This window comes from Paenibacillus gorillae, from assembly GCF_000513275.1.
Classification (GTDB): Bacteria; Bacillota; Bacilli; order Paenibacillales; family Paenibacillaceae; genus Pristimantibacillus; species Pristimantibacillus gorillae.
In genome coordinates this window covers 1-57,671 of record NZ_CBVJ010000017.1, presented here as the reverse complement: position 1 = coordinate 57,671, position 57,671 = coordinate 1, and the positions used below count along the sequence as shown (strand labels likewise).

Genomic DNA, 57,671 nt, shown 5'->3' with positions numbered 1-57,671 from the left:
TCTCAATCTTTTTCAGTACGATCTTCTGATTGTACAGTGCACCGGCTACCGTTACAGAAATTTTCAACGCCGATACGGTCACGTTTTTCGCCCGGTCCACGCCGCGAATCAGCTCTTTGTTGTTCCGAATGACGACTTCAATCGCCATAATGCCTTGTTGGTTGACGACCAGCATCTGCTGCATATCCATTACCCGTTGACGCATCGGGAACAATACTTCTTCCGTAATGAAACGAATCTTCTCCGGATCTTCGCTGCGCAATTTGGCCGCTTCAATCTGGGTTTCAATCGATTCGTCCATCATGACCCCTAGCTGAATTTCCTTTTGCAGCTTTTTCGTCAAGTCCCGGAGCAGCTGCTGTTCAATTTCCAGCGTCGTATTGTCATTCTTCAGCGTTGACTTGCCTTTATCGAGCGAGATAACGATATCCGCGATAATGCCGTCGGCTTTTTGATACTTGAGGAAATAAGCGCGCAGCGGGTTGAACAGCTTGCCGAGAATTCCCGTCTTGGTGAAATCGATCGCACTCGGATCGAGATCCTTCAGCTGAATGTGAAGCTCCGCCAAGCCTCGCGCGACCTGACCGCCATCCTCTCCGGATTTTGGCAAGATTACCTACCGAGACTTGCAGCAAAGCATTTTTATCCGAGGATGTACGCATTGTAGTTAGGCCAAAGGTATCAATCGATTTCAGAATATCTCTGCGCTTCTCCAACGATTCAATATCAAGCGCCATAATAGCTGCGACATTCGTCTCAGCCGCTTCTTTCAGCTTTAACACTTCCTCGGGAACAGGCTTCACCTGCTCCTCGATCGCTGTCTTAATTTCTTGTTCGCTTGGCAACTCCATTGTAAATGACATTCTGCCATCCCCCATTCTAGTTATAAATTACATTTGTACGTTGAATAAATTACCGATTTTGTAGACGACATCATCGACATCTGCGTTAATGCTTGCCGCTTCGTTAATGCTCGAAATACTTTGAAGCGCCTTAATGTTCGCATTGTATCCGATTGTATAGATCGGCACCTTATACGTCTCAATCAGACCCTTAATATCCTTGAGCGAATAGCCTTCATTCGTCTCACCGTCACTCAGGACGAAGATGATCGGCTTCGTATTTGGATTGATCGCCAGCTCATCCTCCAGCATTTTCATCGCCACAACGATGCCGTCAAACGTAGCAGTTCCCCCGCTTGCTTGCAGACTGTTAACTGCACCGACGAACATGGACTGCTGGTTCGTATCGTACTTCGCAATAGGAAGATTGACCGTGACGCTGCTCGAATAGGAAACAAGGCCTATGCTGTTGTCCTTACCCAAATACTTCTGTCCTTTGATCAGCGACTCTTTCAGACGATTAAGCGGTTCGCCGTCCATACTGCCGGAGACGTCGGTTACGAACACGGCTGTAATCGGCTTGCTGCCGTTTTTCTTCTCCTTCCAGAGCTTCTGGGCTGAGGACAAGAGACTGCCATTCACCGTCGCAAGCTCCGACTGGTACTCATTAAGAAGATTGAAGCCCTTCGTCTTAGCATTCGTCTGATATTTCTCCTGCTCAACAAATTCGGCAAACTTCTTAATAATGTTCTGCTTCGCCTTCGGCAAGTCGCCCAGGGCGTACAACGGACTGTCATGCCTTACGCCAAACGGAGTGAACACATAACCGTTCTTCAGATCATCTGCGTTAAAATACGTCTGGTATTCCAGTACAAATCCATCGAGCATACCGGACTTCGCTGCTTCCCGCATTTGAATCGTAGTCGATGCGATGAACGGCACATTCGCCTGGAACTGTTCAAATCCTTGAACAGCCTTCGCTCCCAATAGATCGTTGCTGTCGAACGTGTTAAGGGCCGTTACCAGGAAGTTCAATCCCGTAGAGCTCGCAAACGGGTCTGTGTAACCCATGGAGAACTCATTGTTCGAGATCGCCTCCGTCACGGTCTTGACGTTTACCGCGCCATACTTATCAATTAACGCATCGTATTTGACCTTGGAGATGACGATCCCCGGCACATTGCCGACAAGACGCTTGGAGACCAGTTGTGTCTTTACTCCGCTTGCCTTGACCATTTCCCCCCACAGCTCATTGGAAGGAGTGAACGCGTCGGGTACGTATTTGCCCGATTTAATAAAATCGGTCGCCGTGCCGGAAGCGATGTTCCGCAGCTTTACCGATACCTTTTTGCCGTCAATCGTAATGTTCGCTTTATTGAATTCCGTCGCTACATCGGTCAGCCACCCGTCGACGCCCGTACCGCCTTTCTCAATCGACGAGAAAATTTCAACGAACTGATCGGTCGTGTTGTTCACCGTAATCGGAAACTTCGATATATCCGGAAGCGATTCTGCAATATCGGCCGGATTCAGGTCGATTTGCCCTTTAACCGGTGTATCAGTAGATACGGAAATATTGGAATACAACTTATTTAGCCGCTTACCCGCATCCTCGGAGGCTACCTCCGTCTTGGTTTTTCCCAGATTGGAAGTCAGATTGACACCCACAAAAACAATTATGAAAACAACAACCAACATAATGCCGGATAGCAGAAAAAATTTGCTCTTTTTCATGCTGCACCTCACTGTTTATAAAATTTAGTTTGCTTAATCAACGAATCGATCTCCTGTATGCAAGGCATATTCTCGATATCTCCGGGCTCAAAGCTGTCCAGCCGGGATATTTCCAGCAGCAGCTTATCCAGCTTCAATAAAATTTCCTCGTTGGTGCCTATGGAGCTTTTTATGTAGGACAAGTAGTCGTTGTACACGTCCACCTTCGCCTGGATGAGTTCCCGTGAAAACGTTGCCGGTTTCTGGGTGATTACCCGCTTGAACTCCGCCTCGTCAAACAGCTGCAGCCGGCTCAGCATGCTGCGGATATTGAGATAAAACAGCTTCTCCACCTCGTACGTGACGGAAGCAAATTTCTTGTAGCTCAGCTCGGATGCATCGAAACGCTGGTTCAGGACGTTCAGCAGCGTATCCTTTTTCTTACGGATTCGATCCAGCTGCTCCAAGGAAACGTTAACATCTTCCTCAAGGACCTTAATCTGCTTATAGGCAGTCAGCGATTCCACGTAGTCTTCATGCGTAGCGATCTCCTTGACAGGCAATACGACCGGCTGCTTAAACAGTAATGCATAGCTGCCGTATATGATGACAAGCGCGCTTGCAAGCAGCAGCGTGACCCCAATGGCCGTCGAGAGTGCCGTCCCGCCAATTGTGATTCCCAGTAAACCGGGCGATAGCACGTAAATATCCAGTGCCGCCACCGCAGCGATGATTACCAGCAGCTTGATATATTTGCTCGTCGACAAAACTTACACCTCCCCTGCCCCATACGGAATACACTTTTGAAAAGAGAATGGGGCCCATTCAACGTTCTTCATAACTAATACTAATCATTACGTTGCATTTCCTGAATCGGTTACAATCCGGCCCCTCATTACCTACTTTCGTCCGGCCAATTACCTTTTTTCATATAATGACACTTTAACATGAAATTTGTACCAATTGAACTAGATATGAAGATGTCCTGTTAAAAAAATGAACAGCCTTTGAAATTTAAGCGGCTAAATCTTCTCCTGTTGCCTGTCCAAAGTGCCTCCATTCCAGCTTATGCTAGGAATAGAAAGCTGTTGCTGTGTCTGGACTGAGTGAACAATTCAGAAATGCAGCTAAATAAACCATAGCTTATGAAAACAACAGAAAGACCGCTTGATTGCTCAAGCGGCCTGACAGACGGTTTTAAGGCTTCACAACGATATAAGGTATGTTTCTTCATTATTGAGTATCGATTTCCTTCTTGAGAAAAAACTGCTCTTATATGCATGAAACCTGCCTGTTCCCTCCATTCTGCCCGCCAATAGCGAAATCCGCTTCGCTGATAGGGAAAAAGCTTTCCTAAACGAATGCCACGCCAAGCTGGGAGCTGCACCGAAACCTTTCAGCAGCTTCACAGCATGCTGCCCAACTGTCTAAAATTACCTCCCATTCATCCCTTGCATCACCTGGCTTCATTCGGTATATAATAAGAACAACAGGAACATACATTCGCATATAGAAGGTGGGAATAGTGGAACGTACCATCATGCTGATCGACTGCCAGTCGTTTTATGCCTCTGTTGAAAAGGCAGCTCATCCCGAATATCAGGATGACCCGATCGTTGTGGCCGGCGATCCTTCCCGCCGTTCCGGCATTATTCTCGCCGCATGCCCGATCGCCAAAAGCTACGGAGTAGTCACCGCAGAGACACTAGGCGAAGCGCTTGGAAAATGCCCCCATCTCGTCGTCGTCAAGCCTCGCATGCAGCTTTACATTGACGTGTCGCTGTTGATCACCAAAATTTTCGGTCAATACACCGATTTGGTGGAGCCTTTCTCCATCGATGAGCAATTTCTAGACGTGACCGGCTCTATCACTTATTTCGGTCCGCCCGAGCAGATTGCCGCCCTGATTCAGACGAAAATCATGCTCTACACAGGTGTATGGGCGCGAGTCGGCATCGGTCCGAATAAGATGCTGGCGAAGATGGCGACGGATATTTGGGCGAAAAAAAATGACTCCGGCATCTTTACACTGCAAAAGCCGGATGTGCAGCGGCTGCTATGGCCGCTGCCTGTGGGCAAGATGTTTGGCGTAGGATCGCGTATGACCGCCCATTTCCAGCGGATGGGCATCCATACGGTCGGCGATATCGGCCGGATGCCGCTGGCAGAGCTGAAACGACGGCTGCATGCCCGCATGGGCAGAAACAGCGACATTCAAGCCGAGCTGTACTGGCAGACAGCCAACGGCATTGATCCGAGCCCCGTCAAGCCGGGAACCCATGACGTGCAGCAAGCGGTCGGGCATCAAATGACGCTGCCGCGCGACTATGCCAAGCCGCATGAGATTGATGTCGTACTTCTTGAATTAAGCGAGGAGGTTTGCCGCCGAAGCCGTGCCAAGGGCTACATGGCCCATGTCGTTGCAGCCGGAGCGCAAGGCGCAGATTTCGACCAGCCGACAGGCTTTTTCCGCCAGATGAAGGTTCCGGACCCGACAAATATTACGAAAGAGGTATTTGCCGCCGCACGGTCGCTGTTTTATGCACATTGGGATCGGCTCCCGGTCCGCAAGCTTGGCGTTACCTTGTCCAGCCTCGTACCGGACGATCAGTATCAGTTGACGTTATTCGGCAATCGAGAAAAGGAGCGGCGTCTGGAGCGTGTCACCGACGCCATTCGCAACAAGTTCGGAACGACTTCGATTTTACGTGCCTCTTCGCTGCTGGAGGCCGCACAAGCCCGTGAGCGCAGCGTTAAAATTGGAGGGCATTACAAATGAGCAAAAAACTTGAAGGAAACGGCCGCTGGGAATCCAGCCGCATGATGCTGCCCGAGCACCGGGAGCAATATTTGCAGCGCCGTGCGCCGCAAGACGGTAAGCCGGTTCAAGTTCCCTTGAAAGAAGAGCTTGAGTTCATTCGCGACTTTGTCCTGCTTCCGATGATGCTGGACATCGTGGAGAAAAACCGCAGAGACATCGAGCTGTCCTCCTATACGATGAAGACGCTTTTTATTAGAGCCTCCTTCGCTGTCATTAAGCTCATTGAGAACGAACTGGCCGCCGTGCGCAAAGAACTTAAGATGCGGAAGATCCAAGTATTTCAAGATGAGCTTGAAAGCGAGGGCGGCGCTATACACTACCGGTTCGTCTGCCGGGGCTATGAGGACCGCTTCTCCATGATACGAGACGCCGCCCGCGCCGAAATCAGCGTGCGCATCGCAAGGTATATTGCCAAGGTGTGTAAATGAAGATTCCTTCTTCAAACGCTAAGATTAACTAATACTACAGCAGACTGCTACAGCTTCACATTTACATGCTCGGCGGCCAAGACCCCCAGCTCAATTCGCTCCAGCAGCAGATTGTACTCCTCCGTCAACTCGAACGAAGGCGGAATCGGCAGCTCGCGGAAGAAAGGCTCGACGTACGTCACGCCTTGAAACCAGTCGCCCGGCTCCGGCGGTTCCACGGACCGCTCCGGCCATGCCGCCTCCAGTCCAGGACTGTACATCGGATGTGCGCCAGGGAGCAGACTTCCGGCCTTCAACCTCGCTTCATATGGCTCCACCGGTGCTCCCTGTCTCGCCTTCGTGAACAAGTGCGGCGCATAGTCGGCACGCGAGCCAGAATGCGGCACGCTGCCGACAAACGAAAGTGTGCCCGCATGAATTCTCGGGATGCCAAAAAGCACGGCATACAATCGCTTGCCAAATTCGATTCGTTCGTGAATGTTGTCAAAACTCTCCAGCACAAGTCCGGCGAGCCGCAGTTCCCCTTCCGCCAGATAAGGAATGAGGAGCGCGTTTAGCTGCAGCAAAGGCTGCATGCCGAAGAACAATGTATCGAGCACTTCCTTGCGGAAGTATGGGTGCTGTACTACCCTTGTCTCAATATAATGCTGTTCATTAACGATCAGCGCTGTTGTCAGAACAGCCGAGTTCCGTTCCTTCCAGAAGCAGTCCCAGACCGGCCTCATGAACCAGGATACACCAAACGCTGGTAACAGATGAAACAACGGACGCCTCAGCTTCACGCTCTCCTCATAAAGCAGCAGCTGCGGATATGCGTCCTGGAAAATCAACGCATTGGCGCGTTCCAGAAAAGCAAATACGGCTTCCCTCTGCTCATCCAAGAGCAGCCGGGGAAGCCATTCTCCCTGCAAATCCGTCATATTCCAGCCGCCGTTGCGGGAGACAGCATGCGCTAACAACGCCCAATGCAGCTCCGGCGTACGGGTGAAGACTTCACCATAGGCCTCCGTCCGTAAAAGATTGTTTCGGTTACAACGTTTCGTTGCAGCATGAATGTGAGCGACGAGCGTCTGCTCTGCCTCCGTATGTATCTGGAACGGCAGAGCAGACGTTCGCGACAGTCTTGACCAATCGCCGACAAGCTCCGCGACGAGCTCCGGCCGCAACCGCAGAGGATCGGCTGCCTCTGCCATCCGTTGCGATTCCGCATGCTCCTTCCGCCGGCTTACTACCATGCGCAGCGCAGCGAGCGGCAATCCAAGGAGCCGCTTTAGCCAGTGGGAGCTTTTATGTATGGCAGGGCTTGTTCGTTTATTGATTGCAGTTCACTCCCTCAGGCAATTCATTCATATAAATTCCAGTATTGGGCAGCGGGACTGCAAACATGCATGGCGTCTGCTATGTTTTCTCCTTCGACGATGTCATTTCAGAAAGAGTTCAATCTCATCGTTATGAAAACGGTCAATCAGAACATGCTCTTTCACCATTCTGTCTTCTAGCCATTTCAATAAATATAGAGAGTAAGTGAGTCTATACATAACAAATATTCCACGCTCAAGTTTCAGGCGGCTAGTTGTAAACCGTTTTTGTTGATTTCGATCTATGTAACTAATGGTCAAATGGTCGTGATCGGCTTCCCCGAGTATGATTTGGGGCTTCATCGTTTGAAAGCTGTAGTACTCGCTCGTTATTCCTAGGCTATTAAAAAGCTGTTGAAGCGCATGAATATCACAGGTTTCGTAAACAGGATTATTCGCTGAATAGACCGTTGTGAAAACCAGCCTTTTATATACCTTTATAAAAAAAGTAATCGATAGCTTTGCTCTCATCCGAAAAGATTATCTCATCCTTTTTTTCAGAAATCGGCTTCCTCTCGAAGTCCATTTTAGAAAACTCCCATAGATCATTACTTCTTATCAACTGGTAAAAGTTTTCAAAATAACTTGTTTTCTCTCTAATCCAATCGCTATCAATGATGATTTCCTTTTTTTGATCATGAAGGATTTGCACTAATTGTTGGGTATTCATTAGACCATTCCTTTCTATTAGGATGTAAGAAGAAAGCAATATATTTAATCGTATTGACGAAAAAAGCACCTAAATTGTTTAGTAGCACGGAAGTGTCGATCAACCATGCCTACAAGAAAGGTGCGTATCCTTATGTTACAACAGCATTTTTTTGTCTGACCAGTCTAGCGATGTTTCGACTTCAGGAGCGGGTCGGAATGTTTCAGCTTCACTACGGAAAAATAGCTTGATTATGTATGGCTCATTAGTTAGAAAGTAGCCTGATTTTCACTTATCGACTCTTTTTCTCCTTCCTGCGCAAAATGCTGGTTATTCAACTCTTCAGATGCTCTCTGTTCCCGTATTACCATTCGCTTTGTCTTCCTTTGATTACGAACATACAAAAAAAGCTAAATCCTGCTCAATAGTTCAAGTGGAAAAGAGCTTTTGAAAGTTTATAATGTGTTTGGATTGTTGGTTATATTGTGCGACCTCTTCTTTATTGTTGTAAAGGATCTTTATCCGATACTTTTTTAAATAACCGTGCTTTACGCTTTGTTTATTAATTCTATATATTTATTTTTAACCAGTTCTAGATACTCAATCTCTTGTTCACCCAGGCTGTCCTGATAATTAATTTTATTTGATAAATCTAAAACTCGCTTCATATTATTAATATTTAGTTCAGTAAATGCAACATTGTGTGGCGCCATTAATTGAGTTATTAAGCAGATAGATAGTATACTCTGATATTATTAGCACTAATATATTCATAGAAAGATTGACAGCAGATTGTTCATAAGTATGTTCATGTACTGTAACTTCAAAATAAAAGTTATTGGTTGAATTATGAATTCATTCAGCAATGGGTAGAGCTTTTAAGAAGCCACTGCGCTAATCTACAGACTAAAAAAACCACAACACGACAGTTAGCTCGCATTGTGGCATTGTTCGTCCTACTACAAAAATATTCCAAAAAAATAGTTGCAACAAGCGGATAAATATGGTTCTCTTTGTTTTCTACAAACCTGTTTCATAGTCTTCTATTAAATGTGACCAAAAACCTTCAACGTCTTTCATTGCAACGGGATCAATTTGGTCAAACATCTTTTGGAGTTCACGTGCATATTCTTGTGAACTATATTCATTTTCTTGTTTCATTTTCATTGCCAATTCATTTTTTATTAAATGGAACAAAAAAAATGTCCTCAAGTCTTTATTTATCATATATAAATGAGGTTCATGAAGGGATGAAGTAGTAAAAAATTCACTACTTCTTTCTTTAAAATACAATCCATATGAGTTACGCATACCGAAACTTGCAAAATGACCAATTTTAATGTATTGAACGCCTTCAATTAGTATTTTTTGAAAAGTATCCGATCCATAGAACATAAAATCATTATATTCCTCTGGCACCCCGATACTGACCATAAACTCAGCATTATCATGACTTACACCAAGTCTTACTAATTCATAGTAATCATACTCTCTTATTTCAGAGTCATAGTAGTCACGAATCTCACGAATATCAATATCCACACTTTCACTTCTCCTTTAACTTTTCAAGCTCATTAAATAACTCAGCATTTCCTCGATCCCTTGAAGCTTTATCTCCCCCATACTCAACGCTATAGGTTACTTCTGCATCAGGAAGTTCATTAGCAAGTAGTTCTTTACAATTATGACCACCAAGAACACATGGTTCTCTCTCAGTATAAACTCGTTTGACTATATATGTTTGTCCATTTTTTTCTGCAGCAATTTTTTCCTCAATCAAAACCATTTCGGAATGCACATTTTTCTCTTCTATTTTCCCACTCGGTCTTGCTACTGGCCGTCTTGTGCTTTCAAAAACTTTCAGAGTAGTAACACCATCTATTTCAATTTCCGCCACCACAAGATTTCTCAAATCGAAAGCTTTATTTTCAATTCGATAATTCACTGCCATTAAACTTAAATCAGATTCTCCGTACCTAACTTGTTTTGGTATTTTAGGAACATGCGATCCGTTAGGTTCACCCGTCCCCTCAGTCTCTTCTTCTCTCCTCCGTCTCTCTTCATCTTCTCTTCTTCGCCTATCCTCATCTTCTCTTTCACGTTCTTTTTTATTCTTACCGTTATCCTTTGGCTTGCCCGTCCCCTCAGGGTCCCTTCCCATCAACATATCAATCTTCTTCTGTTGCTCAGGAGTGTTCACATGAGGCTTGTTCGGTGTTGAACCCAAGTCCATGCTATTGACTCTAACTCCCGATGGTGTTACTACCTGCGGTGACAATCCTTCATCAATGTATTTCGAGACTTTAGAAGCCGAATTTTTGATGGAACTTACCATTACTTTCGATGTCTTCGATGCAATAGTTGCCGCTTTACTCCAAGAAATCGGTAGCGTTAATAGATCAAATGTCGCTCTTCCCCATGCATTCGGGTCCCCTGAGCCAAGTTCGCTCATATAGGTCTTAAAAGCGGTGACCATACCCGGGATTAAATTTCCATAATAATCCTTAGCTTGATCCATGTAACTTTTCAGTGGGTCTCCACTTTTCCATGCCGTAACATGAATACCTATACCAAACTTGATCATTTCGATTGGTGACATGACCAAATCCACCACTCGGCTGCCTATTCCCGAGAAGTAAGCTTTCATGGTATCCAGTCCTAATGGATCGTTCTCTAGGTTGTATCTTCGCACCGGAAGGGACCCAACCAACGCTATTTTCATCCCCAGCTGCAGCTTCTTCAACTTAGCTTGTAATGTTAGGTTGCTGCCTAACTTACGTGCTGCCGTGATGACATCGCCTAATATTTTTTGTTGAGCTGCCGCTGTTTTTACGGCAGTAGCAACGCTCTTGCTTGTCTTCATTATATTTTGGGTGAGCTTGAATGCTTTCATCCCCGCTTTGGCAAGCTTTGCACCCTTGATTACAGCCCCTGCAAACGGAATACATGAAGCCATCGATAACGCAGCGCCGACGTAATCACCCCGTGCTACCGATATGCCGGCATTCACGACATTCGCGGCGACCCCCACTACTGGGATCATCCCAACGACATCCAGTGCAAGCTGTACGCCGTCCATGATCTTTCCGAAAAGCCCTTTTTTCTTTTTCTTCGGCGGGGCTTCCTCTTCTGGCGTACTCACTTCGGGCGCACTTTGTTCCTGTACTTCATCCGCGAACGGCACTTCCGGCTCAGGCTCCAAGTCTTCTACGAAAACGGGCAGCTTCTGCAACCCTTCTACTTTCAAACTCGTTCCCTGAATATCAGTTTCCCCGTCGAGCACCAGACTACTTGCTCCGCTTAGAAGATACATTGTCTCTCCGGCTCGCAGCTCTACTCTCTTCTCCGCCGCCAGCTCCATCGTTTTATCCGATGTGAGGCGAAGAGATTTCGGACTTTCAATTGTGATGCCTTCTCCGGTATCCAGTTTGATAAACAGCTGATTCTCTTGCCCGTTTAATACCAGTTCGTTGCCGCCCAGCTTGAGTTCCTTGCCGAAGCTCGTCCCCCAATATTTCACGCTTGGATCGGACAGCTTGGGCGAACCGCCTCCTTTGCGCACGGAGGAGATCACGACGGCTTCTTTCTCACTTGCGCTCGGCATGTAGAGCTGTACGCTATCGCCCGTTTGCGGCATGCAATAAAATCCGCTGTTTCCTTCTGCCGTATAAGCCGACTTATAGGGCAGCCAGCAGGCTTGCTCCTTGCCCTGCTCAGCATCCACATTCAGATGAATGCGGACTTTATCTCCCTTTACGTCTAGAATCCGGCCTTCTAACGCCGCTCCAATAACGGTTGGATTCGTGATTATTATCGATTTCAGATCGCTCTCTTGGTACAGCTTGTAACAGTAGATCCATTCACTGTCCCGCAGCTCTGCTGTACTTTCCACGACCGTTAGTTCTTTCTTATGAAAGCTGACCTTATCCCCGATCCGATAATATTGATCGGTTTCCACTGTATAGCTAAGACGACTCTCGCCATCCCAACTGCCTGTGGAAGCTTCGGTTTGCCCCTGCGAGAACGAGCGTTTCACTTCGTAGGGCACATCGCCTAAGGTATGGAGCTTCCCCTCGGGTACTCCGATCCAAAACTTTGGTGTCGTTGCCGTACTATCTGCCACAAGCATGGCTTGAAACCTCGAGGCGATTCGCTGCAGCAGCTGCCAATCCGTCTCCATATATTGTAAAACAAGATCATTCAATTTGGAAGAGTCCGTCGCCTCATCAATGAAGTCTGAGCCCGGATAAGCAGACAAGATCCGCTCTGTCAGCTCGGAGTAGTTCATACCGGGGTTTTGGAATGAACGAATGCTCTGTTTCACATCAAGGCGAGCTGTATGTGAAACCGCCTCCAGTTCCACATAGTAGATACCACGAACCATTTTCACCCGGATATTCGTCACATATCCATGAAACAATGTACGAACCTTGTTCTGATTCTCATCCAGCTCTTGCACTTCGACGTGGTGTTCGCGATCGTCTTGTTGGACAAAGCGTTCGGGATGATCACCGGCCAACAAAGCTGTCAGCGTTAATGTGCCATGCTGCTGCATGCGCTGAACGATTTGCAAGCTGGTCCATGTATAGATTGCATATGATGATTGTAATTTGATCCGCCTATGTCCGGCAACTGCTTCAGCCATTTCTCTCCCCCTGTCTGGCGATGACGGGATAAGGTTATCCTATCTTGGTTCCGCCCAGATTTTGACCATTATCAACAATAAATATTTCACCGCCATGCATGCAGGAGGTGGTGCAATGATCCAATAAAGCAGCGCTGCCTTCGACCAGCTTATCCGTTTTACCATTTCGCCAGGCGATATCGACTATAGGCAGGCAAGGCGCCTTTTTAACGCCTTCAATATCCACTCTCCCATTTTGAACAGCCGGATTTTGCGGATTGCAGCAATAGCCAAAAGGCATAATATTCACGCCAGACTTGTAGTCATCTACATTCATCTGCGCGTTATCTTTAATGTAGACACCATGGCTTAACGGCATCTTCAACCGGCTTAACTGGGTTCCGGAGTTGCAACTTAAGACCGCGCCAGCTACGACATAGCTTTTGGGATCTTCACTCGAATCATTGACTTGAATATCAGTTTGACTGCTCATGCTTTGTCGCCTCCCATCCATGATTGGGCCAGAACGGCCTTTCGCAACGCTATCCCTTCAAAGTCTCTGCGAAGAAAACTCTCAGCCAATGCCAGATGTATGACGATGATCATTTCTCGCAAACCAGCGATGCGAAACAGGTAATGTGCTCCTATCTTAGATTCATCCAGTATGAGCCGCTTCAACGTTCCGTCCGGGTGAAACTCGGCTTGCTCCGACAAACAATCGACCAAGGGCGGTGTAATGAACCAGAAGCCTTCCTGTTTCATTCTTTTGAACTGCACTAGTGTAGCCGGGGTGTACGAAGCCCGAGGAGCGAACTTTTCGACCAATGCTTTTAACCGGTCCGAGAACAGCGGTATTGGCCGTTCGATATAATCGATAATAGAAGGCTTCTCCTTATCCTTCATTTCAAACTGCAGGCTTGATGATCCGAGCTTCTCCAAGATTTCTTCCGTCAACAGACCTGCAGGAACAACCGAGGAAACGCCGATCAGCTCAATCGGATCTTTCATCCGTTGATCCTGTGAGAGAATAAAATAGTTCACGGCATTACCCCCTCGTTTGGCCACTCGACATAGATTTCCTTCTGCTGCTCCTCACTGAGATGCAACGAAGGGACAACTTCCCGAGAGAACAACGCACCTTCCAGACTAGCTCCTGTGAAATCGGTGTTCTTCAAATTAGCACCGATGAAATTAGCCCCATCCAGCAGCGTTTGTTGAAAGCTGGCATTTTCCAGATTTGCACCGGTAAAATCACTGCCGGACAAGAACGATTCACTCAGATCCGCTCCGGCTAAGGAACAGCTCTGGAAATTAGGAGGCTCGGTTCCGGGTGCAAACAGGACCAGTGACTCCGGTCTGGTGGCCACGCCTTCGACCCGGCGGAACAAAGAAGCTTGCAAATTGCAGTTGCTGTAATCTGCCCCAACCAGCAAGCTTTCTGAGAAATCAACTCCCGCAAGCATGCTTCCCTTCCACCGGGTGCCTACAAGAATGCAGCGGTTGAATCGGCTTTGCGCTAAGTCATTGTTATTAAAAGAAGAATAGCGAAAATCCGTCCCGCTATAGTCGCCTCCGGACAAGTCGAGATCGTCGAAGGCTTCATGCATATAATCATGCTCATTCTTCTCCTCCAGCCACTCACGAATTTCTACTGCATCTCGGGTTCGTTGATACGATTTGTACACCGCTTCGCTCGCATCCATATACTCCCCCGCCCGCACTTCAAACTCTTCTTCTAATTGAAGCGCTTGGAACTCGGGCAGTTGAACGGCACGCGGCATAACGAAACGAAGCAGCGCCACAACATAGGCATGAATATACCGCGCTTCTTGCAGCAGCAGCTTCTCCAGCTTTATTCGTGTCAGGACTGCGGGATAATTCACACTTCCCTTTTCCAACTCTTCCTCTAGCAGCTTAAAAGCCCGCAGCGCCCAATCTGCTTCATATTCATAGCGGCAAGGGTGACGATCGAGAAACCAATGACGGTCGGTTGCCTCTACTAAATAACCAAATCTCCCTTCCGCGATTTCTGTTCGCAGCATAGAGTAGGTGATATAGCCGATCTTCGCCTTCACTCCCGTGCGCTGCTGCTCCTGAAGATCACGGCAAATCTGACGAAACGAGGCCAAGAAAGATTCCTCGAACGCCTCGCGATGCTCCTGAAACATCATTTCTAAGGCGAGCAAGACTGTCGTACGACTGGGATCAACCACCTGCTCCATGAAATGCTGCAAGGTATGCTTCTGAATCAAAATCTCACCTCTTTTCTATCGATTCGTTCTTCGAGACTGCCATTTAGTTTGTCTTCAATTCCGTACCTACTATGGTCGTATTTCCATTCAAAGTAATTTCACTTTCTTTGCAATTCAGATAGATTTCATCTTTTGCCGAAATGATCAGGTTCCGTCCGGCATCCATCGTAATATCTTCGGCAGCCGTCAGTTTAATCGGCTTGCTGCTCTGTATTTCAATTCCCGTTTTATCGCTAATACGAATAAAAATTTCGCCATCCTTAGCCGTGACAACAATCTCATCGGGCCCCATCAGCAGTTCCTTGCCGGAGGCAGTACGGAAATATTTCATATCCGGATTACCCAGCTTGTTATGGCCGCCATCTTCCGAATTTTGTCGTACCGATCCGTTGGCGACCCCTTCTTCTTCTTTATTGCTTGGAAAATAGACCAGCACGTGGTCCCCGGTCTCCGGCATACAATACCAACCGCTGTTTCCTTCTGCGGAATAGACAGATGAATACGGAAATGCGTGAGCCTCTGCTTTACTCTGTTCTTTATCGATCTGGAGATGGACTTGAACTTTGTCACCCGTTACGCTTATGACCTCACCCTGTATGGAGGCTCCAATCAACAATTCATTGTAGAGAACGCTATGCCTTAACCCGCGATGCGAGCAAAGCGTATACCGGTGCTTGAGCAGTCCAGCAGTCATCTCCGAGACAGCCTCCCGTACATAGAGCTGCTTTCCTTTAAAAGCAACGACATGTCCAAGATCGAGCACTTTATCGGTTTCAACCTCATAAAAAATAAAATCCCGATCCTCAACATCCGCTCCCTCCTGCTCGCTGAAGTAACGGAATTCCGACATTTTCTTATTAACTTCATAATGATAATTATCAAGCTCTGCCTTGGCACTGCTCTCGAATACGCCAAAATAAAACTTGGGGCTGTCAAATACAGTTGCAGGCATCAAGCTTGTATGCATACGGGAAGCCAGACGTTTAAGAAACTGCCAATCCGTCTCTTGATACTGCAGAGTGAATTTTCCAATGCCTCCGCCATTCGTTGCCGCATCCATCACTTCTAATCCTGGATATTCTTTGCTTATTTTTTCTAATAACGCAGGATATGTGAGGTTTGGGTTTTGAAAAGAGCGGCTTTTCTTTTTCGTATCCAGCTTGTAGCTATGCGACACGCCCTCTACCTCCATGTAGTAGATGCCTCGGATCACTTTAATTTCAATACTGAGGACAATCCCGCAAAACAACGGTGATAACGCACCTTCTTCATCCACTTGGCTTATTTCAATTTGCGTGTTGGGACCGGTCATCTCGATATAGCTGTCTTTTTTCTCCTCCGGTACAATTCCGGTAAATTTCACATAGGCATGCTCGTTCAGTTTTTTCTTGATGCTAAGCTGTTGCAAATTGACCAGCCCGTACGGACTGATCTTTAAGTTCTGGTAAGTGATAACGGATTGTGTCATTCTTCGCTTCCTCCACTTTCACTTTGATTTCGGTTCAACTGAAGGGTATCCATCATGCCTTTGGCTATTTCCTTCCAGTCTTCCTTTTCATCCTCGGTGCAGTTAAAACTGCACAATAAAGCTCGATCCTCCAATGACACGAAGAACATCAGATTATAGACATTCACGTTCATAGCGGGGGTTAAAAATTCACAATAGCCTATCGAATGTCCTTCGTATTCCTTCACTCCATCTTCGTACCATTGGAGGATCGGCTGCATCCGCTGCAGCATGCTGACCATCTCTTCTTTAAATACCTCAATGTCCTCTTCATACAGCGGATTAATCGTATAATTGAACGTTAGGTTAATCGACCCGGCATCGTTGGTGAATATAAACTGAGGGCGGCGCTCCGACGGGTATTTAATTGCGGCGGCCTTCGGCGTCATCAATTTGAACGACTTAGGCATATAGACGATGATCCGATCATCAAGCAAGCTTTGACTCATAAATGACATCATCTCTGAGCCAATCCGAACTAAAGGCTGCCGAACATCCGGCTTCTCTTTCTGATTCTGGCGGTCAACCGCCTTCTCTGTTCCAACGTTATCTAGCTCATTCATCATGGCAATGATTTTCTCATCCATATAGCTCATTTTGTCATTCCTCCATTTCTACTTCTGAATAATGACCACCTGCGCTAATCCCTAATCCACCAGCACCCGCTGCATCCCCCCGAGGCCGCAAATCACCGCCCCGGCTGAAACGCTCCCCGCTTCGGGAAGCGGCATGATCCAATATGCGGCGCAAGCTCGCATACAGCTGCGCATTGTCCATAGGTCTGCGATCAGCCCCTAGCCGATTTGAAACATAATGCTCAATGACTGAAAAGGCCGCCGTTCCCTCATTCAAGATCAGCATCGCGAAGGCGATGTCATACGGATCGCTGCTGCCGCTGCGCAGCAGCTCGTCGGCGTACCTGCGCATAATAATGGGAGCCATCGTGCTCTGAGCGTATCCCGAATACCGTACATGGACGAACTGCAGCGTGTTGTACTCTGTCGACATGTCGCGGAAGCTTTCATAATTCATCCGCAGTCTTGCCCCTTGCTTAAGCTTGAATCGTCCAAGCTCAAGCTCGCCTTGCCGCTGGACGGCATTCTCATCCAGCACAATATCAGCCGTATAAGCAGTCATATCGCTTCGGACAACCGGCTCCTCGGCGAAACGGATCTTAATGACCGTTTCCCGGCCTGTCGATTCATAGCGCAGCTCCTGCTCCTGTTCCAGCACGTATAGCCTGCCGCCATATTTGACAATTCCCCGGCTAATCGTCAGCGTATGCTCTCCGACCGATATATCTGCGCCTGTCAGAATACCGTCCGAATAGCCCGCATAATAAATATCCAGCATATGACGCGGATAATCCCGAAGACTGTCCAGCATCTCCGTCTTCAGAATCCGCCCCTTCGTAAAACTCGGGTACCGATCGATGAACATAAATGCAGCCTCCTCTCTATTTCATTCCGTCGAAGAAATCCAGCTCTGACAGGTCATCCTCGAACGTGAACAGCCGTTTCTCGCCCAGCTGCAGCTGCTCGTTCACCCGTGCGACTGGCACGATGAAGAACCCCCACTGATTGTCTCCCGTCACGACGAAAAACTTCGACTCTCCATTGACGATCGTATCTGTCTCCTCTTGCGGAATTTGATCGCCATAAAAGCCGGCAATCTCTTCATACAGCACTGGCTTATAGCTGTCGGCGTGGTTGGCATACACATACTTGCGGAGCATGCGCTCATCCCCGCCTTTCAAATAGAACTCCACTTCGGACACCGCTTTCGGCCTAGAAACGCCACCTCGCAACCCGCTCAACCGCTCCATGCTGTTAATGAGCACCTTCTCGCCACCTTGATGAGTAAACGCGGTTACGGTATATGGAACAACCGGCGCGATCCGTGTTATATTCGCTTCGATCTGTCCGAGCTTGCGCGCAGTCAAATAGCGAATCGAGCCTCTCAAGCAGCTTAGCTTCAAATCAGGCACCTTATCTGCATCCTCTGAGCGCTGACGGAATTCGATGCTTCGTCCCGGTACAAATTCCTTAAGCGCCTCGCGGAAGACGTCAATCCGACAGGATTGTCCCGTCAGCTTCAAGATTTGATACTGTTGCAGCCTTCCGTCCAAATAGAAGCCCTCGAGAAACTTGCTTATGACCGCATAAATATCCGATTTCAGCAGCTTCGTCATTTCATTGACCGTGAACACGATATCCGGGCTGTCGTGACGATCGGACAAGCGCCCGTCCTCCCCCCGAAGCGACAAGCTCCATCGCTCGACCGGTGTCACATGCAGATCATTGTCCAGTACGCCTGAAGAGCGCGAAGTCCGCTCAGCTTCGAATCTTCGGCGCACGATGCTCGTCCGGCGGAAAAACTCAATCTTCATCGCCTCGGCCAGCTCCCACAAAAAATAAAAGTTGCGGCGCACCCGCCAATACTCGTCTCCCGTACGATTCTCGTATTCTCTGAATCTCGTAGGCAGTACCCGCTCGGCTTCGGCATAGCGGCGTTCCAGCACCTCGTACACCTTCGCCGTTCCCTGTTCATCCACATAACGGAACAGATCAACACCGGCTGCTTTAATCAATTCATCGATATCCCCGCCAGAACGGATGCCTGCATAATAGTCGGCGAATGCGATTTTCATATATTGCATCACCCGATAGGTGAGATTATTGCCGCCGAAGTTGGTATCGCCATTCTCATAGGCGGTGCGGATATCGATTTTATAGGAAATACGCCCCTCCTCGATCTGGAACCGGCAGGAGGACAAATCCGTCGTTCCGCCGCCGCAATCGATGACGAGAGCATCATACGTTTCTCCGTCAATATATCGGTTCCCCTCGATCTGATCGGCGATGGTGTTGTACAGCACCGCCATTCCTTCATCTACCGCATGCTCCCGTTCAATCTCGTACTCCGGCAGGATAGCGGTGAACATTTCCAGGAATGATTCCTTCAGCTTAACCGGCGTCGTGAAATGCAGCTGATTGAACCGGCACTTGAAGCGATGCTCGGCCGTCTCGATCACATGCAGCAAATACGCTCGAATAATATCGCCGCGCTTAACCGTTGCCGTATTGCCGTGAACGTCGGTTACTTCCTCCAGCTTGTCCCTTCCGTTCACCCAGCGCTTCATGCCCAGGAAGACGGATGCCCGGCTGGCGTAGCCGTTTTTCTTTAATTGGCGTAACGCCTCATAGCCGTAGCAATAGACAATTGCCGAAGGATTGGAACAGTCTGTCACACCAATTGCCGTCGGCAGCATTTCGATCCAATTGCCGCGATCATTAGCGAATGACACATAATTAATCGCACCAAGCTTCAAGCTCCCGTTCAGCAAATCATGCCTGCTCGGCGAAGCGATATACCCATGGTCCAGATAGGCGCCAGCCGTAGTATTGGAAGTACCGAAGTCAATAGCAAGTACCGCTTGCGTAGCCTCCAATTGACGTATATCCAGCTCGGCTACCGGCAATCGCCAATAATGCAGATTGGTCGGAGGCATCGGTCTTTCGCTGTAATACGCTTTGTACAAATAATCCGAATCCTGCTTACGGAAAAACAACAGGCTATAATTACGGTTAGACGTCCGGCTCAGCTCCGTCTGCTTATCGAACTGAAGCATATAAGCGCCCGGTTCCCTCTCGTCCTTGACCAGATTCATAATGCCGCATAGCTCATCCCGCTCGTTCACGATCAGTACATTCGATTCGCCGATCCCGGCCGCCTGCCCCGTGCGAACGCGGTAGCCGTCGCTCCCGTCCAATCTTAGACCGGCATATAAGGTCAGCTTGGCCGGCACCTGAATCGTTTCCGCCCCAAGCTGCGGACTGTTCAAATAGCTTCGCAGCGCATGCTCGATACGCTGGATCCCGCCATCCCGCAAGTTGCGGATGAATAGGCGCTCGGCAGCTCCCCGATATTTCAACACGGTCCGAATCAGCTCGCCGCGATCCTGCGACTCCACAACGCCTTTGACCAGCCGCTCCTCGTGGCAGATGCGTCGCAGCTGATGCGTCGTCATCTCCTCCAGTTCATCCCGCCCGTATCGCCTAGAGCCGGAATCAGACCCGGAACCGGAAGAAGCGGATTCGCCATGAGCTGTGCCATTGCCGAATGTAGAACCAAATGGCTGTGAGACGCCATCCGAAGCGTTGCCATGCCCGCTTCTGCCTTGCTCATCAACGCCTGGTTTATAAATTTTGTAGGTATAGCCCCGCAATGTCGCTCCTCCTCCTTCTCCGCCTAATACAAGGCGATACGATCAATCCGCATCGTTTCTTCATAGCCCTGTATGCCGAAATGATGCTCCCAGTAAATTTCCGTATCGAAGCGGATCGGCAGAAAAATTCGCCGCACCAGCTCGATTCGCGCTTTCGTCTCCGCCGATTCCTTCTGTCCGACATAGAAGACCAGCTCATCCTTTTCCTCGCAGTTCACATAAATCGTCGAGCGGCGGAACAGCTTCCTCATCGTATCCTTGAGCAGATAGACGGCTTCGCCAGTCTCGTAAAGACGCAGAACATTGACAGCAATGATTTCCCTTTCATCCCGGTCGAACAATGCGAGGCCGCGTCTTACATCCTCCCCGAACAGGCCCTCCTCCATATCCTTAAGAACAAACCGGATACAATACTCCCGCCGGTTCATCCCCTGCATCAAATCGATATCCGCCAGAAAATGAATCATAATATCGAACAGCGCGTTGCGCAGTTCTTCAGATTCCTCATTGTCGAGTGTGAACATATCCCGGAAAATATCGTAGAACCGGTAATAAGGATTCACTTCGACTTCCCGCTCGATCTGCATGGCGTTGATGTCGACAAGGCTCAGCTCCATGTACGGCGAGTACACCTTGGCAGGCTGAAAGTAGATTCCTTTCTTATTCCTGCCCGACCGCTGAGCCTTGACCATTAAGTCCCATATGTAATTCAAGCCCATTCCCCTTCGCATCTGTATTCCGGAAAATACATCTGAATCTCGGACACGAGAAAGCTCATCAGGTCACACAGCATATAATCAGACCCGGATTGCCCGCCTCTAGGGCGGAATGTCAGCTTAAGACGCTTCTTCCCCGCCTCCGAGCGGATATTGTCGCTGATGAACGGATTCATGCCGTACGTCCGGCCATTTGCTCCACCCGAGGGAATGCTGTCCACCGCCGCTTCCGCCAGCTCCAGCCACTGGGCCGCCTCGAATGAATGAACAATCCGCATCAGCTCGCCTGTCGCGCGTATGACCATCGTTTGCTTACGGGCGTATTTGCCGATAAAACCATCCTTGCGGCGGTTCGAATACAGCGGATATTCGAGCTTGCTATGCTTGTCCAGAACCGGCTGCGTCAGCTTCCATACGTTCCACACGCCCGATCTCTCCTGCGGACTAACAATCGTCAGCTCGTCGGCGGACCGTTTAATATAACGGATATTTTCCTCATCCCCGTCAACGAGATAGCCATGCTCGGAACCGGTCTTGCGCAGCGACATGACATGCTCGAAGTTGATCCGGTCCGCTGCCGGTACCGGGAACCCGCTGTTCTTCAGCGCAAGCTGCTCAATATTCCACAGCGGAATAATATCAGACCGCTTGTATCGCTCGTACTGCTCCAAATCAACGCTGAGCTCCAGCACTTCCTCATCTGCTGCTGGCATCCGGTCGCTGCCGGTCAGGATGACATCTATAAACTTGTAGGCGTATGGATGATTGACCGTCTTCCAAGGCACCCCGTTTTTCTGAAAAACATCATAAAGACGCTCGATCTGCGCCGTATACCGGCTGCTTCGCTCCACTCTGGCTTCGATAGTGTAACGGCCGCCTGTCGTTTCCAGAACACCGCGAAATGTCCGTTTGCCCTTCAACAGCTCATTCAGCTCCGGATTATCGCATTGCATGAACAACGTATAGAGCTTCGTCTCCTCGCCGCGGCTCAAGCTCTCTACAATCCGGTTTAGCGCAATGGAGGGCTGCTTCACATCTTCCGGAAGCATGGGGTACAGAAAATCATGTATCGGATCAAAATCGTCACGAGCGCATACGGTTACGAATATATCATGCTTGTCCTCGCCGTCCTCCAGCTCCTCGAATACCCTTCGTTCCAGTGCTGCGTTCATCTTCTCCTGGTAATCGACCATGCCGAGGAAGAGTCCGTTCATAAGCTGCTTCAATTGCTTGCGCTGCTCCAAATCCTCCATCCGGCTGAGCCGGTCCGCTACAATATCCTTCATCCGTCTTCGTCTTCCCCTCTCTCGCCCGTTCCTCAACCATTGCTTGCGGATTCGTTCTTCTCTGTATTGCCGCTGTCATTGACAGAAGCTGGCAAATCATCATTCGAGATTCCCTGCCCGGAGCCGCCTGCCCCGGCAGCGCTTGCCGGAGGAATCGGATTCAGCTTATCTTCCGCCTTCGTAATGCTCCTCTCCAGCTTAAGCACAGACTCCAGCATCCCAATCTCCTGATACACCGCCTGCGACTGCGAGAAAGCATCGATGGCAGCCGCATATTTCCCGGCTGCCAGGTTCCGGTTGCCTTGCTTCTCCAGACTCTCAGCCTGCAGCTTCTTCTGCTCCTTCTCCAGCTCCGCAATCTTTGCTTCCATATCGTCCAGCTTCGTCTTAATGTCCTTCACCCCGGAATAAGAAACATTAAGCGCAGCCTTATGTGCTTCCCTGTAGAGCAAGAGGGCGGCTTGGTAATCACGCGACTCCGCCTGCAAATCCGCCTTCTGCACCGTTTCCCCAATTCGAATATATTCATCAATGCTGGCGATTCTTTGATCCAGCTGCTCAGGATCGTATTTGTCGTCGCCCTTCGTCTCTTCCTTCGCTTTCTTGTATTGCGTCAGCGCCTTATCGTACTTGCCGTCGCGCAGAAAGTCGTCACCCGCCACGATCAGCTCGGCTTTTTTGTAGTTTTTTCCGTAAAGCGCAACGTGAAGCTTGTCTTTAATCTTCTTTGCTTCATTACGCGCTTCGCTGTACGACTTCATCGCCTGCGTGTAATTCTGCTCCTCGACATAGGTATCTCCGTTGCTTCCGTATTCCTGCATATTGACAACGCTCTCCGCGACCCTTGCAGCGGCCCGTCCTTTGAAGTAAATCGCCATGCCGCCTGCGATAAGGACCGGGATCATCGCGATTGCAATCCGTTTGATCCACTTGTTCCGCTTTTTCTTGTCTTCCTTATACACCTTGTCCGCGTAGACAGCAGCCACTGTATAGTTGCCTATCGATGCCCGCTGCTTGCTAAGCAGTACATCCTCCAGCACATCGACCAATTGGGACGGCTCTTGCGCTTCTTCAAGCGCGTCGAGCATTTCCGGAACGTCAACGCCTTCCCAAAGCCCCTGTGTAGCGAGCAGCAGCACATCACCATCATGAAGCGGTATTTTCTTAGATAAGAAGGGCTCACACCCCTCGGGGTTGCCCAGGTATTGCAGCAGGTTATGCCGCTCTTCATGACGGTCAACAGCGGATTCCGACAGATTCCCTCTGTCAGCCATCGTCTGCGCCAGCGAAGTATCTTTGCTTCTTGCCAGCAGCCGTCCCCCGCGAAAGTGGTACAGTCTCGCATTGCCGGCAACTGCCCATACAGTGCGGGTATAATCCGTCACAACGACGATGATGCTTGCTTTAAGCCGAACGCGGCGGCTCTCATACCGCAGCCATTCATGTGCCTCAAGCACATACTCCCTCAGCTTCCTGCGGGACATTGTCGGCTGCTCGGAAAAGTTCTCCAGCACACACTGCACAGCCATCTCCGCGCTGTTCACTTCCGAGTCCGTATCGCAGCCGTCAACAGCGACCCAGCAAGCCATATCGTCCAGCTCGACGTAAGCGAAGTAATCTCTGTTCTCCATGAAATTGCCCGCTTCGGACAGAAATTCTGTCTTAAAGTTGCTGTTGTCCTTTCTCATCGCTGACCTCCGCTTACATGCCGTTCCTCGCTTGGCTGATCTTCATACCGTTACAAAGCCGGCTCCAAAATAACAATCGTCGCATTGTCCTGATTCTTCAGTCTTTTCCGTTCAATAGCTTCGATCAGCTGCTCCGCGGCTTCATACGGCGGCATTCCCCTGCCAAGCACCTCATCCATCTCAATTTCCGTCAGGCCGTTGTAAAGCCCGTCGCTGCAAAGCAATATTTTATCCTTTGGCTTCAAGCGGAACGGCTCCTCGCAAATATCCATACTCTCGAAGCTTTCATAGCCCAAGTAATTGATAAGCCGTTTTCGCATCGGGTTTCCCCGCGCCTGATCGGCTGTTATTTCACCCGAAAGGCAGCGTTCTTCCAGCACCGTCGCCAATATATGCTTCCGGTTCACCGGGATGAATTCACCTTTCCGGTAGATGATAATGACGCTGTCGCCGACCGCTCCCCAATGAAGAGCGTCGCCGCAGACGATGGCGGCGACGGCGGTCGTCCCGCCATTCGAGCCGCTAAGCTGGCGCAATATATCTCCATTCGCCTGTCGTGCAGCTTGACTAAGAAACGGCGCGATTTCCCGCTCGCTATTCACATTCATGAACTGCCTGATGAACGTCGATACGGCGGTCGTACTTGCCATTCTGCCGTTTGCCAGACCGCTAATGCCATCTGCTAAAACGGCTATCGTTCCTGCCGGTGTCTCCGCCGTTGCGAAATAATCATCCTGCTCATCCCGTGCGCCAATCGTCTGCCCGTTCCCGATCTGCACGGCAGGCGGTTGTTGCCGGACGACGGGGCCTCCCCTGGCCGCGAGACGCCGGCGAATCAACAACAGAACGACAATAACAAGGATAAAAGCGAGCAGAATGACAAGCGGAGGAAGTTGGATAATCTGCATAAGCATCATCCCGTTAAGCCCCGCTGTCTTCCCATTCAAAGTGCGTTCCGCAGAGCGGAATGAAAATAAACTTGCTCCTTCCCAGCTGCACAACGTCATAAGCGGTCAGTTCGACAGGGGAATAGACCGCTTCATTGTTATGGTAGGCAAGCCCCGAAGCGTCGCCCGGCAGCAGATAGAAGTTCCGTTTCTTCGGATCATAGACGATAACGGCATGATTGCGCCTGGAGACCGAATTATCACCAATAATGCGGATATGCATTTCCTCCGAGCGGCCGATAAAGATTTTTCTCCGCCATAATGCGGTAATCTTGGCCAAGCTGAGGACCCTCAATACAGACCAGCCATCCGGTGACCGGATCGATCCCCTTCACTTCGCCCATATACGGCATCGTTTTTTCATCCTCTTCCACCTGCTGCACCGGTCTCTTCTCCCCGCCTTTTGCCCCTTGGAATTCAACGCTGGAGCTGCAATAAGGGCAAACGTTGCCATGCTTTCGCGTACTGAACATGTGGCCATTCGGGCATCTCGTCAAACTCATCGTGATCGATCCTCCATCTATTTGAGCGTCATCGCCCCTCTACCGGCGATACGCGGCAAATTCATCGTTATTATTTCACCAGCAATCTTGTGTTCGCGATCAGTAGCAAATCCCCCGCGTCCAGCCTGTACGGCTGCTCGTTGTCCAGTCTTGTGACCGCGCTGCGATTGAACTTTCTCAGACCGACGCCGTTGCGAGAATCCAGGTCCTCGACATACCAGGCGCCCTGCGCATAGTTCAGCACCGCATGCTGGGGACTGATAATCGATGCGTACTCCGCATCGGATAAGTCTATGTCAACCTCGCTGCGGCCTGAGCTTTTGCCGATCAGCAAGGAAGTTTCCCCGTTTATGTACCATTCCTTCATCCGCTCGCCCTCTTCATCCAGCAGCACGAGCTTTGCTATAGGTTCCGTCTTGCGCTTCATTCCGTTTCTCTTGCTAAGCTTAACTCCCAAAAAGATAAGCAGCGCCGTTAACGCGGCAATTGCAGCCGCCCACATGACCTGCTCGTCTGTATTAATAAAAAAAGCATAATATAGTGCCTCTATCACAGTTATCAAAATAAGGATATCGATAATAATAATCCCTTTCGATCTGCCGCCCTTGCCGCCCCGGTTATGACCTTCCGCCGTCGTCGCCTGCGCTATCATCCCATAGTTCACTCCTTATTTGCCGAAAAAACGATTGAACAAATCGGTCGTATCCAGCGGGTTACTCTTCTTGTTCAGCGGTTTGCCGTTTCCGTCCGCTTTGTTCTTCGGATGAAATCCGAAAAACTGCTCGAACTGCTGCGACATCTGATTGATGTCGAAATCTGCCCCAGTCTTGTTGCCCGCACCCGCTCCAGCAGCAGCGGCCGTTCTTCCCGGCTTCTTCGGTCCGCCTCCAGGCGCACGCTGCGCTCCGGCAGCAAGCTGCTCGTCATAAGCGCTTCTTTTATCCGGATCACCCAGCGTTTCATAGGCTTCGTGCACTTCTTTAAATCGTTTCTCTGCTTCCTGGCTGCCGCCGTTTGTATCGGGATGATGCCGCTTGGCGAGCTTTCGATAAGCTTGCTTAATCTGATCAGGTGTCGCCTGCTGTGTAATCTCCAATAGGTCGTAATAAGTAGTAGCCATCGCTCGAAATCAACTCTTTACGTTGGATTGGTATATATAGCAGACGGAGTGCCTTTTGCAAGGCACTCCATCCATTCATTCGTTGGCTGTCAACGGTTAAACGGAGTAGCCGCCTTCGATTTTCGTAAACTCGGTTTTGTCTTTTTTCTGCTTGATGTAGAGGCTGAACGTACCTACGCCTTCTGTATCGCCGAACTCTTCCGTGTAATCCACGACGAATGCATTCGGGAAGTAAACTTTGCGCACCACTTGATCAGCTGCGATAACTTCCAGCGTTACTTTGCGGTAAGCGTCCGCTTTCTCAGCCGGCACAAGCGACCAAGTCGCAAGCTTAAGCGTATCGTCGGCGCTGTCGCCGTCCGTAGCTGTAATGATTTTGCCGCTCAAGAGCAGCGTAGCGCCAACGTCTGTGGAACGCGCGTTGGAATCATCCGGCGTATCCGTGTCGTACTTAACCTTTTGAATATTGTCCAATCCCAGCTCGATTGTTTCTGCGCCTTCTACTTTCAATCTGAATCCCATGAATAATTGCCTCCTCGAATTTGTTCAGCCAATGGCTGTGTGAATTATATATGTTGAAAGGCAAGCCCCGAAGGGACTTAAACCTTTAACACCCGGAATGGGTTACTGCCAGGTCTACGCCTTAACCGGCGTTGTTCCTTTTGTAATCATGACCTCGAGATTTTTCACGTTGCCGTTGAATACGAGATCAATGTGGCACATATTGCTCTTCTCGTCGATGATGTAGCTCATATCATCGCCGTCTTGAATGACGGAGTTGATATATCCGCGCGCGCCAAGCCACTTGCTCTTCTGGCTGCTCGGATTGTTGCTGAAGAACTTCACGATGTTCTCATGCTTGAAGTCGCCCGTCTGGAAGCGCAGAATACGCTCGATATACGTGCTGACCAGCGTCTTGTAGATGGAGTCGAAGCCATCCTCCGACATCGCCAGACTTCTTGCCTTGTACACCGTGATTCGACGAATGTCTTTGTCCTGCAGCTGAGCATTCTCCGAGGAGAAGACAAAGCCAAAGTTTTTACGGTTGATGGAATCCTTGATGTTGTTCGTAAAGCCGGAAATTTCCTTCGCCATCGAGGTTACGACGCGCAGGCCGTTGTCTCCAGCTTCAATATCGAAGCGTACGCCCGGATAATCCTTGCTGACCGTCTTGAACTGCTCCCGCAAATATTCCGGACATTGGTAAGCCGCTACGATACCCGCCGCTACATACGAGGCTCCGACATAGACGCCCTCGATCCATAGCTTCAAAATATCTTCCTTCTCCTGAGACAGCTGCACGCCGTGTTCGGTCTGCAGCATCCGGCTGTCGATGACGACGCCCGACTTGTCTTTCGGAATAATCGTAAAGTTAGGTACACAAGGGATGGCGAACTCGCTGAAGCCTTTGCGAACGAGAACGGCGCATTTATCAACATACTTGTCGATACCCGCCGTAGCAATGCTGCTGAACGTCGTCTCCTCGCCGGATTCGAAGCTGAAGAACACCTGCACCTTGTATTCGCTGACCACTTGAAGCAGCATCGAAAGCGACTCCATGCTGTTGCCGTCTTCCTTCACTTGCTTCTCGTTGCCTCTGAAGCGCTCGCGGGAAACTTTAACTTTACCCGCCGTCTCCAGCTCAACCGAAGGCACAATGCCGTACCAGATCGTATCGGCGAAGTCGTTTTTCGAGTTGACGGTGTTCAGATACGTCTCCAGACGCGGGATATTGCCGCTCTTAACGGTCATATCCAGCTTGCTGTTCGTAATGAGCAGCGTTGGCGACATGCCTTTGTTTTTGCTCGCGTATTGGTCGAAGAACATTTTGACGCCCAATATTTTTTCCACGAGCGGCTTTACCGTTTTGACGAAATCGTCCTTCGCATTTTTGTAGAACTCGAGGTACGTGTTGTAATTGCTTACTTCCGTCGAGGTGTCGACGTCGCTCTGTACCGCAGGAAGCGGAGAGAACGTACGAACGACAAGATCCTTCACGTAGGCGGAAGGCGTATCCGTGATCGAGCCGTAATCGTCGGCGAACACTTCCGGCAGCCCGCTGCCTGCTTGATCATCCAGCAGCATCAATTCTGTGCTGTCGCTCTTCGGCGCTTCAATGATTTTGAGCTCGCCGCTCTCGCCGATTGTCAGCATGCCAACTTGAATAGCTTCTGCCTGATTCTCTTCCTGAGAGCCGCCAAGCAGCAGTCTCGTCTTGATATCCTCGATCGCAAGAGGCAGCATCGCCATTACGTTGTTATAGTTTTTGCTTGCCTCCTCGAACAGCACGTTCAGCTTGTCGCCCATATCCAGCTTCTTCGGATCGCCCTCGTCGAGCTTCTCGTATTGGCCGTACAAATAGTGGATTTCCTTCCGCACCTGGCGGATGTCATCCATCACTTTCTTCGGAGAGATCATGTCCAGCAAATGCTCGAATTTGAAGTCGACATTGGAAATGCCTTGGCTTCTTTTCGTATCGATAAGGGTGAACAGCATTTTCAGAAAATCATTGTGCTGATCGATCTTGATTTCCGAAACGGCATTCTCCTCAAGGCCTTCCGGCCTTTTCAATGCATATACGACCTTCTGATTCGCGGCGTTGAAAAACGAGTATACGCTTGGCGAAAATTTGTCGAGAAATTCGTCGAAGCTGCGGACCAGCAATTGTTTGTTGATTTCTTTGATTTTGTCATCGCTTAAGCTGTCGATACCCTTCACGTCGCCTACGAGCGTAATCAGATCCAATTTTTCCGGATTGATTTCCTCGAACAGAATCGTGCGGTTCGTCTGGTTAATAATGTCCATTCGGCATGGCGGCAAGCTGCATCGCAAAGCTACTAAGAATAGAGTCCTAGAGTCTCCTTAACGGATGCAATCGCACGCCCCTCCTTTCTATAATTGCAAAATTAAAATACATAAACTTACAAAAATTCATCAGTACACGGATAATCTTAAACAGTTATATATTTCCTTGTCAATAATTTGAAACTGCTCCTTTTTTCTCATTTTTAAGCTCTTTCTAGACCAAAAGACCCCTTTTTATTTCAAACTATTACTTTTTCCTACAATTCTTCCGACGATATTCATAGCGGAATGTCTCAAATGACCTAAACGACTATGTCTCCCTGCATGCAGTACGTCCTAGACGGGTTCACATGAACAGAACATGTTGAACTATAAAACCCAATAAAATCAATATTGATTGCGATTACAGAAAGGAAATGAATATAATAAATGAAAATATATATAATTAAGCTATTACTACTAACATCTGTGCTTTCTATTCATTTATTGAGTATACTCTCCATGTCATCCGCCGCTGCAGCGGCGGAAGCTCCTCCTCCCGCACCGCGTTTCGATACGATATTCGTGCTGGATACAAGTTTCTCCATGACAACAACCGACCCCGACAATACTTCGGCCGAGGTCATTCATATGCTGATGGATATGAGCGAGGCGGAACGAACCCGAATTGGATATGTTGCTTACAATCACAGCATTGTAGCGGCGCAGCCGCTAACCGACATTTCGATAAAGGATAAGCGCAACCGGCTGAAATCCGATCTCGAATCATTGCGCCGCAGGGGATCGACCGATGTTGGCCTAGGGCTGTTAAAGGGGACAAACATGCTGGCCGAACAGCAGCAGGAGGGCAGCCGCGCCTATGTCGTTCTGCTCTCTGACGGCGCAACCGATATCGGCTCCAACTCCAAACGAACGAATCGGGATTCCGATCGGGATGTGTCGGCTGCCATTGCGCTTGCGAAAAAGAAGCAATTCCCAATTTATACAATCGGCTTGAACCATGACGGTACTGTTAATGAGAAAGAACTGGGACGAATCGCCGCCGAGACCGGAGGCAAGTCCTACATGACGAGCAGCGCGGAAGATTTGCCGGAATTATTCAATCAGATTTATGCGGATCAGGCCCAATCGATATTAGTACCCGTAGCCGCTTTGACCGCATCCGGGGCATTGCAGGAAATACCGGTGACCGTACCGAACGGCAGCATGAGCGAAGCCAACGTTATTCTTATATCTGAGCATCCGATTACCGAAACGCAGCTGTTCTATCAATCAACCAACGTTCGCATGTACAACTCTAATAAATATACGATTCTAAAAATCGCTTCCCCGGAAAAGGGCAAGTTCAATATGAAGTTCCGAGGTTCTTCTGGTGATCTAGTCAAAATCTATATCCTGTCCAATTACGAGTTTCATGGGCAAGCAACACTAATACCGCCAAAGGATGCCAAGGCGGAAGCTGTTAAAGGACAACCTGCTCACTTCGAAGCAGAGCTGCTACTGCCTGACGGAACTCCGCTCAAGGATTCCGATGTCTACAAATCAGCTAAAGCGATTCTAACCGTTACCAATGACGATGATGGAAAAAGCGCTCAGACGGAAATGGCATACCTTGACGGCAAATTGCAAACCGATTACACCTTCCCCGCATCCGCTTCCTATAGCTGGAGCGTTCGGGTCGAAGGCAGCGATTTTTACCGCCTCCTGTCAGGAGGCAAGCTGAAGCTTGGCAATATCCCGCCGGAGAAAGGAAGTGCCTCGGACAGCGTATCGCTAAGAAAAGAAGATAAAACCGCAGCAATCAAACTGGATACTTTGTTCAACGACCCGAACAATGATCCATTAACGTATGAAATACTGCCCGATTCAGAAGGCAAAGCCGTGAAGGCCAGCCTCACAGAAGATGCACTTGCCCTTTCGCTTGTCAAAACCGGCAGCGCAACAATCAAAATTCGCGCTATCGATCCGGAAGGCGGCAGCGTTACACGTGAGTTCACCGTTAACGTTCATTCCAGTTGGACCCCGGTTATCCGTATCGGACTAATCGTTCTCGGTGTTATTATAATCGGCATCGCCCTCTTCTATTTCCTGAAGCCTAAGCCTGCTTTCGCCGGCAGACTAGAAGGATATTTCTTGAATACGGCAAGCGGAAATGAAATACCGGTAACCTATTGGCCATTAACCTCATTCTCGAACAGCAATGTAACGCTGTTGCAGCTGTTCCGGGCTTTGCAAATCAACGAACCGCTACCGGAAGCAGCCCAAATCTCCTTCCAGGCCGGCAAGAACGAGACGCTTTATGTGAAGAACAGCTCCCGTGCAACACTCATTCGCGGCAAAACAATGCTGCGCAAGGATCGTGCGGAGCTTATGCAGTACGGGGACAAGCTTTATATTACGTTTGAGGACGGGGTGACCGAGCTTGAGCTTCGGTACAAGCCGATCAAACCATCGACTAATATTTTCACAAGGCCAGAATAACGGAACAGGGGCTGTCTCAAAGGTCGGTTACGACCAGAGAGACAGCCCCTGTTCTATTGTTACAGCTATTGATGTGTTTCAACGTTTCAATTCCTTATTATACTGTTTTTATGTGTGGCAGCCTCCCCACGGCTAACACCGTTTCAGCCTTTCCTCCAGCTACCTGTTATACTTTTCCATCGCAAGCCCGCTTCAATCCAGCGAAGCGAGCTGCAGCGCTTCTCCGGAGACATCCGAAGCCCCCAATGAATAAGCCGGCTTAGAACGAAGCCTGTATGCCGATTTTGCATGCGAAGCGATTGTAATTCATCCTCGAACAATCGTCTTTTTACATCAACAGGCGCCTTTCCCGTATAAGCAAAATAAACCGTAGCTGCCAAGCTGTAAATATCAGAAGTTACGCCTTGCCGGGACGTCTCGGAATAAAACTCCAGCGGCGAGTAACCGGTAGAAGTCAATATTGCTTGTTTATTCAAGCTGCCGCTCGTAATAGCTGAACCAAAATCGATTAGTTTCGTCACCCCCGCATTGGGCTCCACCATAATGTTGGCGGGCTTTATATCACGATGCAGGAAGCCGTGTTCATGAACATGTGCAAGCGCGTCCACGACGGCGCGCAGGATGGCAGCAATCTCCGCTTGGGACACTTCAGACTGTTTAATATATTGCTCCAGCGTTATGCCCTTGCAATATTCCATCACAATATAGGCAGTACCATTCATCTCGATATAATCCGAATAAGCGATAATACCTGGATGATTGAGCGCTTTCAGAACAGCTGCCTCGCGTTCGAACAGCAGCTTCAGCTCTTCGAAAGCTTCAGCATGAAGTTTTCTCGTCATAACTGAAGTCCGATTATCTCCGCGCGTTACCATCTGGCGGGGGAAAAACTCCTTGATCAGCTTCGTCTCGCCTGTTTCCGTCTCCCTTGCCTTATAGACGATGGACAGCTCGCTTTGATGAATCGTCCTCTTAATCTGGTACTTGTTCCCTATCCGTGTATTGCGGCCTAGTTCATCCATATCTATTAATGAAGTGTTTATCGTCTCAGCCTTCAACATCGCTACCTCGCTGTATCGGCAACGGTAGATGCTGGAAGCAGACCGGCCGGAGTATAATATTGAAATCATACCCTATATTTGTATGCCAGACAAGACATTATACTGGTATTTTCATGGGCTCCGGCAGCAATTCATAGAGATGGCGGTTAGTCAAAAAACAAATCAAAAAAAAAGCGCTAGACATTGAATTTTCAATGTTTAGCGCTTAATTACAATGATCCATAATCTAGTTGTCGATCATTTATATACGATTAGCTTGTTAAGTCGACAAGAACCTTGATCGTTTCTTTTCCCGCGAGAGCGGTATCGAATGCTTTCGGAAGCTCGTCTATCGGATAAACATGAGTGACCATCGTAGTAATTGGCGTTTTCTTCTTTTCGATATGATCTACGACACGGGCGATATCTTCATGCGTGTAACCGCTTGCGCCAATCACTTTCAATTCTTTGCTCATCATCTCAACAAAGCTTAACGGAACGTCCTGCTTATAGACTGCAATGATGACAAAACGGGCATTAGGCTTAGCTAACTGGAAAGCTTGTTCAAACAAAGCAGAGGCACCGGCCGCATCCACAAACACGTCCACATCGGGAACGGGGGTGACCATAATAATCAGCTGTTCCGAAATATTCGGCAAGGGTCGCTGCCAGATCCTGCTTCCTTGTATTGATTGTTTTCGCGCCTAATTGCGCGGCTTTGGCCAAACGCCAATCATCGATATCAACGACGACAACGTCGCTAATATTTTCGCCAATTAACCCAGCAGCAGCGGACAAGCCGATTGGACCCGCTCCCAGCACGACGATATGCTCGCCCGGTTTCGGGTTAGCTGCGAATGCGCCGTGGAATCCAACACTCATCGGCTCCATAAGAGCAGCTTCCTCAGGCGTTACTTCGTCGGAGAAGAGATACAAGTTATAATCTAGCTCCGCATCCTCGATTCGTACATATTGTGAGAAACCTCCCACCTCCAGCGAGAAAAACTTCCCTGCTCGCGTAGCTGTAATCGGATTCACGCCAACCCGCATGCCAATGGAAATCGTTGCGACCTCCGCACCAACCTCCACAACTTCACCGAACAACTCATGGCCAAACTCTTTGCCGGGACGTATGCCCATATCCCCTCCCGACTTTACGATATTAATATCTGTACCGCAAATACCGCCGCGCAAGTTGCGGATTAACACATCCTTTGGCCCAATGGCCGGCATGGACAGCTCTTCGACTCGAACATCATTTTGGCCGTAATAAATTCCTGCTTTCATTGTATATGCTCGCCTCCATCATATCGCAGTTCTCCTCCATAGTAGAGCGATATGCGGATTGCTGCAATTTACACCTTTACGGGAAAACGTAAGATATACTACACTTCCAAGTTAAGCGTTAATTAGGCATGAAATCTTAGACATTTTTTTTCGGTTTTTTGTTATGTCATAATACGGAACGGATTCAGCCGCACGATTTTATCCGCCAAGTATTTAGGGGAATACGGCAAATCCTGCTCTAGCCACAAGGTAATCGTTCCAATCATAGCCGAAATAGCGTACCATGCCGCAACTTCTCTAGGCATTTCATAATCCGTGATTGATTGCCGGTGAAGGATCACTTCATGAATATGCTCGACGGCAGGAGATTTCAATAGTTGAATCAGCTGCTGATCGAATTGAGGGAGCGCTTTTTTAACGAACAAAAGCTGATATACCTCTTTGTTTTCTTGAATGTACTGCAACATATGCTCAAACATTTGCCGTTCCCGTTCTTCAGCAGGCAAAGATGCATCATAATAATTCATCAGGGACTGTTGAATCTTCAATAAATACTCGCTTAAAAAATTGTCCGTAAAAACATTCATATTTTTATAATGCAAATAGAAGGTGACCCGATTGATTTGCGCTTTCTCAGCAAGAGCATGAACTGAAATTTTATAAAAAGGCTTCTCCTTCAACAATTGTATAAACGCTTCATTTAATATCCGTTTTGTACGCAAAACTCTTAAATCCTCTTTTTCCACATTTACCATATCCACACCTCATTTAGAATTGCACGGCACGGCATCATCCGGAACCAGTAAATGATGCGCCGAACTCTATTCATGACCCGCCCCGTCTCATTGCCTATTGAATCAATCATACAGCGAGCGTATGCGAAATGAAAATCCGTCGGGTAAATTTGCCGAGCCAACGCTTGTTCAGGCATAATAATAGTAACGATTCTTTCATGGAAAAAAAGGGGGCGCGTACCATGTGCGGGAGATACACAATCGCAGTGACGTTGGAGGAGCTGATGATCCGCTATATGATTGGAGCGGTAACTGTCCCTTATCATCAGCCGAAATATAATGTGGCACCTGGGCAGATGGTGCTTGCGATTGTCAACGACGGCAAGCAGAACCGGCTGGGTGAGCTGAAGTGGGGCCTTATTCCGCCGTGGGCCGACAGCCCTAAAGTCGGCTACATGATGCTGAACGCCCGCTCCGAGACGGCAGCCAGCAAGCCGGCGTTCCAGACGCCGATGCGCCGCAAGCGCTGCCTCATTCCGGCAGACGGCTTTTATGAATGGAAAAAGGACGCCGCAGGCAAAGGCAAGCAGCCGATGCGCATCGTCCGCAGGGACCGCTCTATCTTCAGCATGGCGGGCTTGTATGAGACATGGATGGCACCCGATGGAACGACGGTCAACAGCTGCACGATTATGACAACTGCCCCTAATGCGCTGATGGCACCTATTCATGACCGGATGCCGGTCATTTTGCATCCAGACGACGAGCAGCTTTGGTTAGACCGCAGCGTTCAGGAGCCGCATGAGCTGCAACGGTTGCTGCAGCCTTTTCCAGCGGACGAGTTGGAAGCCTATCCCGTCGCAGCTGCTGTCGGCAATGTGCGCCATGACGAGCCGAATTGCATCGAGCCTATTTCGCTGGAGACCGGCTCGCAAGACGAACAGCTTGGGCTATGGTAAGCGCAAAATCGCGATTTTTCCGCATTAACACGCAATTTTGCAATTTAGTGCGAGAAAAATCATCGATAAACAGCTGCCAACTTACACGATAAAAGCAGTTTGTTTGTTCGATAATGCCATTCAGCGAACCTACTTCGTTAAAGAACGAAGCTATGTTCGCTATACATTATCATAACGAATGCCAACTGAGCAGCAGCGAACTAAACTTCGTTGTTGGAGAATCTGGATTCCCCAATAGCGAAGTTTACTTCGCTAACACAGCCTGGTTAGCTCAAATCCGTACATTTGGAGCAAAATCTGCGAACAAGCATTCGCAAAATAGCGAAGATGGTTCGCTGCACGCTGCATCAAGTAAACAAACAAACAGGCATCCATCAAACTTCATTCAAAAAAGGCAGCACCGTGCAAAATTCGCAAGGTGCTGCCTTTTTGATCCGCTATAGATCCGTTCCGTTACCGGAACATACCCCACAGCTTGAGCAGGTGAAACGTGTTGTTCGGATCTATTTTTTGACCCAGTACAAATGCAATGATTTGTTCCTCTTGCGTTTCAGTCAACTGCTCCTGCAAAATAACGGTCGCCGATTTAACCAGTTTTTTCACCTTGACGCGGTCCTGCAAATCATATTTCGTCACGTTGCCCAACAACAGACGTATCCGGTCCTTCACAACCGGATTTTTCATCTTGAACTTGACGCGTTCGACCAGCTGCGGCCGAATGCCGTACTTTTGGTAACTCATGTGCTAGGACACCTCCATCCGGCATTCTCATCGTTTAACTATATGCCGCAATGGAGAAGATGTTGCCTAGTCCAGCTGTTCACCCTGAAAAATTTGATCCTTCTGCAAATAAGCCCGTACCCGGACATAAGCAGCATTGGTCCAAAAATCGTCCTCCGCGCACAGCTGAGCTGCATCGTCCCGGGCTAATTCCAGCGTTTCAAAGTCAGCCGCCATATCCGCAACCCGAAATTCCGGCAGTCCGCTTTGCTTCGTTCCGAAAAAGTCTCCCGGCCCTCGAAGCTCTAAGTCCCGCCGCGCTACCTCGAAGCCGTCATCCGTCTCCGTCATGACCTTCATCCGCTCGCGGCCCGTCTCTGACTTCGGATCGGCGACAAGAATACAGTGCGATTGATGCTCGCCGCGCCCGACACGGCCCCGCAGCTGATGAAGCTGCGACAGCCCAAACCGCTCGGAATCCATAATAATCATGAGCGTTGCATTCGGCACGTCAACGCCAACCTCGACTACCGTCGTCGCGATGAGCAGCTGCGTCTCATTGGCGCTGAAGCTGCTCATAATCTCATCCTTCTCCGAAGCGGTCAACCGTCCGTGCAGCAGCCCGACCTTCAAATCCGGGAAAGCCTGCTGCATCTGCACGAATACGTCGATCGCGTTCTGCACATCCAGCTTGTCCGATTCTTCAATCAGCGGACAAATGACGTAAGCCTGCCGGCCTTCATCCACCTCTTTGCGGATAAAACCCAGCACCCGGTCCATCATGCCATGCTTTACCCAATACGTCTTGATCGGCTTCCGCCCATGCGGACGCTCTCGGATGGTCGACACGTCCATATCGCCAAATGCCGTAATAGCAAGGGTCCGCGGAATTGGCGTCGCCGTCATCGTCAGTACATCGGGATTCAGCCCTTTGCGGCGCAGCACGCTCCGCTGGTTAACGCCAAACCGATGCTGCTCGTCCGTTACGACAAGTCCCAGACTGCGGAAAAACACGCCGTCCTGAATAAGCGCATGCGTCCCAACGATGATGTCGATCATCCCCATCTGCAAGCCTGCAAGTACATCACGGCGGCGGCGTTCCGTCATGCTGCCGGTCAGCAGACCGACCTCAATTCCTGTATCCGCGAACAGCTTTTGCAGCGACCGCAAATGCTGATCCGCCAAAATCTCCGTCGGCACCATCAGCGCGCCTTGATGCCCCGCCTTAACGGTACAGTATAGAGCAATCGCAGCTACTACCGTCTTGCCGGAGCCAACGTCGCCTTGCAGCAATCGGTTCATCGCGGCAGGCTGGCGCATATCTGACATAATTTCGTTCACGACTTTCTTCTGCCCGTCCGTCAGCTCGAAAGGCAGAGTCTGAGCGAATAACCGGATCGTCTCTCCATTGACCTTATGCGCAATGCCGTCACCGCGGCTGCGATTCAACGAACGGTATGCTTGCAGCTTGAGTTGAAAGAGGAACAGCTCCTCATACACCATTCTCCGCCGCGCTTCCTGCCCTTCCCGTACATCTCCAGGCTGATGAATGTGCAGCACGGCGTCTCGCCGTGACATCAATTGGTGCTGTTCCACAAGCGAATGCGGCAGCACCTCTTCAATCATTGCGCCGTACTGCACCAATGCCTGTCCAACCGTCTTGCGCATCCAGGGCTGCGTAATGCCGCCACCCACGGAATAAACCGGCTGCAGCGTACCCGATTTCGGAGCACCCGCCTTATCGGGAAACTCAGACTCGGAGATCGTCATTTGCAGCCGCTGCTGCTCCCACTTGCCAGTCAGTACAATTTCTCTGCCTGGCACAAGCTGGCTTTGCAGAAAATGCCGGTTGAACCAAACTGCGGTCACCAGCATATGCTCGATTTCAATTTTGCACGTCAGCCTCGATTTACTGCGGCCATAACGCTGCAGTATGCCATTGCCGCGAATCGTGCCCTGCACCGTTACTTTTTCTCCGTCCTTCACTTCGGACAACTCGCGAATGCGATAATCCTCGTATCGATATGGAAAGTAGTCCAGCAAATCGGCGATAGTCTGAACGCCAAAGGCGTGAAGCTCTTCCTCCTTAGGAGCGCTCACGCCTTTAATTTGCCGGACGCTAATTTGATCCAGCGTCATCATTATCAACCTCACACTCTGTACATGAACACGGCAGAGGTACCCGGACCAACATGCGTCCCGATAACCGCCCCAATCGTCGTAAAATCAACCGACTGTACATTGAATTTGCTCTTCACCTGTTCGCACAGATCCATCGCGATGGCATTTCCTTGCGTCCAGGCAATCGTAATCGCCACAGGGTCGCTGCCAAAAGACTGATCCAGCATATCGATAATGCGCTGGATCGCTTTTTTCGTCCCGCGCTGCTTGTCTACCGAGTAGACCGTACCTTCTTTGTCCAGCGACAGAATCGGCTTAATATTCAACAACGAGCCAATCAGCGCCGAAGCTCGGCCAATCCGGCCGCCCTTTTGCAAATATTCCAGCGAATCGACGAGAAAATAAAGCTGAGTATCCCGCTCCAAACGCTCGATTTCCGCAATAATTTCTTCTTTCGAACGGCCGGCCGCAGCCATTCTCGCTGCAGCTACCGCACGCATTCCAGCGCCGTAAGAAGCTGATTTGCTGTCATAGATCGTAATATCCGCTTCTTCCTCCAGCATCGACTTGCCGATAACCGCAGACTGATAAGTACCGCTGACCGCGCCCGATAGATGGATCGAAATGATGGATGCACCGGGATCTTCCTGAAGCACGCGCTCATAGACGGATTGAAATTCGGACGGAGACGGTTGGGAAGTTGTTGGCAGTGCCGACGATGCAGCCAGCTTCTCGTAGAATTGCTCAGAGCCGATTGTCACATAATCCAAATACGTCTCCTCGCCGAACAGCACCTTTAACGGCACCATTTCAATCCCCAGCTCTTCCCGAACTGGCAGCGGAATATCGCATGTGCTGTCGACAACGATTCGAATCTTCCCCATTAGCCATCCCCCTTTATATTCAGAAACAAAACGTTACTCTAATGCAAACAAATACGGATAAAGCGGCTGCCCGCCTTCAAGCAGCTCCAGTTCAACGTCCGGATACATTTCTTCCATCCAGGCGCTAAGCGCGCCGATGTCAGCATCCTCCGCATCCTCACCAGTCAACACCGTCAGCAAATCGCCGCCCTGCTCCATCATGCTGGCAATCAGCAGCTGGCATGCCTGCTGCAGTTCCTTCGATGCCGCGATAATTCCTTTTTCCTTAATGGCGATATAATCACCCTCCCGGATGTCCACACCATCAATCGAAGTATCGCGCACAGCATGAGTGACTTGACCGGAGAGCACCTGCTCCGCCGCGTTCTTCATCCAGGCGGCATTGCGTTCCGCCGACTCGTCTTCCTTAAAGGCCAGAATTGCGGATAGCCCTTGCGGAATCGTCTTGGTCGGGATAACCGTCACGTTCCGCTCGCTCAGCTCGGCCGCTTGCTCGGCAGCAAGAATAATGTTGCCGTTATTAGGCAGCAAATAAATATGCTCTGCCGGCAATGACTCAATCGCCTTCAGAAAATCCTCCGTGCTCGGATTCATCGTCTGTCCGCCGGAGAGGACGATATCAACCTCGTTGCCTAGAAAGATATTCGTGATCCCTTCTCCCATCGCAACCGCAATGATGCCAAACGGCGCCCATTCATGAACTTGGCCCGGCGGCACTACCTGCTGCGAATCTGTACCTGCGAGCAGCTGCGCCGACGATATGTCTCCGCTAAGCGCATATTCAGGAACAGCAGCAAACGACGGGGCATCTCCCTCTTGCATGAGCAGCTCGCGGTGCTGCTCACGCATGTTCAGAATGTGCATATCGGTAAGCTCGCCGTAAGGCAATGCCAAGTTGAACACATCTCCCGGTTTACGGGAATGGACATGCACTTTAATGATATCATCCTCGACGATGACAAGAATGGAGTCACCGTCTTTTTCCAACGTTTTTTTGAAAGCGTATTCATCAAAAAACGGCGCACTATTCCCGCTCACATTCCTTTTAATAAAGAATTCCATATCGTATAGAAACTCAATGCCTTCTGTAGACAGGCGTGACTGCGCTGATGTCGCGGACGGTATCGATGTACGTCTTGGCTCCACGATCGGCTGGGCAACGGCAACTTCCTCAGGCGCTGCCGCCTCTGATTGAAACGGATATGCATCTTGCGAATGACTGCCTTCAGTTAAACTGCGGACAAACCCTTCATATATGAAGACAAGTCCTTGTCCGCCTGAATCGACGACGCCAACCTGCTTCAATATAGGCAGTAAATCCGGCGTGCGCTGCAGTGCCTCATGCGCCTTGGCATGCACCTCGCGCATCAGCTCGACAACATCATTCGTACGGCGGGCATGCTGAACCGCATGCTTGGCAGCTTCTTTGGCAACCGTAAGAATGGTGCCCTCTACCGGCTTGACCACCGCTTTATAAGCCATATCTACGCCTTGCTGGAATGCGGCAGCCAATTGCGTCGTGCCTGCTTCTTCCAGATTGGCAAGCGATTTAGAGAAACCACGGAACAGCTGGGATAGAATAACCCCGGAATTGCCCCTTGCTCCCATAAGAAGTCCTTTGGACATAGCCTCTGTCGCCTTGCCAAGCTGCTCCGAAGGCTTGCTCCGCAGCTCGCGAACCCCCGATGCAATCGTAAGATTCATATTCGTTCCCGTATCCCCGTCTGGCACCGGAAACACATTCAATGCATTTACCCGGTCTACGTTTTGCTGCAACATTTCCGCACCGAGCAGTGCCATGGCGGTAAAATCAGATCCGTTAATGGAGCGCTTACTCAACGAAAATTCCCCTTCCTGCTACTATGCTACTAAGTTATTACCCTAACATCCTGTACAAATATATGAACCTGATCCACTTGTAAACCGATAACCTCGTTTAGAACATATTTCACTTTGGTTTGAATATTGTGGGCCACCTCGGAAATTTTCGTTCCATAGCTCACAATAATGTGCAGATCAATCTGCAGACTGTCGTTGTCCCTTCGAACCTCGACGCCCCTCGACATATTCTCTCGGCCGAGCAGCTCGGCAATGCCGTCTTTCAATTGCTTGCGGGACGCCATTCCGACAAGTCCATAACAATCCATGGCTGCGGAGCCTGCTATGACGGCGATGGTGTTATCGGTTACGGATATTTGGCCAAGTTCAGTGCTAAGCTGCAGTGGCATGGAAATACACTCCTTTACGGTATATATTATGGACTATAAACCATTGTACTATAAACGGCACCGATAGAGAAGGGCGGCATGTAAAACCATGACATCTATCATCTGAAAAAGTCGACGCCAGCCTCGGAAAATGTTCGCCGTTTACGCACTTTTAAGTTGCTGAGCCATCATAATTGTGATACGATATTCAAGTGTGTTTATGTGTAGGCTTTATTACGGCTCATACAAGCCATGGTTGCTTTAGATTGGAATGCAGCACGCACGGACTTTACCGCTTATGCAACCAAACATTTTTGCTGCAGCAGCTGCCTCAGTCGTCCTGAACGATGAGCGCAAGCTCTGAGAAGCAAAACTTAAAGCGCATGCTAACGAAGTAGGCTTTTGAAGGAGGTGTACTCATGTCCCGCAAATGTTTCATTACAGGCAAATCGCCTGGTACAGGCAACCACGTTTCCCACGCGAATAACAAAAACCGTCGTTCTTGGGGTGTAAACGTGCAGAAAGTCCGCATCTTGGTTGATGGTAAACCGAAACGTGTTTACGTCAGCACTCGCGCGCTGAAATCCGGCAAAATCACTCGTGTATAGTATAACAACCTCCGCATGGAATTTTCCGGCGGTAGACAAAAAGCACCTGAACTCAGGTGCTTTTTTTTCGTATAACCACGATCATTCGATGGATGCTGCTACTGCGAACCTAGGGCGTGTCTGAAAACTCGTTCAGTGGCACCTTTCACCGCCTTTCCGCCCCCTGCTTCGTTCCGTTTGCTTGACGTACCCCCGGGTACGCCTTCACAAACGCGCCTTGCATGAAACGAAAATTCAGCAAAATTTGCTGCCCTCAGAGTTCTCAGACACACCCTAGTTTTTTTGGAACGTATTCAATATGGCTTTGACGAATCCGCCCAAAAATTTCGGCAGCTTGATCGTGTAAAATTTCATGCCCCATCCCTCCCCAGACACTCGTCGAAACGTTGATTTAAGCTTAGTTCCCTTCCTTCATCGGCAATTGCCTGATCAGCCGATTGTATCCGTTATGCATCGTCCTTTGGCAGCGAAGCTATGTGCAGCCTCTGAAAAACAAGCAGCCATGCCAGAATTCAAGCTTGCTTTTCCCCATAAAAAAATGGCTACACGAACCTTCGTTCATGTAACCATCCTATGCGGCGTACAGTCGTCCTATTCCATTGCCAGACGCCCGCTTATACCCTTCCCTATTGGCCGCCATATTGCTGCATATAAATGAAGAACGCCGCTATAACCGCTGACAAGAAATAAAAGACAACCGTCAGTGCAATGAAGGCGCCCCTTGCGCCCCATCGCTCGTAACGTTTGAAAAATCGGATAATTAAAAACAACGCCGCAAGCGAAAAGACAAACTTTACGATTGACGCGATAAGCGAAAAGGCCATAAGCAGTAAACCGCATACCAATGAATAAAGCAAAATCCAAAGTACGGTCTTCCATCTCGGCTCTTCGTACTCATCCAAGTCCAAATCCATAGGATTCGCCACAGGTCCGCCTCCTATCTCAATGCCGCAATTGCTGCAGCGCGGTCGCTTTCGCCAAACACGGCATTTCCTGCAACCAGAACATTCGCCCCGGCTTCCATAACCAGCTTCGAAGTTTCGCTGTTAATGCCGCCATCCACCTGTACATGCACATGATCCAAACCGCGCTCGCTAAGCAGCTTACGCAGCTGGCGAAGTTTGTTCAGCGATTGGGGAATGAAGGATTGGCCGCCAAAGCCCGGATTAACCGTCATGATCAATACAAGGTCCAGATCATCGATAATACAATCGAGCACCGATACCGGCGTCGCTGGATTAAGCGCTACGCCTGCTGGCAGTCCCAGTTCTTTAATCTGATGAATCGTTCTATGCAAATGAAGGCAAGCTTCCGCATGTATTGTAATCCGATCCGCTCCAGCCGCCGCATAGCTCGCAATAGACAGCTCCGGGCGTTCAATCATCAGATGTACATCGAACGGCAGCTTCGTTGCCGAACGTACGGCGCCAATTACTGGAGGGCCAAAGGTCAGATTCGGAACGAATAATCCGTCCATCACGTCAACGTGAATCCAATCGGCTCCTGCCTGCTCTGCTTCCTTGATCTCCTCGCCCAGGCGGGCGAAATCTGCCGACAAAATAGAAGGTGCGATTAATGCCATTAGGTTAGTACCTCCGTTTTTTCTCTTTCATTTCCGCCATAAACAGCAAGTAATGTTGGTGGCGGCTTTGTTCGATCTGCCCTTCCTCGACCGCTTTCAACACGGCGCAGCCCGGCTCATGCACGTGAGTGCAAGCCCGGAATTTGCAATCCGGCGACAGCTCCCGCATCTCGCGGAAGCAATAGCCAAGATCCTCGATGCCAAGCTCGGCGAAATCCAGCTGGCTAAAACCTGGCGTATCCGCTACATAAGCGCCGCCGATCTCGATCAGCTCTACATGGCGGGTCGTATGCTTGCCCCGGCCAAGCCGATTGCTGATTGCGTTCGTCTCCAGCTCAAGTCCTGGTACGATTGCGTTAAGCAGCGACGATTTGCCGACGCCGGATTGACCGGCGAATACGGCAAGATGGCCTTGCAGCCGTTCATGCAGCGCCTCAACACCTTCTCCAAGCCTCGAGCTCGTGCCGTATACCTCATAACCAATAGCCGAATAAATCCGGTTAACTGCGGCGGCAGCCTCAGATGCCGCTTTCGTCTCACTGCCGTCCTTTTCCAAGTCCTGCTTACTGAGACAAAGCACGGCTTCAATTCCCGTATGCTCGATATGAACAAGAAACTTGTCCAGCAATTGCAGATTCAAGGTCGGCTCCGTGACGGAGAAGACCAGAATCGCCAGATCAATGTTGGAGACAGGCGGGCGAATGAGCTCGGAGGAACGGGGCAAAATTTCTTCCACCGTTCCTTCACCGTTCTCCGTTAAGCTGTAATAAACCTCGTCGCCGACGAGCGGGTTAATTCCCATTTTTCTTAAACACGCCTCGAGCGCGGCATTGCACCGTCTGACCGGAAGGACCTTCCTCTGCCGGCAGAACGTAATAATAACCGCTTAACGCTTTTACAATGCGACCTTTCAACTGCTTAGTGTTGCTCATCTGTATGTTCTCCATCTCCGCCGCTATTGCCGTCGGTTTGCAGCCCATGCGTTTCCACAGGATCGGTATCGGTAGGCACATCTATTACTGGAGGAGGAGTAGGGTCCGCTCCAGGTATGGTCACCGTCGTCGAACCAGAGCCTTTAGTAATTTCTGCATAGGTGATCGGTTTTCTTATCGACATATTGGCCATCCCGGTATACGAATACCGTCGCTTCACCGTCCGGCCTTAAGAGCACCTTGACCGGGAACGTCTGTGTCTCTTGAATTTGCCGTTTGCCCCACTCCACCGTCTCTCCTAGAGCATCGGAATAAACGATTCGGATTTCACTCGTCTTACCTGCCAGCGTTGGCGAGATCGTTATGTTGAACTGATGCTCCTTCGCATCCGCAGGAGGACCGGAGCTGACCCGGATGGATATCTTCTTGCCTTTCGACACTGGGTCCTTGTACTTGTATGGATCGGAATCGATGACGATTCCTTTCTTCACGTCGTAGCTCGGCTCATACAAAATGTCGTCATTGTTCAGCACCAGCTCATACGCCCTTATTTCATCTTTCGCCTCAGCAACAGTCTTGCCGACCAGATTTGGCATCGGGAACGTCTCGCGGCCCTTGCTGACCATAAAGGTAAATTGAACGTCTTTCGGATTAAATTCAGTACCCGCTGCAGGAGTCTGGTTAATAATCGTGCCGGCATCCTGATCGCTGTACAATTCTTCTACTTTAAATACAGAACGGTCTTCTACATCGACACCAAGCGCGGAAAGCTCATCTTTCGCGACCTGCAGCTTTTGCCCTTTGTATTCAGAAAGCTTCTCAAGCTCTGCGCCTTTGCTGACGGAAAGGTGGATAAATGAGCCTTGCTTCACCAGCATATTGGCTTTCGTCTGCTCATAGACCTTTCCGGCTGGAATGTCGGCCTTAAACTCTTCCGTAACCGGGTCCTCAACGCTCAGTCCGGCTGCCTCGAGCTCTTCTCTAGCTTCTTTCAACTGCTTGCCAACTACGTAAGGAACTTTTACCTCTTCCACGTCCAGCTTTTTCAATACGGCACTGAAGCCCCAGACGATTAAAGCCAGCACAACGAGCGTGATGACAATGATAGACGCAGTCCGCTTCCCGCTCATAGGCTTCTTAGTCGCAGCGGTCTCTTCCTTCCGCTTGCTGTCGTTCTGCTGCCCCGGCGAACGGTCCCGCTCCAGCTTTTCAACTGGCGGTGGCGTCATAGACTGCGGTGGCGGTGGCGGCGAAGGACGAAAATCTCCGCGAATCGCCGGCATGACGCGCGTCTCGTCCATGTCACTGTCGCTTACGAACGTTGCCTTCGGCTCATTCAGCCTCTCCGGTTTTAAACAGGAGTCAAGGTCCTGCAGCATTTCATGTGCGGAGTTGTAACGCTCCGACTGATTTTTACGTGTAGACTTCAGAATGATATTTTCCACGCTTTGCGGAATATGCGGATTCACGACTCTCGGTGATTCGAAATCCTCCTGTAAATGCTTGAGCGCTACACTGATCGGGCTTTCTCCCAGAAAAGGAAGCTTGCCGGTCAGCATCTGGTAGATGACGATGCCGAGCGAATAGAGATCGGATTTCTCTCCGGTATTGACACCTTTGGCATGCTCGGGAGAAAAGTAATGAACGGAGCCGATAACCGAGCCGGTCTGCGTGATCGTCGATGCTGTAGCAGCTCTCGCGATGCCGAAGTCCGTTACCTTTACTCTCCCGTTTTTGCCGATCAATATATTATGCGGCTTAATATCGCGGTGAATAATATGGTTCTGATGCGCATGGTCGAGCGCGTCGCATATTTGCACGGCAATTCGCACCGCTTCATCGGTTTGCAGCGGCGCTCGCTCTTGAATAATTTCATTTAAATTATGGCCTTCGATATATTCCATGACGATATAATGGGTATCGTCCTCTTGCCCGACATCATAGATGCTGACAACGTTAGGATGCGACAGCGACGCCGCTGACTGCGCCTCGCGCCGGAAGCGGCGAATAAACTCCTCGTCATGGACGAATTGCTGCCGCAGCACTTTAACTGCAACATTCCGGTTCAGCAAGACGTCATGCGCTTTATACACCAGCGCCATTCCGCCTCCGCCGATCCGGGTCAATATTTCGTAGCGTCCGCCAAGATCATGTCCGATCATCCGTTGTCACCCCCTTGGTTCGAAGCGCCCGCGGTATCTTGGATAAGCACGACGGTAATATTGTCGTCTCCGCCCGCACTAAGCGCCAGTTGGATGAGGCGCTCCGCTTTCTCGGACAGATCCGGTCCCTCTTCCAGAACGGTCTGCAAAATCTGCTCGTCATTGACCATGTTGGTCAAGCCGTCGCTGCATAACAGCAGAACATCGTCCGGCTCCAGAATAGTGGTCAAAACATCGACCTCCACCTGAGCGTCCGTTCCTACTGCACGGGTAATTACGTTGCGGCGGGGATGATTAGCAGCTTCCTCCGCACTTACCTGACCGGATTTGAACAGCTCGTTAACGAGCGTGTGATCCTCGGTCAGCTGCGTAATGTTCCCTTTGGCAATATGATACACGCGGCTGTCGCCAATATGGCCAATAATCGTCTCCATGCCAATAAGCATCGCCGCAACGACAGTCGTCCCCATATTGTAGTACTGCTCATTGCGGGAAGCCATATCGTAGACAACGTCATTGGCTCCGACAATCGCTTGCCGAATGAGCATTTTCCCCTCTTGCAGCGTCAACCCGTCTTTACCCGCTTTTTGTTCCATCGAATCGCGGAAAGAATTGACAGCCAGCTGGCTGGCGACGTCACCCGCCTGATGACCGCCCATGCCATCGGCAACGATCGCCAGCGTAATGCCGTTTGCCAGCTGCCCTACCCAAGAGCGGTCTTCATTAATTTGACGAATACGTCCAATATCACTTCGGCTTGCCGTAATTAACAACCGTCATCACCCCGTCGTGGACTCCATATGTTTCGCCCTTAATTGACCGCATGCTGCGGCAATATCATGGCCCTGCTCCCTGCGGATCGTTGCGTTGATCTTGTTGCGTTCCAGAATGCGCTGAAATTCGAAAATGTCCTCGCGCGGCGTACGAACATAATTGCGCTCCGGCACATGGTTGACCGGAATGAGGTTAACGTGGCACAGCATCCCTTGCAGCACATCTGCAAGCTCCTGCGCATGCTCGGCACGGTCATTTACGCCTCCGATTAATGCATACTCGAACGTAATACGGCGGCCTGTCTTCGCAATATGGTTGCGGCACGCGGCCATAACATCCTCGAAAGGAAAGCGGCGGTTAACCGGCATCAGCTTCGAGCGCAGCTTGTCATTCGGCGCATGAATTGAAATCGCCAGATTGATCTGCGTGTTTTCTTCCGTAAACTTATACATGCTTGGCACGATACCGCTCGTTGAGACGGTAATATGGCGCTGTCCAATGTTCAGACCCTTCTCATGAATCATAATACGCAGAAAAGCCATCGTCGCGTCATAGTTCTCAAACGGCTCGCCAGAACCCATGATTACGATGCTGGATACGCGCTCATTCGTTGCGTCCAGCATTTGCTGAGCCGTTACAACCTGAGCGACGATCTCGCCGGCAGTCAAATTCCGTTTCAAGCCGCCAAGCGTCGATGCGCAAAACGTACAGCCGATCCGGCAGCCGACCTGCGTCGTAACGCAGATGCTGTTGCCGTAATCGTGGCGCATAATAACGGTCTCAATTGCATGGTTGTCATGCAGCCCGAACAGAAACTTTACAGTGCCGTCCTTCGATTCGAACTTCGTAATTTCAGTCAGCGTCACAAATTGGAAATAGTCCTCCAGCTTATCGCGCAGCATTTTCGGCAAATTCGACATATCCTCGAAGCTCTTAACGCGCTTTACATACAGCCAATCGAACAACTGGCCGCCCCGGAAAGCAGGCTCCCCGTTCTCTTTCATCCAATCTTGAAGCTGTTCCAGCGTATAGTCATAAATAATAGGTTTCATTGTTTTTTATCACACCTGACTCTGAATTGGCGCGGATAGCAGGCATAGCCTGCTCCGCTGATGATTTATTTTACCACAAACGCCCATGCACAGCCACAAACGGCTTAAGCACGCTTGCGCATACGGGCGATGTAGAAGCCGTCGCTGTCAAAATGCTGCGGCAGCAGCTGCGCTTGTCCCTTGAAGCTATCGTCAATCGCTCCTGCTTGCCGAAGCGGACGGAGCACGGCTTCCGGCCAGCCGGCATCCAGCTCGAATTCAGGATGCTCAGACAGAAATGCCGTAACCTGCTGCTCATTCTCGGCCTTCTCAATCGTACAGGTGCTATAGACGAGCGTCCCGCCCGGTTTGACCAGATGAGCCGCCGTGCGAAGCAGTCTGCGCTGAATCGCTGCAATTTCTGCAACATCGCCTGCCGTCTTCGTCCATTTGATCTCCGGCTTTCGCCGGATGACGCCGAAGCCGGAGCATGGCGCGTCTAGCAATATGACGTCCATGGATGACTTCTTGAAGCGCTCATCAAGCGCGCCTGCATCGCCGGTAATAACCTCAATATTGCTCAGCCCAAGCCGCTCCGCTTGCGCTTCAATTAATGGCGCCTTATGCGGATGCAGATCATTCGCCCATACTTTGCCTTTGCCTTCCATAAGCTCGGCCAAATGCGTTGACTTGCCGCCAGGCGCAGCACAGCAGTCCAGCACCTGCATGCCCGGCTGCGGCGAAGCCACCTCGGCCACAAGCATAGAGCTCTCGTCCTGCACTGTCCATTTGCCTTCGCGGAAGCCTTCCGTATCGGCTAAGTTGCCGCCCCGGCGAACAGCAATGCCCGCTGGAGCAATAGCTGAGGCCGAAGCATCGAAGCCTTGCTCCGTCAATTGCCGGAGCGCCTCTTCCCTCACTTCGCGCAGCGGATTGATGCGCAGGCTGGCGTGAGGCGGCTCGTTGCCTGCCGCACAAATCGCTTCCGCCGCTTCCGCGCCATAAGCCTCTATCCATCTTTGCACCAGCCACTCCGGGTAAGAGTGGCGCAGCGCGATTCTCGCGACCGGATCCTTATCGTTAATCGCTGATACTGTCAGCTCAGCCCGATTACGGTCTATGCTGCGGAGAATGCCGTTCACCATTCCCGAGATGCCTTGGTGTCCGCGCCGTTTGGCGATCGTCACCGCTTCATTCACCGCTGCATGGGCCGGGATTCGATCGAGGTACAACAGCTGGTATGCACTCATGCGCAGCAGTTGATGCACCCACGGCTCCAGCTTGTGCAAACCTTTGGCAGCAAATTTGCTCAGCCAATGGTCCAGCGTAAGCTGCCGCTGAATCGTGCCGTATACAAGCTCTGTTGCGAGTGCCGCATCTGCGCGCTGCAGCTGTGCGTCCTGAAGGGCGCGATTCAACTGCAGATTGCTGTATGCGCCGGTCTCAGCAACCTTAACCAGCGTATCCAGCGCCAGCTCCCGCGGCGTACGCGGCGCTCTGCCCGCACGTGGAGGTTGGCCCTGTGCGCGGGGGCCGGCTGTCTCGCGAAGAGCATTGCTATTGCCCTGACCTTGAGTATTACCGCGGCTTTGCCCGCCTCGCCCTCGTCCAGCAGTTGCTTGCCCGCCGCGTTGTCCGCCCTTCCCTTGTCCAGCACCAGCATGACTGCGGGAGCCGGGGCGGCCTTTGCCGCCTGTAGAACGGGCAGCGTTTGCGCCGCCGCTCTTGTTACCGTTCATTTGCTCTCCATTGCTCATTACGCTTCACCGCCAAATACAGTTCCGGCTGCCAGCTTCGAGCCCTTCAGCCATTCAGATACAGCCATCACCCGTTTCCCGGAAGGCTGAATATCCTGCAGCAGCAGTGTGCCGCTGCCCGTCTTCACAGCAATGCCTTTATCGCTGGCTTCCAGCACCGTACCAGGAAGTGCTCCGTTGCCTCCAGTAGAGCCGCTCTCCGGCTTGCCGCAGGTCCACACCTTGAACACTTCGCCTTGAAGCGTCGTGAATGCACCAGCCATAGGGGAAAGCCCCCTTACCTGGTCATAGATTTGTCTGGACGTCCGGCTCCAGTCAATCCGCTCATCCTCGCGCGTCAGATTCGGCGCATAGGTAGCCAGCTCGTCCTGCTGCGCTTCAGCCTTCACCTCTCCTGCTATAATAGCAGGCAGCGTGCGGCCCAGCAGATCTGCGCCAGCAATGCTCAGCTTCTCGAACATCGTTCCGGACGTGTCCTCATCCTCAATCGGCACCACAATTCTGCTGATCATATCGCCCGTATCCAGTCCTGCGGCCATATACATAATCGTAACGCCGGTTTCTTTCTCCCCGTTCATAATAGAACGCTGAATCGGAGCCCCGCCGCGGTATTTCGGCAGCAAGGAGCCGTGAACGTTGATACATCCCAATCGGGGCAGCTCCAGCACGCCTTTAGGCAAAATCTGCCCATACGCGGCTGTTACGATCAGCTCCGGCTCATAAGTTGCGACGGCTGCAACAGCTTCTTCGCTTCGCATCCGCTCCGGCTGCAGCACAGGCAATCCGTAGCCGAGCGTAGCTTCTTTTACCGGTGGAGGCGTCAGCGTCCGTTTGCGGCCCTTCGGGCGGTCCGGCTGCGTCACCACGGCGACGACGTCATAGCCTTGCTCCATTAGAAGACGCAAGGACGGCACGGCAAAATCTGGCGTGCCCATAAATACGATACGCATTTGATTACTCGCCGCCTTTGCGTTGTCTTTCCGAAATGTCGTACACACTCTCGGCAAGGTCGGTGAACAAAATGCCGTTCAGATGGTCGACTTCATGCTGGAAAGCACGCGCCAGAAAACCGGTCGCTTCCACCGAAAACGGCGTGCCGTCGGCCGATTGCCCGTTTACGACGATCCGGTCAGCACGTCTCACGTCGCCATTCAGGTTCGGAATGCTAAGGCAGCCCTCCGGCCCCAATTGCTCACCCTCCTGCTCGACAATAACGGGATTGACCATCTCGATCAAGCCAGACTCCTCCTCACCGATATCAACGACGATAACACGCTTGGAGATACCGATTTGCGGCGCGGCAAGACCTACACCGTCAGCGTCATACATCGTCTCTGCCATATCTTTGAGAAGCTTTTGCAGATTGGAGTTAAATTTCGTTACTTCTTTGGCTGGCTCTCTGAGCACCGGATCTGGATCTTTAACAATAATACGAATAGCCATGAATAGTTCCCTTCCTTTATAACCGTATATGGTATTTAGTTTATAAGATGACCTGAGGGTCGACATCGATGCTGAACAACACTTGTTTTTGCTGAGGTCCCTCTAAAAAAGGAGCGGTCGCCTTTCGCAGTAACTCCGGCACATCGATGTTTCCCCGATATTTTATCACAACTTGAAAACGGTAGCGATCTTTCATTCGCGAAATTGGCGAAGAGACAGGCCCCAGAACCTCCAATGCACGCTTTGATCCGCCTTCCAGCGAGTCTAGGACACCTTCTGCGGCGGCCAGCTCGCGCAAACGGGAGGCAAACTGCTCGCTTACGGAAGAGAGCTGCGCTAACTGCTCATGCGACATCGTAACGAGTACAAGGCGGCAAAAAGGCGGATAGCCCATTACGCCGCGATGTTTCAGCTCCTCGCGGATGAATGCGGCGTAATCGTGATGCTGCGCCGTCTGGATCGCGTAATGCTCCGGTGTATAAGTTTGAACGACAACCTCTCCCGGCAAATGATGGCGCCCGGCCCGCCCGGCTACCTGCGTCAGCAGCTGGAACGTGCGCTCCGCCGCCCGGAAATCAGGGAGATTCAGTGAAGTGTCTGCCGCTATAACGCCAACAAGCGTTACGAACGGAAAATCAAGTCCCTTGGCAACCATTTGCGTACCTAGTAGAACGTCCGCTTCCCGGTCGCCGAACTGCTTCAGCAGCTTTTCATGCGCATTTTTTTCCGTGGTCGTATCCACATCCATTCGGATGACACGAATGCCGGGAAACAGCTTCGCCAGCTCCTCCTCAACCTTTTGCGTGCCGGTACCGAAATACCGGATATGCTCGCTTTCACAGGAGGGGCAGTTTTTCGGTGCCAGCTCGGCATGCCCGCAATAGTGACAGCGCAAAGCACGCGTTTTTTGATGATAAGTGAGCGAAATATCGCAATGCGGACAGGCAGCCGTATAACCGCAGGAGCGGCACATGACGAATGTCGAATACCCCCGCCGGTTAAGCAGCAGCACCGATTGCTCGCCGCGCTCCAAACGGTCGGCCAACGCCGCGTGCAGGCGGCGGCTGAACATGGAGCGGTTGCCCTCCAGCAGTTCGGCGCGCATGTCGATCACATCAACCGGAGGCATTGGACGGCCGCCAACCCGGTTCGGCATCGGCAGCAGTCCCGATTCACGTCCCGGTGCAGGCGGCCGGCTTGCTGCCGCGAACGATTCCAGCGACGGCGTCGCCGAGCCCAGCACAACCGCTGCGCCATGCTGTCTCGCACGCTTCACAGCAACATCGCGGGCATGATATTTCGGACTCTCCTCTTGCTTGTAAGAGGATTCATGCTCTTCATCTATTATGATAAGCCCAATTCGTTCGAAAGGTGCAAAGATCGCGGATCTCGCTCCAATCGCGACTTGTACGCGGCGGCTTCTTATTTTGCGCCATTCATCATACCTTTCGCCATTCGACAGCCGGCTGTGCAGAACAGCTACTGCATCCCCGAAGCGTCCTTTGAACCGTTCCACCATTTGCGGTGTCAGCGATATTTCCGGCACTAGCACGATCGCTTGCTTACCTAGCTCCAGACAATGCTGGATAGACTGCAGATAGACTTCAGTTTTACCGCTGCCCGTAACACCGTGCAGCAGCATCGCCTGCGGCTCGCCCCGGCTGACGGAAGCCGCGATCCGCTCGTAGACAGCTTGCTGGCCCTCCATCAGCGGCAGCGGTTCTGTATGTTGGAACTCGCGTCCCGCGTACGGATCACGCTGATGCTCGACTTCGCGCAGTCCGAGCAGCCCTTTGTCGACTAGCGAACGGACGCTTGCCGGTGAGCCGCCCGCTTCTGCAAGCATTGCCGCCAGCTGCATCGGCTCGCCCCGTTCCAGCATGAACGCGAGCAGTTCCCGCTGCTTCGCCGCTCGCGCCGGGAAAGCGGCGAGAGCCTGCTCAGCGGCGGCGCGATCATCCGGCGGGAAGACGGTCAGCACTTTGCGTACCGCCAGCCGATCTCGGATCGATGCTTGCTCGAGAAGCAGCCCTTCGCGGAGCGCCATTTTCACAGCAGCCGCATGTTGAGGGAAACGCTCCTGCAAGGTCTCCAGCTTAGCCTGGCCCTGCTTAGCTAACCAATCGGCTAACTCATCAGGCAGCAGAGAGGTTAAGCCGTCTCCTTCCTCATCTGCCTCCGGGTTCAAGCTGATGAGCCGCTGCACCTTTCCTTTCAGAGCTGCCGGCACCATCGCCTGCAATGCCGCGATCCAGGAGCAGCAGTACTTATCGCTGATCCACTCCGCCAGCTCGATCAGATCAGGCAGCAGCGGCGGCACCGGGTCCAGCAGCTCAGAGAGCGGTTTGATCCGTGCGGCATCAATCCCGGCCGTTTCGGCAAAGCCGATGACGAAGCCTTGAAGAACGCGTCCGCCGAATGGAACACCTACCCGGCTTCCTACCTCAATCCAATCCTGCATAGCAGGCGGCACCTCGTAATCGAATGGCCGGTCCGTCTGGCGGCTCGGCACATCGACGATAACTTTGGCGATCATTCCGATCGCCTCCGCGTGCCAGCCAATCTTTTCAACGCATGAAGAAGCAGCCGCTGAGCAACTTCCCGCTTTGACAGCATCGGCATCGCTTCAATTAATCCTTCCGGACCGTACAACTGAACGATATTGGTGTCGCCGTTAAAACCTGCGCCTTCAGCTCCAACGTCATTGGCGACGATGAGGTCGCAGTTTTTACGCGTCAGCTTGTCCATGGCGTACCGCTCTACATCTTCCGTCTCGGCAGCAAAGCCGATCAGCAGTTGCCCCTTCTTCCTTTTACCAAGTGTTTGCAAAATATCGGTCGTACGCTCCAACTCCAGCGTTAAGCTTTCGCCGTCCTTTTTCAGCTTTTGCCCGTGCTGCTTAACGGGTCTATAGTCGGCGACGGCAGCCGCTTTGACAACGATGTCCGCCGAATCAAAGCGTTCCGAAACGGCCTCCAGCATCTGCTGTGCCGATTCTACCCGGATAAGCTCAACTCCCGCAGGCGGCTGAGCCGACGTACGTCCGGCAATCAGCGTCACATTCGCTCCCATCGCTTTCGCGGCTTCAGCGATGGCAAAACCCATTTTGCCCGATGAATCATTGGTCAAATATCGGACAGGATCAAGCCGTTCCACCGTCCCGCCTGCTGTCACCAGCACACGCTTTCCAGCCAGCGTATCGCCCTGTGCAAAAAAAGCTTCTACAGCTTTCACAATGTCCTCCGGTTCAGCCAGACGCCCCTTGGCCACATAACCGCATGCCAGTTGGCCCGTTCCGGGCTCAACAAACATCATGCCCCGCTCCGCAAGCAATTCCAGATTGCGGACGACAGCCGGATTCTCGTACATATGAACGTTCATAGCCGGAGCGATAAGTACCGGACTTGTCGCTGCCAGCATCGTTGTGCTGAGCATGTCGTCAGCGAGACCATTCGCTATTTTGCCGATTGCATTCGCTGTCGCTGGCGCAATAACGATCAGGTCGGCATGATCGGCCAGATGAATATGAGCGACCACAGACGGGTTCCTCTCCTCGAATGTATCGATATAGACGGGATGACGCGACAAAGTTTGCAGCGTAAGCGGTGTTATGAACTTGGCCGCAGATTCTGTCATAATGACATGAACATCTGCGCCGGCCTGCACCAGCTTGCTGCAAAGCGCCGCTCCCTTATAAGCTGCGATTCCGCCGGTGATGCCCAATATGATTGTTTTGCCTTTTAACATATAATAGCCCCCGTTATTAAGCTGTTAATCTATGTATTGACTGATTATTGCGAGCCCATTCGCGCTTTTTCCTATCATACCATAAGGACCCTCTTTTTGTAGCCCGAAGGCGCTGCCTGGCGTTTAAATAATGAACTGCCCGGAATGATTGGAAATCTCTCATCTAAATCCGTATACTAGAGTGTAGGAATTATCGATCTCCCCTAAAATAGACAGAGGTGAATCCCCATGAACGAATTGCAGCAAGCGTACAAGACGATGGGCCTTCCCGAGCATGCATCCAAGGATGAAGTGGAAAAACGCTACACGATTTTGATGCGTCAGGAACGCTCCAGACAAAAGCAGCAGGACGCCGCGCGTTCCGCCGAAGCGCCGGGAACAGAGACAGACAGAGTGCAGACCGGCACTCCCGATTTCGAAACGGTAACCCGTGCGTACCGGTTTATTTTGGAGTATGAGGACAAGGTTGCGGCTGAACAATTCAATGCGCAGGAATACGGAAAATATAAAAACATGGCGGGAACCGCCCAAAAAAGTCGACCACTTCTGGCGCTATTACAAATTCCATGTGCTGGGCGGCGTTGCAGTCATTGCATTGATTATTTACGCCGTTTCACTGTACATCGACCATCGCGAAGAGCAAGCCCGGCTGGCAAGTCTCCCTCCAGTGGATCTATCGGTGATGTATATCGGCGAGTTTTATATGAATTCAGACGATAATAAAACAGGTACAGAGGAACAAATCGAAAATGCACTGCTTGCTCAGTTTCCGGATTGGAAGCGTTTTAAAGTAAATTTCACCTATGTTGCGATGGAAGCCAAGGATCAAATGGATATGGCCTCGCAGCAAAAAGCCATGGTAATGTTGGCGACTGAGAAGCCGGACATTTACATCTTGGACAAAGGGACGTTTAACTGGATTGCCCCGCAGGGCGCATTCCTCAGTATGGACGATATCGCTACAGGCAGAGTGAAGGATGCGCTCCAGACGAACGCTGCCTTCAAGTTCCAGACGAAGGAAGATACGGCCGAGCATGTGTACGGCATCGATATCTCTCGCAGCTCGCTGATCAAGAATATTCCGGTGCTCGCTAAGGACAACATTATCGTCGGCATCCGTGTCACATCTGATAAGTCGGAAAAGGCTATGGCCTTCATCGAACGTTTCCTTGCGGCAAAATAAAGAAATCCCGCTCATCGGCTGATGCCGAAGAGCGGGATTTCTTTATTTTGCATGGTTAGTGGAGCTGATTCGCTATGCTGCACAACGCTCGCCACGTCCCCACTTGCCCATCTTCGCTGGGCTGCGCAGATGTTTGCCAAGTTCACTGCTTGCTCATCTTCCCTATTCCGCGCAAATGTTCACCACATCCTCTTCTTGTTCCGCTAACGAACCTGCTTCGCTGGGCTACACAGATGCCTGCCAGCCAACTCCCCGTACCTGTTTGACCAGCTAGCGAACCTGCTTCGCTTTTTAACGAAGCAAATTTCGCTGTAATCTGCCTCAACAGGGGCTATGCACGCTATAGCGAAGCTGATTTCGCTACTCATGAACGTAGGTTCACCAATTGCGAAGCTTGCTTCGCTAATTGTCTACAGCACGTAATTTCGCGTTGGAAACTGCCGTTTTCAACCAATGTTGGTTCGCTATTTTGCGAATCAGCTTCGCTGGGCTGCACAGATGCCTGCCAGCCAACTCCCGTACCTGTTTGACC

Annotated in this window: 48 protein-coding genes and 3 pseudogenes (1 of these 51 running past the window's edge); 6 read left to right on the top strand and 45 right to left on the bottom strand. The window is 50.6% G+C overall.

The annotated features are described in order from the left end of the window. The 3 genes and pseudogenes from TY10_RS02405 to TY10_RS02395 all read right to left on the bottom strand — a co-directional run. Window positions 1-863 (bottom strand): annotated as a pseudogene (locus TY10_RS02405) (toxic anion resistance protein); it reaches 278 nt to the left of the window's first position. Between the two features lie 27 nt (window positions 864-890). Next, window positions 891-2,576 (bottom strand): vWA domain-containing protein, encoded by a 1,686-nt coding sequence (locus TY10_RS02400; RefSeq protein ID WP_042160199.1) that lies wholly within the window; start codon window positions 2,574-2,576, stop codon window positions 891-893. Window positions 2,577-2,584: 8 nt separating this feature from the next. Further along, window positions 2,585-3,322, bottom strand: a complete 738-nt coding sequence (locus TY10_RS02395) for a hypothetical protein (protein ID WP_042160197.1) — start codon at window positions 3,320-3,322, stop codon at window positions 2,585-2,587. A gap of 758 nt (window positions 3,323-4,080) precedes the next feature. Here TY10_RS02395 and TY10_RS02390 point away from each other — a divergent pair. After that, window positions 4,081-5,334 (top strand): DNA polymerase IV, encoded by a 1,254-nt coding sequence (locus TY10_RS02390; RefSeq protein WP_081735071.1) that lies wholly within the window; start codon window positions 4,081-4,083, stop codon window positions 5,332-5,334. Then, window positions 5,331-5,804 carry a YhjD family protein gene (locus TY10_RS02385; RefSeq protein ID WP_042160195.1) on the top strand — a complete coding sequence of 158 codons (474 nt, stop codon included), beginning with the start codon at window positions 5,331-5,333 and terminating at the stop codon, window positions 5,802-5,804. Before TY10_RS02390 ends, TY10_RS02385 begins: the two co-directional genes overlap by 4 nt. Window positions 5,805-5,851: 47 nt before the next feature. On the opposite strand, the gene TY10_RS02380 is transcribed toward TY10_RS02385, so the two are convergent. The 20 genes and pseudogenes from TY10_RS02380 to TY10_RS02280 all read right to left on the bottom strand — a co-directional run bounded on the left by TY10_RS02380 (window position 5,852) and on the right by TY10_RS02280 (window position 29,487). Then, window positions 5,852-7,060 (bottom strand): DUF2515 domain-containing protein, encoded by a 1,209-nt coding sequence (locus tag TY10_RS02380; protein ID WP_238327412.1) that lies wholly within the window; start codon window positions 7,058-7,060, stop codon window positions 5,852-5,854. A 529-nt stretch (window positions 7,061-7,589) separates the two neighbouring features. Then, window positions 7,590-7,832, bottom strand: coding sequence for a hypothetical protein (locus TY10_RS02370; RefSeq protein ID WP_042160189.1), 243 nt, complete (start codon window positions 7,830-7,832; stop codon window positions 7,590-7,592). A 999-nt stretch (window positions 7,833-8,831) separates the two neighbouring features. Then, window positions 8,832-9,353, bottom strand: a complete 522-nt coding sequence (locus tag TY10_RS02365; protein ID WP_042160187.1) for an SUKH-4 family immunity protein — start codon at window positions 9,351-9,353, stop codon at window positions 8,832-8,834. Between the two features lie 4 nt (window positions 9,354-9,357). Continuing rightward, entirely contained in the window at window positions 9,358-12,456 is a 3,099-nt protein-coding gene (locus tag TY10_RS28570; protein WP_052350301.1) for a nucleic acid/nucleotide deaminase domain-containing protein, read from the bottom strand. A gap of 34 nt (window positions 12,457-12,490) precedes the next feature. Beyond that, window positions 12,491-12,928 (bottom strand): DUF4280 domain-containing protein, encoded by a 438-nt coding sequence (locus tag TY10_RS02355; RefSeq protein WP_042160186.1) that lies wholly within the window; start codon window positions 12,926-12,928, stop codon window positions 12,491-12,493. Continuing rightward, on the bottom strand, window positions 12,925-13,476 hold the full coding sequence (locus tag TY10_RS02350) for a hypothetical protein (protein ID WP_042160184.1): 552 nt from the start codon (window positions 13,474-13,476) through the stop codon (window positions 12,925-12,927). Before TY10_RS02350 ends, TY10_RS02355 begins: the two co-directional genes overlap by 4 nt. After that, window positions 13,473-14,687 (bottom strand): pentapeptide repeat-containing protein, encoded by a 1,215-nt coding sequence (locus tag TY10_RS02345; protein WP_042160181.1) that lies wholly within the window; start codon window positions 14,685-14,687, stop codon window positions 13,473-13,475. The genes TY10_RS02350 and TY10_RS02345 overlap by 4 nt, the downstream gene beginning before the upstream one ends. 43 nt (window positions 14,688-14,730) lie before the next feature. Next, window positions 14,731-16,155: a contractile injection system protein, VgrG/Pvc8 family gene (locus TY10_RS02340; protein ID WP_042160179.1), complete on the bottom strand. Its 1,425-nt coding sequence runs from the start codon at window positions 16,153-16,155 to the stop codon at window positions 14,731-14,733. Next, window positions 16,152-16,790, bottom strand: a complete 639-nt coding sequence (locus TY10_RS02335) for a hypothetical protein (protein ID WP_042160178.1) — start codon at window positions 16,788-16,790, stop codon at window positions 16,152-16,154. Before TY10_RS02335 ends, TY10_RS02340 begins: the two co-directional genes overlap by 4 nt. Window positions 16,791-16,794: 4 nt before the next feature. Then, window positions 16,795-17,634 carry a DNA and RNA helicase gene (locus TY10_RS02330; protein WP_238327411.1) on the bottom strand — a complete coding sequence of 280 codons (840 nt, stop codon included), beginning with the start codon at window positions 17,632-17,634 and terminating at the stop codon, window positions 16,795-16,797. Between the two features lie 16 nt (window positions 17,635-17,650). Further along, window positions 17,651-20,224, bottom strand: coding sequence for an Hsp70 family protein (locus TY10_RS02325; RefSeq protein ID WP_042160266.1), 2,574 nt, complete (start codon window positions 20,222-20,224; stop codon window positions 17,651-17,653). 221 nt (window positions 20,225-20,445) lie between these two features. Beyond that, window positions 20,446-21,141: a hypothetical protein gene (locus TY10_RS02320; RefSeq protein WP_042160176.1), complete on the bottom strand. Its 696-nt coding sequence runs from the start codon at window positions 21,139-21,141 to the stop codon at window positions 20,446-20,448. Then, window positions 21,132-22,424 (bottom strand): hypothetical protein, encoded by a 1,293-nt coding sequence (locus tag TY10_RS02315; RefSeq protein ID WP_042160175.1) that lies wholly within the window; start codon window positions 22,422-22,424, stop codon window positions 21,132-21,134. The genes TY10_RS02320 and TY10_RS02315 overlap by 10 nt, the downstream gene beginning before the upstream one ends. 32 nt (window positions 22,425-22,456) lie before the next feature. Next, window positions 22,457-24,112, bottom strand: a complete 1,656-nt coding sequence (locus tag TY10_RS02310; RefSeq protein WP_155985659.1) for a PP2C family protein-serine/threonine phosphatase — start codon at window positions 24,110-24,112, stop codon at window positions 22,457-22,459. A 50-nt stretch (window positions 24,113-24,162) separates the two neighbouring features. Continuing rightward, entirely contained in the window at window positions 24,163-25,020 is an 858-nt protein-coding gene (locus tag TY10_RS02305; RefSeq protein ID WP_202903133.1) for a PP2C family protein-serine/threonine phosphatase, read from the bottom strand. 13 nt (window positions 25,021-25,033) lie between these two features. Next, a pseudogene (locus TY10_RS02300) lies at window positions 25,034-25,562 on the bottom strand (FHA domain-containing protein). A 70-nt stretch (window positions 25,563-25,632) separates the two neighbouring features. Beyond that, window positions 25,633-26,214 (bottom strand): FHA domain-containing protein, encoded by a 582-nt coding sequence (locus TY10_RS02295; protein WP_042160171.1) that lies wholly within the window; start codon window positions 26,212-26,214, stop codon window positions 25,633-25,635. Between the two features lie 15 nt (window positions 26,215-26,229). Beyond that, on the bottom strand, window positions 26,230-26,682 hold the full coding sequence (locus TY10_RS02290; RefSeq protein WP_042160169.1) for a J domain-containing protein: 453 nt from the start codon (window positions 26,680-26,682) through the stop codon (window positions 26,230-26,232). Window positions 26,683-26,778: 96 nt separating this feature from the next. Then, window positions 26,779-27,204, bottom strand: coding sequence for a hypothetical protein (locus tag TY10_RS02285; RefSeq protein WP_042160167.1), 426 nt, complete (start codon window positions 27,202-27,204; stop codon window positions 26,779-26,781). A gap of 114 nt (window positions 27,205-27,318) precedes the next feature. Beyond that, window positions 27,319-29,487, bottom strand: coding sequence for a hypothetical protein (locus tag TY10_RS02280; RefSeq protein ID WP_042160166.1), 2,169 nt, complete (start codon window positions 29,485-29,487; stop codon window positions 27,319-27,321). Between the two features lie 501 nt (window positions 29,488-29,988). Here TY10_RS02280 and TY10_RS02275 point away from each other — a divergent pair. Then, window positions 29,989-31,968 (top strand): vWA domain-containing protein, encoded by a 1,980-nt coding sequence (locus tag TY10_RS02275; RefSeq protein WP_052350300.1) that lies wholly within the window; start codon window positions 29,989-29,991, stop codon window positions 31,966-31,968. Between the two features lie 143 nt (window positions 31,969-32,111). Here TY10_RS02275 and TY10_RS02270 read toward each other — a convergent pair whose 3' ends face one another. The 4 genes from TY10_RS02270 to TY10_RS02260 form a co-directional block, all read right to left on the bottom strand. Beyond that, a complete protein-coding gene (locus TY10_RS02270; RefSeq protein WP_042160161.1) occupies window positions 32,112-33,029 on the bottom strand; it encodes a serine/threonine protein kinase in 918 nt (305 codons plus the stop codon). 251 nt (window positions 33,030-33,280) lie between these two features. Next, window positions 33,281-33,580, bottom strand: coding sequence for an MDR/zinc-dependent alcohol dehydrogenase-like family protein (locus TY10_RS31225; protein ID WP_238327410.1), 300 nt, complete (start codon window positions 33,578-33,580; stop codon window positions 33,281-33,283). Then, entirely contained in the window at window positions 33,573-34,295 is a 723-nt protein-coding gene (locus TY10_RS02265; protein ID WP_238327409.1) for a zinc-dependent alcohol dehydrogenase, read from the bottom strand. Before TY10_RS02265 ends, TY10_RS31225 begins: the two co-directional genes overlap by 8 nt. 161 nt (window positions 34,296-34,456) lie before the next feature. Further along, the gene (locus TY10_RS02260; RefSeq protein WP_162160563.1) at window positions 34,457-35,017 is read right to left on the bottom strand and encodes a TetR/AcrR family transcriptional regulator; all 561 of its coding nucleotides are present in this window, start codon (window positions 35,015-35,017) and stop codon (window positions 34,457-34,459) included. 254 nt (window positions 35,018-35,271) lie between these two features. Here TY10_RS02260 and TY10_RS02255 point away from each other — a divergent pair, with 254 nt between their 5' ends. After that, window positions 35,272-35,988, top strand: coding sequence for an SOS response-associated peptidase (locus TY10_RS02255; protein ID WP_042160157.1), 717 nt, complete (start codon window positions 35,272-35,274; stop codon window positions 35,986-35,988). A 453-nt stretch (window positions 35,989-36,441) separates the two neighbouring features. On the opposite strand, the gene TY10_RS02250 is transcribed toward TY10_RS02255, so the two are convergent. From TY10_RS02250 to TY10_RS02230, 5 genes are all read right to left on the bottom strand, one after another. Continuing rightward, entirely contained in the window at window positions 36,442-36,729 is a 288-nt protein-coding gene (locus tag TY10_RS02250; RefSeq protein ID WP_042160155.1) for a stage VI sporulation protein F, read from the bottom strand. A 66-nt stretch (window positions 36,730-36,795) separates the two neighbouring features. After that, window positions 36,796-38,847: an ATP-dependent DNA helicase RecG gene (gene recG / locus TY10_RS02245; RefSeq protein ID WP_202903137.1), complete on the bottom strand. Its 2,052-nt coding sequence runs from the start codon at window positions 38,845-38,847 to the stop codon at window positions 36,796-36,798. Between the two features lie 11 nt (window positions 38,848-38,858). Then, window positions 38,859-39,713: a DegV family protein gene (locus TY10_RS02240; protein WP_042160153.1), complete on the bottom strand. Its 855-nt coding sequence runs from the start codon at window positions 39,711-39,713 to the stop codon at window positions 38,859-38,861. A 33-nt stretch (window positions 39,714-39,746) separates the two neighbouring features. After that, window positions 39,747-41,513, bottom strand: a complete 1,767-nt coding sequence (locus tag TY10_RS02235) for a DAK2 domain-containing protein (RefSeq protein ID WP_202903136.1) — start codon at window positions 41,511-41,513, stop codon at window positions 39,747-39,749. 68 nt (window positions 41,514-41,581) lie between these two features. Next, the gene (locus tag TY10_RS02230) at window positions 41,582-41,941 is read right to left on the bottom strand and encodes an Asp23/Gls24 family envelope stress response protein (RefSeq protein ID WP_042160150.1); all 360 of its coding nucleotides are present in this window, start codon (window positions 41,939-41,941) and stop codon (window positions 41,582-41,584) included. A gap of 398 nt (window positions 41,942-42,339) precedes the next feature. On the opposite strand from TY10_RS02230, the gene rpmB reads away from it, so the two are divergent. Then, window positions 42,340-42,528, top strand: a complete 189-nt coding sequence (gene rpmB / locus TY10_RS02225) for a 50S ribosomal protein L28 (protein ID WP_042160148.1) — start codon at window positions 42,340-42,342, stop codon at window positions 42,526-42,528. 273 nt (window positions 42,529-42,801) lie between these two features. On the opposite strand, the gene spoVM is transcribed toward rpmB, so the two are convergent. The 13 genes and pseudogenes from spoVM to coaBC all read right to left on the bottom strand — a co-directional run bounded on the left by spoVM (window position 42,802) and on the right by coaBC (window position 55,956). Next, a complete protein-coding gene (gene spoVM / locus TY10_RS02220) occupies window positions 42,802-42,882 on the bottom strand; it encodes a stage V sporulation protein SpoVM (protein WP_010345573.1) in 81 nt (26 codons plus the stop codon). A gap of 272 nt (window positions 42,883-43,154) precedes the next feature. Continuing rightward, entirely contained in the window at window positions 43,155-43,454 is a 300-nt protein-coding gene (locus tag TY10_RS02215; protein WP_238327408.1) for a hypothetical protein, read from the bottom strand. A gap of 11 nt (window positions 43,455-43,465) precedes the next feature. Then, entirely contained in the window at window positions 43,466-44,110 is a 645-nt protein-coding gene (rpe, locus tag TY10_RS02210; protein WP_042160146.1) for a ribulose-phosphate 3-epimerase, read from the bottom strand. A gap of 4 nt (window positions 44,111-44,114) precedes the next feature. Further along, a pseudogene (gene rsgA / locus TY10_RS02205) lies at window positions 44,115-45,042 on the bottom strand (ribosome small subunit-dependent GTPase A). Next, window positions 45,029-45,226 (bottom strand): hypothetical protein, encoded by a 198-nt coding sequence (locus TY10_RS31220; protein WP_238327407.1) that lies wholly within the window; start codon window positions 45,224-45,226, stop codon window positions 45,029-45,031. The pseudogene rsgA and the gene TY10_RS31220 overlap by 14 nt, the downstream one beginning before the upstream one ends. Next, window positions 45,186-47,204 (bottom strand): Stk1 family PASTA domain-containing Ser/Thr kinase, encoded by a 2,019-nt coding sequence (pknB, locus tag TY10_RS02200; RefSeq protein ID WP_052350299.1) that lies wholly within the window; start codon window positions 47,202-47,204, stop codon window positions 45,186-45,188. Before pknB ends, TY10_RS31220 begins: the two co-directional genes overlap by 41 nt. Further along, complete coding sequence (locus TY10_RS02195) at window positions 47,201-47,977, bottom strand: Stp1/IreP family PP2C-type Ser/Thr phosphatase (protein ID WP_042160144.1); 777 nt, start codon at window positions 47,975-47,977, stop codon at window positions 47,201-47,203. Before TY10_RS02195 ends, pknB begins: the two co-directional genes overlap by 4 nt. Window positions 47,978-47,983: 6 nt before the next feature. Further along, window positions 47,984-49,030: a dual-specificity RNA methyltransferase RlmN gene (gene rlmN / locus TY10_RS02190; RefSeq protein ID WP_042160142.1), complete on the bottom strand. Its 1,047-nt coding sequence runs from the start codon at window positions 49,028-49,030 to the stop codon at window positions 47,984-47,986. 104 nt (window positions 49,031-49,134) lie between these two features. After that, window positions 49,135-50,766: a 16S rRNA (cytosine(967)-C(5))-methyltransferase RsmB gene (gene rsmB / locus TY10_RS02185; protein ID WP_238327406.1), complete on the bottom strand. Its 1,632-nt coding sequence runs from the start codon at window positions 50,764-50,766 to the stop codon at window positions 49,135-49,137. Then, on the bottom strand, window positions 50,766-51,716 hold the full coding sequence (gene fmt / locus TY10_RS02180) for a methionyl-tRNA formyltransferase (protein ID WP_042160140.1): 951 nt from the start codon (window positions 51,714-51,716) through the stop codon (window positions 50,766-50,768). Before fmt ends, rsmB begins: the two co-directional genes overlap by 1 nt. A gap of 4 nt (window positions 51,717-51,720) precedes the next feature. Then, a complete protein-coding gene (def, locus tag TY10_RS02175) occupies window positions 51,721-52,209 on the bottom strand; it encodes a peptide deformylase (RefSeq protein WP_042160138.1) in 489 nt (162 codons plus the stop codon). Window positions 52,210-52,249: 40 nt separating this feature from the next. Beyond that, window positions 52,250-54,745, bottom strand: coding sequence for a primosomal protein N' (gene priA, locus TY10_RS02170; protein ID WP_042160137.1), 2,496 nt, complete (start codon window positions 54,743-54,745; stop codon window positions 52,250-52,252). Then, the gene (gene coaBC, locus TY10_RS02165) at window positions 54,742-55,956 is read right to left on the bottom strand and encodes a bifunctional phosphopantothenoylcysteine decarboxylase/phosphopantothenate--cysteine ligase CoaBC (protein WP_042160134.1); all 1,215 of its coding nucleotides are present in this window, start codon (window positions 55,954-55,956) and stop codon (window positions 54,742-54,744) included. The genes priA and coaBC overlap by 4 nt, the downstream gene beginning before the upstream one ends. Before the next feature lie 466 nt (window positions 55,957-56,422). Here coaBC and TY10_RS02160 point away from each other — a divergent pair, with 466 nt between their 5' ends. Then, window positions 56,423-57,139: a hypothetical protein gene (locus TY10_RS02160; protein WP_052350298.1), complete on the top strand. Its 717-nt coding sequence runs from the start codon at window positions 56,423-56,425 to the stop codon at window positions 57,137-57,139. The last annotated feature ends 532 nt before the right edge of the window (window positions 57,140-57,671 follow it).

Coding starts and splice junctions, on each gene's coding strand:
- TY10_RS02270 (WP_042160161.1), bottom strand. CDS start 33,029: ATGTTGAAGGCTGAGACGATAAACACTTCATTAATAGATATGGATGAA.
- TY10_RS02265 (WP_238327409.1), bottom strand. CDS start 34,295: ATGAAAGCAGGAATTTATTACGGCCAAAATGATGTTCGAGTCGAAGAG.
- TY10_RS02325 (WP_042160266.1), bottom strand. CDS start 20,224: ATGACGACGCATCAGCTGCGACGCATCTGCCACGAGGAGCGGCTGGTC.
- TY10_RS02330 (WP_238327411.1), bottom strand. CDS start 17,634: ATGTTCATCGATCGGTACCCGAGTTTTACGAAGGGGCGGATTCTGAAG.
- TY10_RS02340 (WP_042160179.1), bottom strand. CDS start 16,155: ATGACACAATCCGTTATCACTTACCAGAACTTAAAGATCAGTCCGTAC.
- TY10_RS02355 (WP_042160186.1), bottom strand. CDS start 12,928: ATGAGCAGTCAAACTGATATTCAAGTCAATGATTCGAGTGAAGATCCC.
- recG (WP_202903137.1), bottom strand. CDS start 38,847: ATGACGCTGGATCAAATTAGCGTCCGGCAAATTAAAGGCGTGAGCGCT.
- priA (WP_042160137.1), bottom strand. CDS start 54,745: ATGATCGCCAAAGTTATCGTCGATGTGCCGAGCCGCCAGACGGACCGG.
- TY10_RS02250 (WP_042160155.1), bottom strand. CDS start 36,729: ATGAGTTACCAAAAGTACGGCATTCGGCCGCAGCTGGTCGAACGCGTC.
- TY10_RS02285 (WP_042160167.1), bottom strand. CDS start 27,204: ATGGGATTCAGATTGAAAGTAGAAGGCGCAGAAACAATCGAGCTGGGA.
- TY10_RS02400 (WP_042160199.1), bottom strand. CDS start 2,576: ATGAAAAAGAGCAAATTTTTTCTGCTATCCGGCATTATGTTGGTTGTT.
- TY10_RS28570 (WP_052350301.1), bottom strand. CDS start 12,456: ATGGCTGAAGCAGTTGCCGGACATAGGCGGATCAAATTACAATCATCA.
- coaBC (WP_042160134.1), bottom strand. CDS start 55,956: ATGTTAAAAGGCAAAACAATCATATTGGGCATCACCGGCGGAATCGCA.
- TY10_RS02320 (WP_042160176.1), bottom strand. CDS start 21,141: ATGGGCTTGAATTACATATGGGACTTAATGGTCAAGGCTCAGCGGTCG.
- rsmB (WP_238327406.1), bottom strand. CDS start 50,766: ATGAGCAATGGAGAGCAAATGAACGGTAACAAGAGCGGCGGCGCAAAC.
- TY10_RS02240 (WP_042160153.1), bottom strand. CDS start 39,713: ATGGGGAAGATTCGAATCGTTGTCGACAGCACATGCGATATTCCGCTG.
- TY10_RS02280 (WP_042160166.1), bottom strand. CDS start 29,487: ATGGACATTATTAACCAGACGAACCGCACGATTCTGTTCGAGGAAATC.
- TY10_RS02290 (WP_042160169.1), bottom strand. CDS start 26,682: ATGGCTACTACTTATTACGACCTATTGGAGATTACACAGCAGGCGACA.
- TY10_RS31220 (WP_238327407.1), bottom strand. CDS start 45,226: ATGTCGATAAGAAAACCGATCACCTATGCAGAAATTACTAAAGGCTCT.
- rpe (WP_042160146.1), bottom strand. CDS start 44,110: ATGGCATTAATCGCACCTTCTATTTTGTCGGCAGATTTCGCCCGCCTG.
- TY10_RS02305 (WP_202903133.1), bottom strand. CDS start 25,020: ATGCAGATTATCCAACTTCCTCCGCTTGTCATTCTGCTCGCTTTTATC.
- spoVM (WP_010345573.1), bottom strand. CDS start 42,882: ATGAAATTTTACACGATCAAGCTGCCGAAATTTTTGGGCGGATTCGTC.
- def (WP_042160138.1), bottom strand. CDS start 52,209: ATGGCTATTCGTATTATTGTTAAAGATCCAGATCCGGTGCTCAGAGAG.
- rlmN (WP_042160142.1), bottom strand. CDS start 49,030: ATGAAACCTATTATTTATGACTATACGCTGGAACAGCTTCAAGATTGG.
- TY10_RS02370 (WP_042160189.1), bottom strand. CDS start 7,832: ATGAATACCCAACAATTAGTGCAAATCCTTCATGATCAAAAAAAGGAA.
- TY10_RS02385 (WP_042160195.1), top strand. CDS start 5,331: ATGAGCAAAAAACTTGAAGGAAACGGCCGCTGGGAATCCAGCCGCATG.
- TY10_RS02335 (WP_042160178.1), bottom strand. CDS start 16,790: ATGAGCTATATGGATGAGAAAATCATTGCCATGATGAATGAGCTAGAT.
- TY10_RS02255 (WP_042160157.1), top strand. CDS start 35,272: ATGTGCGGGAGATACACAATCGCAGTGACGTTGGAGGAGCTGATGATC.
- pknB (WP_052350299.1), bottom strand. CDS start 47,204: ATGATCGGACATGATCTTGGCGGACGCTACGAAATATTGACCCGGATC.
- fmt (WP_042160140.1), bottom strand. CDS start 51,716: ATGCGTATCGTATTTATGGGCACGCCAGATTTTGCCGTGCCGTCCTTG.
- TY10_RS02230 (WP_042160150.1), bottom strand. CDS start 41,941: ATGCCACTGCAGCTTAGCACTGAACTTGGCCAAATATCCGTAACCGAT.
- rpmB (WP_042160148.1), top strand. CDS start 42,340: ATGTCCCGCAAATGTTTCATTACAGGCAAATCGCCTGGTACAGGCAAC.
- TY10_RS02295 (WP_042160171.1), bottom strand. CDS start 26,214: ATGATAGCGCAGGCGACGACGGCGGAAGGTCATAACCGGGGCGGCAAG.
- TY10_RS02235 (WP_202903136.1), bottom strand. CDS start 41,513: ATGGCACTGCTCGGTGCGGAAATGTTGCAGCAAAACGTAGACCGGGTA.
- TY10_RS02275 (WP_052350300.1), top strand. CDS start 29,989: ATGTCATCCGCCGCTGCAGCGGCGGAAGCTCCTCCTCCCGCACCGCGT.
- TY10_RS02310 (WP_155985659.1), bottom strand. CDS start 24,112: ATGAGAAAGGACAACAGCAACTTTAAGACAGAATTTCTGTCCGAAGCG.
- TY10_RS02315 (WP_042160175.1), bottom strand. CDS start 22,424: ATGAAGGATATTGTAGCGGACCGGCTCAGCCGGATGGAGGATTTGGAG.